Genomic DNA, 57671 nt, shown 5'->3' with positions numbered 1-57671 from the left:
GGCTCAGAGTTTCCGAAGTAACTGTAGGCCGTCATGGCTCTGATCGACTCGCCGTTGACCGTTACTCGCGCGTCCCACTCCCCCTCCGGGTTTTCCAAAATCATGGGTTCGATCACGCGTTTTATCGCTCCTCCTCCACAATAGACGATGCCTTCGGGTGCTTCGTAGGAGGCTCCCTGGCTGGCATCCGAAGCGCACTCAGAACGAAGGGACCGAATTGCCGCGCGGGAACCTTTTAAGTCGAAGATTCCATAGCTGACATCTTGATCAATCATCGACAAATTAACCGATGCATTGGCCGCAAGCTGGTCCAATACAAAACCATAGTCCTGCTGACTATTGAAACTGATCTCGACGGGATAATTGTCAACGATCTGCAACACAGCGTTTTCAGCGCCAACCTGAAATGCCCCAACCTCGGTGGTGCCGTTCTTCAAAAAACGAAAGGAAAGCCCTTGCTTCTCCGCAATGTCCTGGCTGTCCTCATATCCAGCTGGAGCAAAGCGAATACGGTTACACTGAAGCTCTAGCGTCATGTTTCCGGTCTGAATAAATGCATTGGGATTAGGCCCGGAACTGAACGACCACTCCGCCGATGCTGTGGTCGCCATTGCCATCATTAGCGTTCCAATGGAAATCGGTCTGAAACTCATTTTCTCTCTCCATGGTGTTGCGGTTTGCACTTTCATTCAGCAGAGATTCCGACCTGTTGCCCGGACAACGAGGTCAGGAAACAGGTGCGCCGTATTCGTTTGCACCCTCTTGGGAAGGTCGTGTCAGCCACCAGATCATCAGAATGGACAGAACGAATTGCAGAATTGAGACAACAACTATACCGGTCAAACCCAGGACTGCCGCGGGTCCTCGCAATGCATCGGGGTTTTCGGTCCCTTGCTCCAATACCGAAAAGAACGCCACCCCACCCAGCATAACAAAAAGCGTTGCAATGCTGAGCGCCATCGGCAGCAGCAAGAACCAACCAGGTCGTCCTGTATCATGCAGCCTCCGCCAACCGGCGGCTAGCATTGGTATGAGAACGGCCAGTTGAAAAACAGAGGACAGAACCCGAGATCCTTGGCCTGTTTCGGGGTTTGTCCCGAACAGGATCGAATCCAACCCGGCAAAAACGGCACTTACGAGAACCACAAACAAGAAGAACCACCAGTATTCTGTGCGTATAGCCCGCCCGGAGAACTGGAAGTATTTCGAGAAACACGTTTTAACTGCTTCACCGAATCCCATCTTTCATTCCTTTCTCAGTTTCTGTGCGGTCTCAAAACATTTCGCCGCTCAGGAGAACACACTCTCCCCTCTGGGTACTCCCACTTACCTTTTTGTTTGAAAGCAGAAGCCTATCGTACGAGAGCGTAAAGAAGTTTACGCGCGGAAAAAATGTTGATTTATGAAAAAATATATTCGAACATACGAATTCGACACAACTTTTTTTTACCTCCGTTGTTGTCGCTGTCGCCCGATCTACCGGGCCCTTCCGACTGCTGGAGTGAGTGCCGGCGGTCGGAAGGCACTTCACAATAATCTGGCTTGGGAGAACACGATGCTCAGACTTAACGTACTCGCCCTCTCTCCCAAGTTCGCTCTAGCTTTTACCAGTGACGTCATACGGCCATCACACGTTGTTGGCGGCCTCGGTAGTCAACGTAATGTCGTTCTGCCCCACAAGCCCCCCGCGGCAAGTTTTTGGGAAAGGTAGTCAAAGGATCGAGGTGTGTTCTGTTGGCTGCACAGACGCAAAAGCTTCAAACATGCGCATCCAATTTCACAAATTTCAAAGGAACCAGAGGGAGAAGAAAATGACTAACAAGAAGGTGATGATTGCAGGCGCGACATGTTTCGCATTGCTTGCAGCCTGCGACGACACGAGTACGTCCAGCGCGTCCGCCGAGCTCACGCCCGCTCAGCAGGCATGTTTACGGGATGTAGCCAACACGACAAACAATTCGCAAGTCGTGGTGCTCTCATCCGCGTTTAGCGAGGCGGGAACACAGGTCACTGTAGGCGTTGGTGAGGATCGCGCTCCGTGGAATTGCATTGCCTACAGTGATGGCGCGACAGCTGGTATCGAGTTCCTTGGCGACGAAGGCGCATTGTAGTCTGTTCGCTGTGTATCTCGAAAGCACCAGTCGTGATCAAATTTGAATAACGGCAAGCTTAGACATTCAAACCTCGTAATAGGATTGGGTTTTAACATGCTCAATCATGCTAAGGTTGTAGAAAATGCCCGTAACCAACTCGGTTGTAATTGCGATCATTTGCACTTTTGTGGCCATTGTTTCAGTTCCAAAATACAGCATTGCACAAACTTGGGACATAGCATCACAGCACTCTGTCAGCGGCGTAACTGTGTATGATTCAGATGAGCTGTTAACTTTTGCCGGTCAGTTGGCCTTTGATCGGTCAGGGCGCATCACAGCGGTAGAGGTCGCATCAACGATCACGCAGATCTACCGAGAAGACGGCTATTTTTTGGCTGAGGCCTGGCCTGGCCCCGATGGGCAGAGCATTGTTGTTGATGAAGGGCGTATTCAAACCATCGAAATTGAAGGTGTAGATACGCGCACGTTCCAAACCTTGGAAAAGATCTTTCGCCCCCTCACCACCGCATATCCAATAACTCTCAAACAATTTGAGCGGGCGGTTATGTTGGCCGAGGACATACCTGATTTGGAATTGTCGACCGAACTTGATTATCCGGATCAGGCAGGTGCCAGGCTGAGAGTATTGGGAGAGCCTCTGCGCAAACAAGCCGGGAGTGCGACACTCGACAACCCTCCGCGTGAGCTTGGAGATGCGCTCAGCTTCTATGTCGTACAAGAGTTTTATTCGACGCTGACCGTCGGGGATTTACTGCGCTTTGAGGGATCAGGCAATTACAATTGGGACAAAGACGACGAACACTCTTTGTGGGGCGCTGTTACCTATCGCACGCCGCTGAACAGCAATGGTCTCTACGGTGAGATCTTCTACGGGAACATAAACGCAAAACGTGACCTCTCGGGGGACTTTGCGAGAACAGATATTGACGGCGAGAACTTCACCGTCGCGATGGGTTACCCCGTGATCCGCGATGTAGCCCGATATGGATATTTTCTGCTGGATTATCGCCTTTCAAAAGCGGACTCAGTCAGTGGCGGCGTTCCATTGTCCAGTGACGCGAGCGTTGTTGGTCTTACGTATCTTTACGGGCAAAACTATCCAAAAGGGCAAGCTCTGGAAGCGGGGCTAACCTTATCTTTTGGTGACAATGACAATGACACGACAGACGCAAATTTTGACGACGGAGACTCTTCGTTCTGGCATCTGCGGGGTGGCATCGGATACGAAAGCCCACTAACGGCTTTGGCACCCAACACAGCTTGGCGCACCGAGATCTGGGGCCAGTTCACAACCGACCGGCTGCCCTCGGTCGAGGAGTACTTCCTTGGTGATCGTTATGCTTTGCGCGGATATCGTTTCGACGAAGTAGACGGTGATTCCGGGATTTCCGCGATTTTCGAAGTGTCGCACTCCTACTTTCCAAGTTCCCAAAGCATTCATCGCTTAACGCCTTTTGTCTTTTTCGACGTGGGTTACATCTCGAACAATGACCCAGCGAGTTTTGAAGTTGATAATGCTACACTGGCTTCGACAGGTCTGGGTTTGGACATCGAGTTTAAGCAAAACCTTTTCCTGTCCGGATATGTCGGTGTCCCTTTGAGAGATGGCCCTTTGACCGACTCAGGCGATCCTGGCGCGTATCTTGCTCTGACAACAAGTTGGTGAGGATGTTATGAAACGGAACTGCATTGTTTTACTTACCGCAGCTTGTTTGGTCGCAGAGCTGGCCGCTACACAGGTCGTCGCGCAGGGAAATCATTTTGGGTGGTGCCGTGGCGTAGGGAATCCGCACCAGTCTAGCCAAGGATGTGGGCAGGCCGGTGGGCAAGGGGCAGGCAATCAAATTACCGGCCCAACGCAGCCGGTGGCAAATCAGTTGCCGCCTAAAGGAACACAGCAAACGCCCACATCAGTTACTGTTCCAGTCCTTGCGCCGGGCGCGGTCCCGAACGCAATTCCCGGTCAGGTTCCTATTGCGACACCAATAGCGGTTCCAGGTCAGGTTCCCACGCCGGTCCTAGCGCCGACCCTAGTTCCGCCTTTGACACCAAACGCGACACCAAACCGGGTTCCGACAGCTGTTCCAAATCAGGTTCCCTCATTGGCTACCGGTCCTACCGCGGTGCCGCCGCAAGTTCCGACTGCAACTCCCAATCAAGTTCCGATAGCTATCCCTGGCCAGGTTCCGCCTCAAGTTACTGGCCCGACGGCTGTCCCGCCCCTTGTGCCAACAGCAATACCCAACCAAATACCAGTCGCAGTGCCTGGTCGTGTTCCGCAACCCAGCGGCACTACAGCGACGCCACCGCTTGTCCCAACCGCAACCCCCAATGAGGTTCCCACCGCGGTTCCTGGCCAGGTTCCACAGTTGACACCAAAACCTACGGCAACTCACGTGGCCGTCCCAGGACATCCGAAGCCACAAGGCGTCGTGACAATCATGCGCCCAAAGCCGAGGCCGACAACCGGTACTGTTCAGCAACCTGGCACAACACAAGTGACCCACCATTTAACCCACCAAAGTAATTCAAAGAAACACGATCACGTCGCAGCAACACCTGGACGGCATGACCCGCACGACCTGCCGAGGTTCCGCAGCGCGGCGGCCAAGGAAAACTGGGAATGCGTTGCCAGCGGATTTGGACAGCGCCGGTATGACGCTGGGCGGGGCGTGTTACTGAACAACGGAGCATTGCGGCACCTCGGGAACGTGGACGCAATGGCTCGTGATGTACCAGCACGGCACCCGAAGCATTCCGGATGCATTATCTCGGTCAAACGAAAGCAGCGCTGAAGCTCGCTGGGTAGGTTTTGCTCGGGTAATGAGATTAATCGACCAATAGTTCGTCAATTGTCATCTGGATAATTGGATTTCGTATTGCCTTTAATCCCTGGCGCTTACGTTGGCTGATGTAGCCCAACAATGCTCCGTACCCAAATTTACTTCAAATAGGCCAACAATCTAAAGTGCCGCACTTCCACGAAAAGCCTCCGACCATCTGGGCCGGTCAAATTAGGCAAGCGAAACTTTGAACGGTAACTTTGCAAAGTCAGCTTTCTGCGTAAAGCCGCCGTTAGCAACGACAGTTGCTGCAATCGCGGCGAATGTCGACTCAGTGGCCACCTGCTCAATGCCCGCTTCGGTTTGCATGAAGATCGCGGCTGGGAATATTTCTACAAATAGCCGCGTCGCGCCATGCTGTGGGCTCAGAAGTCACTTTGATTTTTTCCGGGAAATCGTGCCAAATTGTCCGAAAGCCGCCGCGCTGCTAAATCAGTTCTTTGTATTCGTACTTTTCACCAAGCGGTTGTCTCGGCACACAGCTTCGGGCAATGCAAAACACACTGATGGATGCAATGGTAGATACACAAAGCAGATATCAGATCAAAGCCTTGATATTGAATAATTTATCTTAGCTAAATGGTGCCCGAGGGCGGAATCGATTTCTTTTCCGCACCCCCTTTAACACATTGTTATTGTGTGGTTTATGAAATCTCGATACGGGCAATTGTGTAGCAAAATGCGTAGCAAATTGAGGAGCGAACCAGTTGGGAAACGAAGGCAAGAAAAACCCACCCGGCATGTATCCGAGAAACGGAATCTGGCACCTTCGAATGAGGGTCCCTGCGCGCTACGCGTTGGTGGAAACGAAATCTGAAATTCACCGCACCCTGGGAACCGGCGACCGGGAAGATGCCACTACTCGCAAAGGGATCGTCAAGAAGCAAATCCTGGCAGAGCTCGACGCTAAACTCGCAGGTAGAAACCCATCATCTGCAAGTCACTACGAGGCCATCGCGGAACTGGCCACCTCCAGAAACTTCTCCTACCAGACAGCCGGAGAATTGGAAGCAGCAGGTGCAGCTTCGATCATGGATCGAGTTTTGCATCTGATGGAAAACAGGGACCCACCACAATCTTCTGCAGCGACTGCACTTTTGGGAGGAGTCGAGAGACCGAACCTGACTATCACGGAAGTCGCGGAAAAAATGCCAGAATGGTATCCCGAAAACGTAAAGGGCAAAGCAGCAACGGCAAAGAGGCACTGGAAGGCAATGTGGACGCGTCCTGCCTCCAAAGTCGTCAATCACTTAGGATACGATCCAGTTTTCCACGAGATTTCACGTTCCGAAGCCGTTGCCCTCCGGGACGCGCTGAAAGACAGAGTCCTCGAAGAAGATATGTTGGGGAAATCTGCCCAGAAAGAACTACGCCTGCTGAACACCTTGTGGGAAAAATTCCATGATCATCTTGGGGTAGATGAGCGAGTAATGCCACCATCACCCTTCTACAATCTTGGAAAAGGCTTTTCTGCTCTTGATGACGAAGATGGCAGGAAACTCGAAGTGCCCGTCGAAATCATCCGCGACAAAATCGTCGCTCCCGGTGCGCTTGATTTCATGAATGACGAATTACGAGACATTACTCTTGTTCTGGCTGAAACTGGAGCACGTCAATCCGAAATCACCGACCTGCCACCCCATTCTATCGTGTTGAACGAGCCAATCCCACATATCTTCATCCGGAAAGAAAAGGGGGAATGGGCGCGGGAGATCAAGAACAAGCCAAGTAAACGGAGAATTCCTCTTGTCGGCGTTGCGCTGGAAGCCTTCCGGCGGAATCCGGAAGGGTTTCCAAGATATCGTTACAGAGGCACCTATTCAGCCGCTGCAAATAAGGTGCTTCGTGAGCACAATATTCTGCCCGAAGAGATCACGATCGGAGGTCTGCGTCACACATTTGAAACCCGCATGAAAGACGCTGGCTATGAGAACGATACGCGCGCCGGAATGATGGGGCATTCCGTTAAAAAGGCACGCGGGCGCGAAGAATATGGCAACGAAATGCCGCTCGAAAAGAAACTTGCGATCCATCACGCGATCATGCTCACATCCCAAGCCGAACAAACATAACAGGGGGCGTGATTTGGCCTAATTAGGGTCTTCCGAGGCGAGAGCTACAATCTATACGCCGTGCGCCAAGACTCGATCACCGAGACCTCCCCTGTATTCTCGAATTTGATCTCCGACCAGTTTGATGCGGGCTGCCCTGAAGGCCATTCTACTAAGATGACCCCTGGGTGGAAGGTTTTAGGAAGAGACTTACAGAACTTGATCACTCTGCAAGCTTCAAAGATCTGCCCCCAAGTCGTTGAAGAATTCGCGCCTTTGTATCATCGCGCGCTTTAAGGCTCAAAAGCTCACTCTCAAGCGCTTCATAGGCACCAATATAGGTGTCGCCATCTTCCCGATCAGTGACCATTTCACCAACGTAAATCAACGCCTCCTCAATAGCTTTGACCTTTTGGTTCCTTTCGAGAGATGTGTAATTCTTCGACATTTTTTTGACCTCTTGGTTAGGGAGATCGGGAAATTGGTCTCTTCAAAAAAAACGGAAAAAATGATTTTCCACGGGTCCGTGGAGAAGCTTTAGGGGACAGAATTGATAGGTTCTAAGCAGTCAAAACTGGACCTCGGGTTTGAAATCACGGTCTTTCTTTGCGGTTAGGGTGCGTCACAGCGTCCAAGCGCTGGCTGAGCAAGCCGGAGAGCAATGGAACATCGCTGCCAGCGACGATAGGCTTCTAATTCGGGCGGAGGCAGCGGAACGGCGAGCCGAAGCAGCTGAGGCTGAGGTTCGGCGGCTCAAAGCGCGGCGTTGTTGGAGTTTTTCGCAAGGAGCAAGCGACGCCTTGGGCTAACGACTGCAATTCCCCTTCTGACGTTGAGGGGGAAACCCAACATTTCCTTCTTCATCAACCTTGCCCCGCTTACGCAGGGAGATACCGCGCCGTCCAGCAGCTTCTATCAAAGCGAACTCAATATCAGTTAGAAGATCATAGAACTCCACTGAGGACATGTGCCAGCTCTGCAAAGTCTGGAGATCAGCCGGAGTATACCTGCGCCCATCAACCACAACCGGAAGATCCCAAGGTTCTTGATTGAAAAAAGGCTTAAGCTGTAGGGAATAATAGGCCAACCGATCCCGCATCTTGACGAAGTGCAGAAGATGTTCAGGCACCTTCAGCTTAATATAATCTCGATCTTCCAGTTTCTTCATCATCGCTTGTGCTGGTGTCATCTTACATCCTGACTTTCAAATCCTTGATCCAAAATACGGCTCAACGAGCGCGATACCCCTTGTCCGCTTGCAATCCGCACGTTGCGAACGGTCTTTGCGTCTCGTCTGACGATAGCTTCTTTTTTGTCCAGTGCCGCCGTTCGGGTTGTTGAGTGTTTCTCGAAGGCTAACTGATCCGCCGCCAGTTCCTTTTGCGCAGCGGTAAGCGCTGCTTTTGTTTTCGCCAGTCGCTCCGTCTCAGCCCCATTCAGTGCCAACTGTTCCTTGTTACGCTTTCGCGCCACCCGATCCGCCTGAGAGAGCGTCCGAGCGTTCTCTTGTAGCCTCTGTCGGTCTTTGCGAAGGCCATACACTTCTGGCTCTACACGATCTTTCGCGGTGGTCTTCTTTCGCTCTGGCGGCAGCACACCATCAAGCTGCATTTCGTCTCTCAGATGCTCAAAGAACGCGTCTTGTAATGCTGAGCCTTGCGAACGTCGATCATCTCGCCCGAACCGCCGTTTGGCCTCTGCTTTGGAAAACTTGCTGACGCTGGCTTTCTTTACCGTCCGCCCGTCTTTGTAGTGGAAATCATACCGTGGCAGCAAAAACGCATCGACCGTGTGTCGGCCTTTCTCGTCTCGGTCGAGGCGAGCAGCAAAGACCGCGTCGCCGCCGTGATAGCGATTTAAGAATTCGACAGCATGGCCAAGCATAGCCTTCTGGTGGTCTTCATTTGCGCCGTCGAGAAGCCCTGTAGGGAACTGCACCAGCGCATGGACGCAGGCAGAGCGACCAGATTGCTTGACGCCCTCGATATGGGCTCTCCGCGCCTCTGTGAGGTCGAGGGAACCATAGACGAGCGGCTCAGCATCTCGAACCCGCCGTTGTTGCCCGCTGACATCCTCTCGCTTCCCGTGCCGCTCCATATTAGCGAGATCTGGGAAGCCGATTGCCTTCTGCCTAACGGCCCCCACAAATCCCACTCTATTATCTTGTTTTTTCATATCTCGGAGGTAGGAACAGATTACCCCTTTCCCAAAAGGGTTAACCCGCTAACCCTTTTTTGCAGGCAAAAAAGGCGGGCCCTCTGGGGGAGAACTTGCACAGTCGTCGGAGTAAGCTTTGATTTCAGGGCTGACTGTCCAAATCAAGGCGGACGCAGGACGTTTGGTGAAACAATCCTTCGGCCATTGCGTGGCCTTGTGGCGCATCCTGATCACGACATCCGTATAACCCGGGCGTGATCCCTCTTGAACCAACAGCACAGCGAACGTGATACCTGTTTCGTTAGCCCAGTTTTGTAGTGACGGACGCAACTGCCGCTTGACTTGGCTTGGGGTCAAAGATGGAAGCACATAATCAGCTCTCCATTCGTTGTCTTTGCTTGGTCCGATCAATTTGAACTCTGGAAGGCGTTTTTTGCGATGTAGCGGGATCTGCGCGAGCAGTGCCCCGTCATACTTGCGCTGGCACATGGCGATTTCACTGGCGTCGATCAGCCCGTAGATCTCCATTTCCGCCATGGCGTCGAAGAAGCTCTCTGAAAAGCGCCATGACAAAAAGCGGCCGTTTTCAGAGATTTGAAGATGTTCAAACACCGCGGAAATACTTGCCAGTTCCAAAACGGGCTTGCGTAGAAAGCGACTTGACCCCGTCTTGGTTGGAAAGCCGAGTTCCCTTAGTTCTGCAACGAAAACGAAGTGATCCTGTGGTTTATCGTCTTTATACAGAATAGTCGGCCAAGACTCGTCTGTTTGGTCTTGAAGGAAAATGAGAGCAAACAGAAGTTTGGCTGTTTGCGCAGAGAAATTAGATAATTTGATGAACTCAGCGACATGGGCTGAGATGCGAAATTTCGTATGAGTATAGTGCAATTTTTGCTCCTTTTGTGATGAAAAGGAACTGGTAGCGTCTTTGTTCAGGTAAAAAGGATTGGCAAAAGATTCTCTGCGTAGTTGCAGGGTATTCTGCGTTTTCTCCCAAAAAACCTGCAAAGGTGATTTTGCAACTGCAAGATCGGTTTCCCAACTGCATATGGAGCAATGGTTCGCCATAAGTCTCTGATAAAAAACAGGGGTAACCCGTGGAAATCTTGAAATTTAGAAATCCAGAAATTAGGAAATGACAGCTTGTGATACATTTTTTGCAAGTGATGCACTCACCTGCGGTCGTTACCGTTCATCTCTCAAGAAATTTTTCCACAAAGCTTGAATCCTCATCTGTGAGGGTGATGCCGTTTTCCCTAACAAAATAGGTTTCATATCTTGCGACCGGGTAGATGCCAACGGACAAAAGCAAATGATAAACGATGAAATCTAAAGGAAAACCATCTAAGGAGCCCTTCCTACGGCGTAGCTTGAGAAACGTGGGAAGCCGTTTTACATCCAGAAACTGCGTCCCGCAGTATCTCTTTTCCCCGCGAAAAATCCGGCACGAGTTGAGTCGCTGTCAGACTTGCTCCACCGACGAAAAATGCGGGAGGTAACGATAGATGTTTTCGAATTCGGTTCTTTCGCTTTCCGGTATCCATGCAATATCAGCTTTTGCTTCGAGCCCAGGAACTCGTCGCTCCATCTCTTGAATTTCAAGGGGAGTCACCAGAGGCACTTTGATGCGAAACGGTTGATTTCCAGTCCTCACAAATGGCAGGCCTTCAAAGTCACAAAGACTAAATTTTTCCAGATCGCTCTCGCATACAATGATCCAAGCGTAGGTCACCATCGGCGATCCATCTTTATATCGAAAGAAACAAATTTGCTTGAGCACTCGCTTTTGTTCTGCTTCGGCGACGCCTGCATCAGCATCGGATATGGCCTTTTCGATGATTGCATTAAGAGTGGAGCGGCAGAATTCTGCGTATAGATGACCTTGGAATTTCCCAAGCTTCACGTCCTCCTCGAGGAAGTCAGGAAAATCCCCTTGCAGACGATCAGCTTCTTTTCTTCCTTCTTTAGCATCTGTTGGAAAATGTGTCGTAAATGTCGTGGCAAGCAAGGAACCACTCGATGCCTTTCCGGCAATCAACGCCAGATCGTTTGCGATGTCTCTGCTAAAGGCACCATCGTAGTCCATCCACACGATAGACTTCTGGGAAAAATCCAGACCCGGCAACACCGTCTTTGAATTCCCGAATTTGAGGTCTACACACTCGAACGGCTTGTTTCGCTCAAATCGTTCGCGCTCGCTATCTTCATCTACATCTTCAATGCTTGTTAAGTTTGAAATGCCCAGCGCTTTATGAACCATTTTGAAATCAATAAAGGCAACCGAACCTAATCCAACGTATTGATAGTCCTGAATGGGCGAAAACTGCATTCGCTTAAATAAATCGATCAGCATACTGCGCTCGCAATGCTTAGCAGGTCTTAGTCGATAGTCGATTTTGTTGAAGGTGCCGGTCAATTCAGTCGTCCTCAACGAGAAGGCTATTTGCGTAATCAAATGTCTTTTCACCAAGCTCTTTATAGCTGCCAGCTGACATTTCTTTCTTGAGTGTGTCCGCAACGCTGCGAGGTTTCCGGTATGAAATTGTTGCCATTCGCGGCCCCCTCGCAACGGCTGCTGTATAAGTGAAAGCTGGCTTCTCTTGCATCCGTTCGAGAGGGACCTTCGGGGCTGCGTTCACTGCGTGGGTCAGAATCTTATCGTTTTCTTCAAGGTCGTTTTCGCTATCGAGCTCATTTAGAAAATCGATGACTGGACGCGTGATTTCGATCAGCCGCGCAATAAGTAAGCGATAGGCTACGCTCTCCAGATCTAAGTCGGTCTTAGTCGTGTTCCAGGGCAACAAGCTGGCATCGTCCGAATCTAAAAATGCATACCCTCTAAAACGCGCAAATTGACCGTGGTATTTTGGGATTTTCGTCCCACCACTCGATATGTCATCCCAGCCAGTTGTCTTGCCCTGATCCGCGCTGAGAATGCAGCGCCCGTTGCAGAACACATACCAACCGGCACTTGCTTTACTTGACGAACCAATACCTGCGTAGAGTCTGGTGGTTAGTGGTGCGGTTCCTCCAATATCATCCTCAAATTTAACAAACGCGGGTGTCATCGTCGCGTCTGTTGTCAGCTGCCACTCTGAAGAGATGATGGACTCACCATTTACTGAGATCTGCAACCCCTGCCGCATAGGGTATTGATGCTTCACTCGGATTTCCTGCCGGACCTTTTTTTCAAAATATTCTTGCTCGAAGGTCGAGCTTACTACTGGGTCAAGTTCTGTCACAGTTATGTCGGTGCCCGTGTCACCCTCTGGAAAATCCTTTTCCTCAAGGTCTTTCAAATCAAAGTCCCAGTTAATGTTGTCAGCAACCCAGCTTTTGACATCCACTGCGATTTTGAAAGTCGATTTAGGTTCTACTGAGCTAACAGAGAATTTATTTCCAAATTTGAACAGCGCCCTCTTCATTCCAATTCCAAATTGACCCACAGAATGGGAAGTGCTTTCAAACCCCTCCGCTCGGCCGAATTTGAACGCGTATTTTTTGGCTATTTCTAATGGAATCCCACCACAATTGTCTTTCACTTCGAAGCGGTCTCGGTCGAAAGTGATGGATACGCTAAGGCCGGTATAGTCTGCGCGGCCCCCTGGGCGAAGGCGTTTTGCACCATCAATGCAATTGTCTACCAAATCATGAATGGCTTCATTTAACAAAATGTCCTTGGTGATAATACTCACGAAGAAGCTCTTGGTCGGTGACGCGTCAACTTTGTTGCTTTCGTCTACAGACGGGACAAATCTGGCCATTGGATATCTCTATAAGTGAATCAATACTTCGCGCATTGATTGTGACCTCAAACGATCAAGGTTGGCAACCAGCAGTTCTCACAAGCAACCGAACTTACATATTTTCTTCTTCAAACAGCGTGTTGATTGACGGGATTTGGACGCATCCTGAAATCTTGACTACCCACCAACCAAAATCCACGCCACCTTCGTTTCAACTATCTGGCGAGGTGGGTGTGTCGCATTACTTGCCTACTACCGGCGTCCCGCCATCCAGCAGCCGACTTTACTGGCTCAAATATTTGTTTGATTACGCCTGCCCACCAAGCCGTCAGCTCGACACGGACCGGTCGTTGTATTCAATGAGCTCAACCTCAGAAATTCCTTCGGCGGGCACAAGATCATAGTGTTTCTCTTGCACAATCCGAACGGAGTCTCCAGAAATAGTCAATTCGAACAAAGCAATAGTGCCCTCATTCATGAACTTGGCGGCCAGTGCTCTGCAGACCAGATTAGGATATTTCTCAGCGCAGTAAGCCAAGTCTTGATAGAGTTGCGCATAGCCGATTTTGTCATTCCCGACTTTGGCTTGCGCAGGAATTATGTAGTGCCTGCCGTTTCGATCCACACCCACATAGATCTCATCAATTTCGATTTGGCCGATTTCCTCAACCGTAGTCCTCAAGTGATTTTGAAGGCTGTAAGTTGTAATTCCAAAAAACGTATCGACCATTCTATTGTATCGGATGCGGGCCAAAAGAGCTTGTTCGTCCGTAAAAGCATAGCGCTTAATTATTTCCGGTGTGGCCTCAGGTAACTTGACTGCCAGAAGGTTCGGATTGGGCAGTATGTTACTTGCTGAGACGAGGCGAAACTCATACTGGGCAATCCCCCTTCCCAGAATCACCCACTCCATTCCTTCCGGTTGAGTGGAGAGAATGGCTTCTGGGAACTTGGTTCTATAACGGTAGGAGTATACAGCGCCATCTCCCATATTTTTTAGGGGTTCGATTTTGTGCGTTTCGCAAGCTTCGAACAAGTCTTCTCTTGAGAATTTGATCGACGAGGTTCCCGGTTTATACCGGTCGAAAAAGACCGCCTGTATGATTTGGCTTTGTCGGCTTGGAGACTTACCCATGATCAGCTTTCTCAGCGGAGAGTTCTCTTTCGATCTCTTCCTGCTTGCGTTTTTTTGCACCACTTTTACGATCACGCCTGTTAGGCGGGCGCGCAATACCAAATCGCTCAGACGCCCGTGAAAGATCAAGCTTCAAAAGTTCTGGATCACCGAGACCGAGTGAGTTGCTCGGTTTCGTAGGCTCAACACCGAGGGCTTCTATTACCTTGCCAGCGATAGCACGAGCCAATGGGGGTGGCACGGCATTCCCAATCTGCCGAGCTCCGTGCCATTTTGTCACGTGGAACCTGAACCAGTCAGGAAACCCGTGCAAACGAGCCATTTCGCGCACTGTAATGCACCGAGGACTGTGAAAATGAATGGGACGGGGGCTTGTGAACGCCCCTCTTGAGCCATCTGTCCCAGCCCGAAGCGTGTTTGAAACGCCACTTCGCGGTAACTTGAAGAAGCGGCTGATCGGTTCAACTGATCCTTCCTCTGTCTGACTGAAACGCCGCCGAGAGATGTCTGTATGTGCAGTTCGAGCGCTTGAGGTCAGAAGGGTGGAATCCCAATCGCGTATATAGCCAAAATGCCACGCGTCGTTTGTAAGAGCTCGTAGTTCAGCGGCATACGAGGAAGGACTGCCGAGGCGAGAGGTTTTAACTTCATCGCTCTTATTGAGCGTCGCAAAAGAGTCGGCGTCGGGCAAGTCGTCGATAGCTTCGGCGCATGATGGTCCAAATGGGAGGTCTGGGAATTGCACCGTTCGACCAGAAATATTTGTCGTTGGGTTAGGATATTCTGGAAGATTACCACCTTTCTTCACCCCCATTAGGATAAATCGTTCTCGTGATTGTGGTGTCCCATAATGGGCAGCGTTTAGCACTTTCCAAGGTAGGCGACAGTCATAGCCCGCTTGATCGAATGCACTAACCAGTTCCTTGAGAAACGCTTGGTGCTTGCCTACTGTGAGCCCCTTTACATTTTCGAAAACGAAACTTGCGGCATCAAGCTCGGTTACAAGGCGAACAAAGTCGAGAACAAGTTTGTTTCGGGGGTCATCGAGTATCCGATGGCCAATCAATGAAAATCCTTGGCAAGGCGCGCCTCCAAAGACGCAGCCCACAGGAAGCCCTTCAATGCCAGCGCGTCGGCGTATTTCTGAACCCGTCATGTCTGTGACTGATGCTGGGACCACAATTGTGTCGGGGAAGTTGAACTCATGAACCGCACAATGAATGGGGTCGATCTCGACCGCGGCGCGGATGTCGAAGCCCGCCTGTTCGAAGCCCAGGCTGAGCCCTCCGGCACCGGAAAAAAGATCTATCCCGATTGGTCGCATTTCTCACCTCACCAGATTTCGATTCCTTGTTTTATCAGGGTGAACAGCAAATGTCGATCGGCTAATCACCTATCCGGGAATTTTTCACTACCCATCTCGACATCACGCTTGTCATAACTTCTCGCACCCAAGCTGTTTCCCGTGCTTGACGTCGTAGACCGTTTGGGAACTGGCGGCATCGTAACTTGTATTGGTATCCGGTTGGGCGGGGCGTTTGGTGCGCACACAGGGGCGTTATCCGCCTTCAATAAGCTTCAGCTATGCCTTGGTGTATCTATTGCTTGGGTAGTAAAATGTGTAGCGAATTGTGTAGCAAAACGCCCACCATTCGAGCGCCACCAGAGGGGATGCGGTGAAATATTACTTAAAATCAGTAACATAGGCTTCTCTATGTTACTGAAAAATGGTGCCCGGGGGCGGAATCGAACCACCGACACGAGGATTTTCAATCCACTGCTCTACCCCTGAGCTACCCGGGCACGGATACGGCTTTTGCCGTTGGGTGGAGGCGTTCTATGACTTGCTACTGGCAGTGTCCAGAGGCTTTTTTACATTTTTTCAATGTGGGCGCGGCATCTCAGTTTCAGTTGAAGAAACATCCTGTTCAACGTCTTCTTCACGCTGCGAAGGAACCGCGTAAGACCCGTTCAGCCACTTGGCCAAATCAATGTCTGCACAGCGTTTCGAACAAAAAGGACGGAATTGAGACACCGTTGGTTCGTGACAGATCGGACAGCTCATTTCAGCACCTCCGCAAGGGAAATCCGGCCGCGTTTGCGTTGCAACTCATAGTGACCCAACGGGGTCCATCCTGCCAGAATCGTCTCGATCGGATCAGACTTGAATGCAGATCGCAAAGCGGCTTCGAAACCGCGCCGGTCTTTCTTGGGCATTGGAGCGAGGTCGAGCGTGATCTGCCCCCCCAACCCACGGATACGCAATGCACGTGGCAGTGCTTTTGCGCAGGCGAAATTGGCCTTGGTTCCGGCGGCCATCGAGGTGTCTGAACCCGTGTTTACATCTACGGCCACCAGGGCGCGGGTGGGCTGGATATAGATGTGTCCGCCCCCGGCCAATGGTTCTGATATTCCGCCCGCCTGATCCAATGCATCCAAGACACCATGCGCCTCAAAGGCGCCGGGTTCGGTGACGACCTCGGCCGGGTCGGTCCAGTCGCGCCAGGCCAAAACATGCGGCCCATCACCTGCGAGCAGAACCTCAGGCTCGGTACCAGGATCGTTCATCACAGCATCGGCATGAGCCAGCATGACGCCGATATCTTCAGCAATCTCTTCGGCGTTCTCGCCCTGACAGCAGGACCGCAGGATCAACCCGTGTTCGCTGCCCGCCATCGCCTCATGTGCAATTTCCAGCAAGCGGTCGCGTTCATCCTCATCCCGGATACTGCGCGAGATATTCAGGCCAGGCGCATCCGGTGTGACAATCGCAAAGCGGCTTTTAAACAGCACGCGATCCGTCACCGGCAGCGCCTTTCCGGGTTCGACAAAACCGGTCACCTGGACCAGCTTGAGCTCTCCGGGGGCCAATCCTTTGACCTGTCGCAAAAAGGCCTGGCCGTCCGGCGTGGCCAGAAACATCCCACCCTGCCCCTTGACCGGGCGATCCGCCCGCGCCCGGTAGATAGTACCGGGTGCCGGGGCTTCGGAAGCAATCAGGAAATCGTCAAGCTTTCCGTCCACCATCAACGCCGCTGCCTCGCGGTTGTTGATGTGGTCTAAAACGATGGTACGCCCCTTCATAGTGCCTCGCGATACAAAGGATAGCCGATGCCCTGCAGCAAAGCGGCAGTCTCGGATAATGGTAGTCCCACGATGCCGGTAAATGAGCCGGAAATCCATGGGATGAACGCCCCTGCAGGCCCCTGGATTGCATATGCACCGGCTTTGCCTTGCCAGTCACCGGTTGCCAGATAGGCATTGATCTCAACATCCGACAGGCGCTTGACCTTGACCTGAGACACCACATCGCGTTGCGATATGCGGTCGCCGCGCCGAACCGCAACCGAGGTAATCACCCGGTGCCGCCGTCCAGACAGAGCGTGCAGAAACTCGGCCGCCTGACCTGCATCTTCAGGCTTTCCCAAGATGCGCCGACCCAGCGCGACCGTGGTGTCCGCACAAAGTGTGACATCATCGCTTTCGGCGGGAACAGCTTGCACCTTGGCGCGTGTGATCCGGTGGCAGTAGGGCACCGGCAGCTCACCTTTCAAAGGCGTTTCGTCAATGTCCGGGGCGCGGATGGCGTCGGGCTGCACACCAAGCTGCGCCAGCAGGTCCAGCCGCCTTGGACTGCCCGATCCGAGAATAAACGCCATGTGTCGGGCGTTACTTAAAGCGATAGTTGATCCGACCTTTGGTCAGATCGTAGGGGGTCATCTCGACTTGAACTTTGTCGCCAGCCAGAACACGGATGCGGTTTTTGCGCATCTTGCCTGCCGTATGTGCGATGATCTCATGGCCGTTTTCCAGCTCGACCCGAAACGTCGCATTAGGCAGGAGTTCCTTCACGACACCGGGAAATTCGAGCGTATCTTCCTTGGCCATGTTGTCTCCATAATTACGTTGCACCCGCAGAATCTACGGGGATGTGCGCCTAAATGAGCCTATTTGGGGCTTATTTCAAGGGCGTATTCACCTAAAGAGAGGATATTGTGACTGTTTCGACTCGACCGCACTGCTCGTCCCAATGGGCGCGGTTCAACACATGGCCATCCCGGCGCACATTGGCGATCGTTGTCAGGTCGACGTCGGCATAGGTCCAGCCAGGTTGGTTCAGCGCACCCTCTGCTAACACTCCGGTCGCGGGAAAACCCTTGTCAGGTGGACCAAAAATACCACCCGTTCCTGTATTCATATCTACCGCATCGGACCATTCGTTTTTGCCCACCAGAGACGCCATGACCGTAACACATTGGTTTTCCAGCGCACGCGACATAGCCCCGATGCGGACACGCCAGTACCCTGCCAACGCCTCGGTGCATGAGGGAACCAGGATTATATCCGCCTCACTTAGGGCTCTGCCCAGCAAGGGGAATTCACTGTCATAGCAGATCAGGATTCCGATTTTTCCAAGTGGGGTATCAAACAATTTCAGTGGTCCGCCCGGCGCGATATCCCAGTCTTCGCGTTCAAAGCGGGTCATGATCTGTTTGTCCTGATGGTCAAACGTCCCGTTCGGAGCGTAGAGCACAGCCCGGTTTACCGGACGGCCTGACCCGTCAATCACCGGAGCGGATGCGCCCAGGATGTAGGTCTCATGCTCTTGAGCCAGACGCGAATGCAGGTCCTGCACGTCCCCCATCCGATCTGAAACAGCACGGATCGAGCGTTCCAGATCACCCGCTACTTCGGCCCCGTCCAAAGTCGACAATTCCATCGCGCCATACTCGGGGAAAACGAGAAGATCTGCCCCCTGCCCTGCGGCATCCGAGACCCAGCGGGCCAGCTTATCTTCATACTGCGCCCAGTTTTCGAGCCAGTCGAGGTTATAGGCGGCGGTGGCAAGTCTCATGGGGCATTCCTTGCAGTCTTAACTCGGCTGAAATCTAAGTGTGCGTTCGTGGACTGTATAGCCCAACCGTGACACATTGAATTTAGGACAGCTAGTTCATTTGTAAGCCCATGGCATACGAACTTCAGCACTGGTAAATGAGAGCAAGAAAATTGAGGATTTTCCAGTGATGAATTTTAGAATCCTTTGCTTGGTTTTAGGAACAACGTGCTTATCTGTGCCCGCGCTTGCGGACTGTTTTGATACGCCAACATGGCACGACGAACCGCTTACTCAGTTGTTTTTGGATGGTTTGGGTGATGGCAAAGAGCAAGACGTTAGCCGAGCCAGTTTGACCATGTTGCTTATGTCCAAAGAACCCGCCCGCGAACAGCGGGATGAGTTAAAGTTCTATTTGATGCGGACGGCATTAATGCAATTCGATGGCGACAAAGGGGCGCTCAGGAAGAAACTGCAAGATGGTTCGCTTTATGATGTCATTCAACTGACTGACTTCTCCCGTTCGAACCCGAGGGATCAAAGCAGGATCATCTCCGCTTACTGGTTAAACGGGTGCGTTGAGGAAGCGCTTGAATTACTTGCCTCGACGAACAACTCGCTGACAAGCCAATACTATATGCCAATAGCCACCGGAGATGCTGAGTTACTTCGCAGCCTAGCGCAACGCCTGGAGCCGGGCGGATACCATCAAAAAAGACTAATTACTTTTGCAAAGCTGCTTGAGAGCCCGGACACCAAAGAAGAAACTCTTCAAGAGTTTTTGGATTATCTGGAGTCGGAAAGAACAGGTGCCGAGTCAGAGGATTGGATTGACAGCACTGGAGTAAAGGTTGCTCTGAACGTAATCCGAGGCAAGCAACTGGACCTGGAGCTGTTACCGACTGAACCTGTCTATGACCCGGTCGAACTAGAGCTCAGCGGTATGCGATTCTCAGCCTATGTCGCATGGATGGGCGCCGCTGGATTTTGCGAAGCGACTTGGAAAACATCTTTTGTCCTTCTAGGCACGCCAGCCGAAATTATGCCCTTCAATCGCGAGCTTCTTGAAGCGTCTGTGATCAGGTGCGTAGAAAATCATGATGGATGAGGGCCGGTAGACGTTGATTTCGGCTTTCTCTGCATAGTGGCCAAATCCATCTACAAATCCCTGATCCAGAACAGCAGCGGCTTCAGCGTCTCGCCTTCTTCCCCGATATCCCTCCACGAGAACTGCGCGACGACGCCGGGCAGTGGCTCATACCCTCTCGCCCGCCAGAAAGTGTCCAGCTGGCGGTAGGTATCAGGCCGCATCGGGTGATCGGTCGTGCGTTGCACACCGCAAAAGGCGCATTTGGTGAAGCCAAAGTTGCGCGCATGGGCTTCGCGCAGGTCAAAAAACCTATGCCCCACGCCCTGCCCGCGATAGTTGGGCAGCAAGACGGATTCGGCGCAGTAGAAGATCTGGGACAAGTCCAGCCCAGAGCCATCGAAGGCCGCCGCGAAATCGGCGGCATGGTCGACTAGCGGGGCGCCGGTCGATGCGCCGATCAGACGATCCCCGTCAAAGGCACCAACAACGATGGATCTGTCGCTGTCACGGTAGGATTGCAGGTATTTCCGCTCGTATTCCAGATCGCCGTCATAAAGATACGGCCATGCCCGAAACACCTCGATCCGCAAGCGAGCGACGTCATCCAGAGCCGCCTCAAGCGCCGCCCCGGTCAAGGCGCGAACGCCTGTAACCTCAGCCATTCGAGACCTGCTTGGTCCAGTCGGCCAGGTTGTAAAAGGTGGTGACCCGCGTGATCTTGCCATCCTTCAGGTCAAAGAACGATCCGGCTGGTAGGCGGTAGGTCTGCCCGTGTGCTTTGGGCAGGCCTTCATCCGTCTCAAGATAGGTGCCGTTCACGATGAATTCAGCGGCGGCACGGGTACCGCCCTCGGCCGCGAACACAACGATATCGGTGAGGTTCTCGCGATAGCAGCGGTTCATGTGGTCACAAAAAGCTGCGAATTTCTCTTTGCCCACTCGTATCTGCCCTTCGTTCACATGATGGGCCACGTCGTCGGACAAACAGGCCAGCATGCCGGTTACGTCCCCGGCGTTGAAGGCTTCGAAATAGGTTTTGACGGTTTCGTTCATGGTCACTCCGTTGGTTCACCCCAGCGATCCTTCAGATGCTGAATGATCTGATCGCGGGTCTGTCGGTAGTGATGTAACTTTTCCTCGCGGCTTTCGCCCAGCCCGGTAGGGTCCATTATTGGCCAATAATCGACATCCAGATGAAAAACCCGCGTCAAATCCAGCGCACGGCGCTGGCTGGCCGGCGACAGCGCTACAATCAGATCGAACGAGCTGAGGTCGTCGCCCCATTCCTGCATTTCATCAAACGACCGGGACCGGTGACGTGAAAGCTCGACGTCGATTTCATGACAGACCGAAATGCAAAAGCCATCGATCTCAAGATCGTTGTGCACCCCGGCGGATTGCACATAGGTGCCGGTGCCATAAAACTTCTTCATGATGCCTTCGGCCATCGGAGATCGGACCGAATTGTGGTCGCAACAGAACAAGATGGACTGCGGCAGAGACGTCACCCGTCACCCCCCGAAATGCAATACGCAGATCAACGTAAACAGGCGACGGGCTGTGTCTGAATCAACTTCGGCCTTGCCTTCCAGCCGTTCCTGCAACACCCGACTGCCTTCGTTGTGGATACCGCGCCGGGCCATGTCGATGGTTTCGATCTGGCTGGGCGGCAAAGTCTTTACGGCGTCGAAATAGCTTTCACAGATCTGGAAGTAGTCCTTGACCACCTGCCTGAATGGTCCAAGGGACAGATGGAACTCGGCCGCTTTTTCTTCGGCTTCGGTGGCAATGTCGAAGACCAAACGCTTGTCACGGATCGAGAGTTGCACATGATACGGCCCTTCCGGAACCACACGATCATCGCGTTTGGGCAGCGCGAAAGCGTTATCCTCAAGCAGATCATAGATTGCCACTTTGCGCTCCTGCTCGATCTCGGGTGTCGGCGGGGGCAAGTTTCTATCATCCAGTTCGATGTGCGAAATTCGGGTCATGGTCGTTTGGTCCGTTCAGGTCGGGACAGACTTATCCCAATGGAAATAAATGGGCAACGCAGTGACGGGCCGTCCGACGAAAATCGTCAAAGCGGGTGTTCGGACGGATCTATTCCGTGTTTGCGCAACAGCGTATCGACCAGTGAACCAGAGTTGATTTGGCGGCCAAGAAAGATCTTTCGGAACCAGGATCCAAAAAAATGGACAGACATCTGTTGGTCCCACTTCAAAAAATCCAGTTTGGAAAGGTCGGGGTCATTCCAAAGGCCGCGATATCGCAATGGGATAGGATAGAGGACCGACCTGTGCACAGCCATCTCATGCTCTGGTGTGCCATAAAGAAAGTGAAACAGCATGGGCGGACCAAAGCTGAAAATTGGCAGGCTCCAATAGGTCGACCCGTTGAACATTTGGCTGTAGGTTTCCTTATGCTCTTGTGTCCACCATGGCGGCACCAGATCGCTGTCAAAAGCATATTTGCACATGGCTTGCAGCCCCGGACTGTCGCTGGGCAACGCAAGTACACCGTTCATGATCCGTTGTTTCTTGAGGTTCGCATTCGGAAAAAGATACCCGTTCTTTGTCTCGAATGGCCGGACCGCATAAGCATCCGCATCGGCCCAGATATAGTCGGTTTTTTGCATCAACTGCAGACGGAAAAGATCTGCATGAACGGCCACGGATCGGGTTATCGGATCGCGGTAGATCTCGGGAGTATCATAAATTTCGCGGGCATCGCGCGGCTCGATATAATCCGGAATGTCTTCAAGATCGCCATAGTGATAGACGATTGGCTTTTGGTCGACATCGGCGAAGGACTTCAGGCACAGATGTTCCAAAAAGCTAAAGCGCTTACCGATCCAGAGGGTCGCCACACGTTCCAAATCAACCTCCTTTAGATCCGGTCGCACATAAAGAGCGCCGCAATTTGCCCCTTGATTTCAAGCCCTATCGGGGAAAATCGGATGAGGTAGTTGCAGGTGTGACCCTCTGACCATAGGTGATCAACCGTTCAATCGCTTCAACCGTGCGGTCACGGACAGCCCGTGCGCCTCGAGGCTTTCCGACTGCGCAAGTTGCTCTGCCGCTGGCCCGATTGCCCGCAGGGCTTCGGGTGTCATCTGGCTGAGAGTCGTGCGTTTAAGGAAATCCATCACACTCAGACCGGAAGAAAAACGCGCCGACCGGGCGGTGGGTAGGACGTGATTGGGCCCACCAACATAATCCCCGATTGCCTCGGGTGTGTATTGACCAAGAAAGATTGCACCGGCGTGAATTGTCTTTTCGCTCAGAGCGACGGGATCTGCGACGCATAGCTCAAGGTGTTCCGGGGCAATTCGGTTCGACAGAGAGGCTGCCTCATCCAGACTGCCCACAGTGATCACCGCACCAAAATCGCGCCAGCTGGCACCTGCAATCGCCCGGCGCTGCAGAGTTTCAAGACGTTTGTCTACGGCTTGCGCCACAGCCCGCCCAAATTCAGCACTATCCGTGATCAGGATCGACTGAGCACTTTCGTCATGTTCTGCCTGGCTGAGTAGATCCAGTGCAATCCAGTCGGGGTCGTTGTCTTTGTCAGCAATAACCAAAATCTCAGACGGTCCCGCAATCATGTCTATGCCGACCTTACCAAAGACACGGCGTTTGGCGGCAGCAACAAAAGCGTTCCCGGGGCCGGTGATCTTGTCCACCGCTGCGATGGTATCTGTTCCATAGGCCAGTGCCGCAATCGCCTGCGCCCCGCCAATGCGATAGACCGTAGTCACGCCTGACAGGCGCGCGGCCAAAAGGACCAGAGGGTTCGCCTGACCGTCTGGGGTGGGCACGGCGATGGCCAGGCGCTCGACCCCTGCGACATTGGCCGGGATCGCGTTCATCAGAACCGACGACGGATACGAGGCCAGCCCTCCCGGCACATACAGCCCCGCCGCAGACACTGCGGACCAGCGCCAGCCAAGGGTCGCCCCGGCCTCATCCGTCCATTGGTGATCGGCGGGCATCTGTTTCTCGTGATAGGCCCGGATGCGTTCGGCTGCCAGTTCGAGCGCCTGACGATCCGCGTCCGAGACCTGCGCAATGGCGGCGTCGATTTCCTCTGCCGAAAAGGCCAGCGTATCCGGTGTCAGCTCTAACCGGTCGAATTTGGCCGTCAGTTCGATTACCGCCTCATCCCCACGGACCCGCACATCGTCAATGATCTGCGCGACGATGGCATCCACATCCGGGCTGTCTTCGCGCTTGGCCGACAGCAGGGTCTGAAAAGCCGCGTCAAACTCGGGCGACGTGGTGTCTAGAAAAACGGGCATGATCTGGCACTCCGTGGCGTTTCACCGGGTCATATCGCCGGGATGGGCTGTCCTCAACCCTCAGTCCACCGGGTGCAGCGATTTGCGCATCTCAAAACAGGATATGCTTTTGCGCGCCGCGCAGCCGCCAGTCGGTTTCCAGCCATGCCGGATATAAAACGCCTGGGCCGTCCGTGTCCCCTCAAGCTGTGCCTCGGTGCAACCGGCAGCGGCCAGTTCCTGTTCCAGCCGGGCCAACAACGCGCTTCCCACCCCAAGACCGGTATGAGCCGGGTCGATATAGAGCAGCGTGATCTCGCCGCCCTCACGCAATCCGCCGACAGCCGCAACCTGACCTGCGCGCTCGGCCAGCCAAATCTGCGCTCCGGCCTTGATCCAACCCCGAATGGTCTCCGGGTCTTTATTGGCGGTCCATTCCGCAACGGCCTGCGGATCATCGCCATGATCCGCCTCGCACAGCTGCGTGATCGAACGGATCAGAACCCGGCTTAGATCAAAGACATCAAACACGGTCGCGCGGCGCAACATCAGACCAGCGGGTGGTTCTGAGAAGGCCTGCGCAATACCGCGCTTATTCTGCATGATGCGGCGCTTGCCCCGAAGGCGCCTGATAGGGGCGGGTTACATCCTTGAGCGTGACGTCTATTGCCTCGACCGATAGACGGATCGCGCCATCTCCGGCCAATGTCAGCAAAATCTGACCCGCGCCGTCTTCGCCGGGTTCAAAATCGACCGAAAGCAAGGACATCACCAAATCCTTCTCGCTACGGTCGATACCCTGGCTGGCCACGGTTAGAACGGAAGCGAACACCAGCACAGACTGCACCCTTTCGAATGGACGGCCCCGGCGCGTGGCCGCATCCTTGTCCTCCCAGCGGAAACGGTTCAGCAACAGGCCAAAGCGGCGCTGCGACGGATGCCAGGTCATTTCGGATACGGGGAACACCGCATCCTGTGTTAAAGTCGAGATCACCTGAAGGTCATCCCCATCCTCTGCACCCAGATTCAGTGGAGCCTCACGCCCATCGTGGAAACTTGCGTCTGTCATTGGTCTTTGATCCGTTCAATTTTGGCGCCCACGCCTTCCAGCTTGCGCACAACATGCTCATACCCACGATCCAGATGATAGACCCTGCTGACAGTTGTTTCACCTTCAGCAGCCAGCCCCGCCAGTATCAGCGAAACCGAAGCGCGCAGATCTGTCGCCATAACCGGTGCGCCCTTCAGACGTTCGACACCAGTCACGGTTGCCGTGCCACCGTGCACTTCGATATTCGCGCCCATCCGCACCAATTCGGGGGCGTGCATGAAACGGTTCTCGAAAATGCGTTCTTCGAGCACCGAGGTACCTTCGGCCGTGCACATCAGCGCCATCATCTGGGCCTGCAGGTCGGTCGGAAAACCCGGGAACGGCTCGGTCACGACATCCACGGCTTTGACGCGCCCGTTCTTGCGGGCGACCAAAAGACCGTTTGCTGTTTCCGAGACATTCACGCCCGCCGCATCCAGTTTCCCGGCAAATGATTCCACCAGAGACATCCGCCCGCCCAACAGTTCGACCTCGCCTCCGCAGATCGCCGGGGCCAGCATATAGGTGCCCAGCTCGATCCGGTCAGTGACCACCTGATGAGTGGCACCATGCAACCGGTCTACGCCTTGAATTTCGATGGTCGGCGTGCCTTCACCGGAAATCTGAGCACCCATCTTCCTCAGACACTCGACCAAATCGACAATTTCAGGTTCGCGCGCCGCGTTCTTCAGAACCGTTGTGCCTTTAGCCAGCGTGGCCGCCATGACAATGTTCTCGGTCGCGCCCACGGATGCAAATCGCATCTCATGCACGGCACCTTTCAACCCGCCCACAGCTTTGGCATGCAGATACCCGTCCTTAAGCTCAATCTCAGCGCCCAGCGCCTCGAGCCCTTCGACGTGCAGATCCATCGGACGCGCGCCGATTGCACAGCCTCCGGGCAGCGAGACGACCGCCTGCCCGAACCGCGCCAGCAAAGGACCCAGCACAAGGTTTGACGCGCGCATCTTTCGCACGATGTCATAGTCCGCCGTCTGACTGGTCAGGTCGTGGCTGGACATTGCGATCACCTGACCATCCTGCAATGACGACACCTCGGCCCCCAAGGACTGCAGCAAAGCCGTCATCGTCTTGATGTCGCTCAGCCGAGGCGCATTGGTCAGCGTCAGCGGTTCTTCGCTGAGCAAGGTCGCCGGCATCAGCGTCAGACACGCGTTTTTTGCCCCTGCAATCGGTATCTGACCTTTAAGCGGCCCGTTGCCTGTCACCAGAATCGAATCCATCTGCTCTTATCCCTCGTCTTTGTCGGCTTTGCCGTTCTGGGTTGCCCGCGCCTTAGCCTGCGCCTTACGCCGCGCCATATTCGCCTTGAGCGCCGCTTTCAGCCGCTCTTCGCGCATATCGCCGGATCTGCCTTGTTTTTTAGGAGTATTTTTATCTGCCATAACCTTTCTCTACAGGAGGCGAAAAAAACCGTCCAGACACCCTTGCGCCGCGTTTCGTTTGAGTCTAATCACCCGCCCACAGCGCTGCTGTAGCTCAGAGGTCGAGCACTCCCTTGGTAATGGGCGGGTCCATTCCAAGTTTGATTGTTCGAACAATGAGTTAGTGGAGCGTGGTGGAAATTAGTAGGGTATTAGTAGGGCGTTTTTCCCGGTGCCCTGAAGTGGATAGGCTGCTGTAGCTCAGAGGTAGAGCACTCCCTTGGTAAGGGAGAGGTCGAGAGTTCGATTCTCTCCAGCAGCACCATAAAGCACTGATTTTACAGAGAAATTCTTCTCTATCCGGGCGAACCGATTGGCTGCTCGGTACGGTTAGCTCCATCCTAATTGACATGGGACTAGAGCTTTTGTGCTCTCCTTGTGTACGATCACCGTAGATGTAGCGGCTTGCAATCAGTCTTTCGCCTCTTTCATGTCCAGAATGCGTTGTGAAATGAGTTCAACGGGGCCGCGTAATCTGTCAACGTTGATGATGATATAACCACCAGTCACGTCAGCGGATGAGCGGTGATTTAGCAACCGTTTGAGCGCGTAGTGTGGTATGTCAAGACTTTCGGCGACTGTTATGTAAGTTCTGCGTAGGTCATGAAGTGTGAAAGCTACACCTGAGGAAGCGGTGACCCGTTGAGAGAACTTCTTCGGCTCCACAATATGACCAGCGGGTCCGTTGCCCGGAAATACCCATGGCGATGCCCCCGAACTCTCTTTTCTTTGCCGAAGCAAAGTGAGCAGAAAGTCAGAAAGTGGAAGCATAAGCGGATCGCCGTTCTTGGTTGTCGGCAAGTGCAGCTTGCGCTCGTCAAGGTCGATGTTCGTCCATTGCAGGCTTGCGATTTCGTTACGGCGCATCCCGGTGAACAGCGCAAGTAGCAGGAAGTCGCGCGAGTATGTGGGCTCTTCCATCACAGCGGCCCACCATGCGGGAAGCTGTTTGGCTTCGATAATGGTTTGGCGTCGCCGCTCCTTGTTCCAAGCTCTAGCTTGGCTCAGAATACTTACTGGATTTGGCGGCAGGTTTTCTTCTGTCGCAGCGATAAAATTGTAGACTGAGCGAAAATGGCGAAAAGAGTCGTTTGCAGTGACTTTTCCATTCTTGCGCGACATCTCTTGATGCTTCTTCAGCACCATCTGCCGTGTGATCTCATTGACTGGCTTTTTTGCCCACGACTTAAGGTAGATGAACCCCGTGCGCGAATAATTGTCTAATGTTGCCTTTGCCAGATCAGGTCGAGCTTCAAAGAACTTGTTGAAGGCCCTCTCAACCGTCATCTTTTTTACAGCTTCTTTGCGCTTCTCCGCCGTCGGATCAACGCCATCTGCCATGTCACCCAAAACGACGAGTGCTTTGCGCCGCGCTGTTTCCGGCGCAAAGAGGTCCGCTCGCCCAATTGTAACGCGTCTGGTCCGACGATTGACCTGCCCTTCGACAATGTATGTCTTTGATTTTGCACCGACGCGCACGCCAAAACCTGGCAACATCGTATCGCGATAGAAAGCTTGCCCGCGTTCGGGGTGCGGTATGTCATCAACACTGCGGCGAGTAAGACGTAAACTTGGCATCGTGACCTCCTTGTGGCCACAACTCAGTATAAGCACATTTCGATAAAAAGCTCGACTTTTCTGATAGTTATGTGATCATAGCGCACTGTGTCTAGCACAATGAAACGCTATCCAACTCTGTGGCGGCAACCAGAGTTGAAGGCTTGCCCAATCACGATCACCTATGACAACGTAAAATGGTCTTGCAGGCTACGGTAACAGGACGCGGCGGCTAAGTTGAGTACAAGTCCGGCCACCGGCGCAAAATGCACCCGTAGGCCGAGCCTAGACTAGAGCAGAACGCTTCTCGGTTATCTTGGTCCAATGAACAGAGTTTCCTACGCCCCATTGGTGTTTCTACCGCACTTTGACAAGTGTCTAACCGCAGCTGAAACTTCGGCTCCAAATGGAGTCTCGCAGTCTTGCAAGACCGACTTCTTTTAGATTGAGTCTGAACTCTTGGAACCCGTGAACTTGTCAAATTCAGCAGGCAAAAGACGCACCCAGTCATCGACTAGGAAGCTATGAACATCCCAAGTGACCTGGAACTGGTTGACAATCTGCGGTAACCGCCGGGCAGAACCCCCTCCTTTGCCAGCGGAGCCGGTCTTGTTCGTGCCCTTTCCGGGGTCGAAGTATAGTCGCTTGCAAAGCTTTTGGAACTCGTGAGTGAACATACCTTGTTGACTCGTAGTCTGTTCCCGGACCTCACCAGGGGTATCGGGCCTCCCGCAAAGTGCATGATCAGCGTCATCACCAAACTGGGTATAAAGCTGAACTGGCATTCGCACCTTGTGCCTTTGAGCTTTTTGATAATCGTTTGGGTCCGTAGGCATCCAGACTTCATAAGCTCCAGGTTTTAGTGTGCCGTCAGGACCCTTTTTGAATAGTGTGTCGCGAAGTACGAATGTTAGCCAGGCCCAGAATTCTGAGGCGCTTAGAAATTCATCCACCTTCAGGCTGTCCATGGCTTCGAGCACTGCTCGTGCCATTTCTTTTGTTGTGTCAAAGGATTTGGCTTCGAAATTTCGTGAACCCTGGACTGGCGTCGCAACACTAAGATCAGTGGGGTCAATTTGATCCGCTGAAATATCCCCTTTGAAAAAGGCTTTGAATCGTTCCATGCCAAGTGGAGTAAACTGGTAGAGACTATCGAAGGTCATTTCTCCGCCTCCTGACCTACAAGGGTTGCCAATGCGTCCGGCAGAAGATCCATTTTTGCTAGAATTGTCGATTTCGCATTGTTTACCCAATTTGAGAAGTCATCTGGGTCGGACCCAGTAGGGAACTTGTCGCACCCCATTGTTTTTTCGGCCCAAAGAACCCATAAGTACATCCATCCCTCATCCAGCTTTCCATTCGTCTCAAATATCTTTTGGAACACCTTTTCGATTACTGTTGGAAATACTGAGAGCAGAAATATCGGATTTGATTTCACCCAAATTATTGGATCAACTTTTCCTTCCATCTTCTCGTTTAGGAAAAGTGTCGGGAAAGCATCCTCTTCAACGGAAAGCTCCCAAAGGAACGGTGATGTGTCCCTTTTCTGAAAGTGAAGAATTCCTTCCGCATCTCCGGAGTTGTTGCTCTTTGGCAGTTTCGTAGAGCCAAGTAGAAGATGGTTCCTTTCAGTGCCGTGATGGGCAATGCGCAACTCCGCTGACGGCGATACCCAGCTAACTCCTTCAAATGACACGCTGGACTTCATGCTTTCTAGCGTACCAAAGTCGGCGAAATGGACGCTCTTATTCTCGCTGAGCATCACCTGAATTCTGGAGTCGGGTGGAAAGCTCTGAACTTGGCTTTTGTCAAGAATATCAAGAAAGCAGACCACTCCGTTTGCAGTGTCGTTCCAGTCAAAGCTAAATGCACTCTGGGGAAGCGATCGCCTACCAGTCAATCTGATTGATGTCTTAGTCATTCTTTGAACCTTTTGGGCGCAGCGGCGTATGATGGACGATCAATTCGCGGTTCTTGTCGAACCCTGTGATCCGTGCACAAAAATTCTCGTCGCATCCGACAAAGTGGAATCCTGCCTTTCGCTCTTTTGTAGTTTCAATCACGTTGGTCTTCTGCGCGCCTGAAATCGATTTATCCAGATCACTGACCCTAAAATCAAACTTGCTCCAATGGGGTTTGGCGCGACCATCAGCATACGCAAACTGAACATTCAGGTTCAAAGGCCAACCCTCACCAGACGGGCTTGCCTTGATTTCGAACCCGTCCTCTAAATCCAAGATATTGAAGTACCTCACAGACCGCTTGGGCGGATCCACAATGACAGTCTTTTTTTTCTTCTTCTTTTTCTTTGACTGCTTCGGTGCATTAGGCACTGAGAACCACTTTGCGAAAACCGAAGCGTCAGGTTCGTTGCTATCTGATTGAACGAGGCTTCGTATCTTTCGCGGAAGCGTATTCACAAATCGCTTTAGACCAATTCGTCCTTCGTAACCTTTCTCGTGGAGTTTCTCGAGAACTTCACTGTTCTCGAGAAGTCCAAGGTGAGCCTTACCTTCGCAGAAGTTTAGATAGACACTTAGAATGTCGTCCTGACAAAACATGAAGGCATCCAAGTCCCCCTTGTTCGCGGCCTGCACGTTTGGGAGATACATTCCACCACGATAGAACATATCCGTTGGGGTGTGGCCCATCGGAGTTGATCTGATGAACACGTAGATTTCACCGCGCGAGAATTTACCGTTTCGTCGCACAGGGACGTCAAACAGGAATGATGCACAATCATCTTCCTCAAGCTTCTGCAAGATCTGCTCTTGGAGTTCATCGCTCAGTCCGTCTTTCAAAGGTCCAGAGAAGTTTCCTTCTTTGACGTCAATCTTGAAATCGGCGTCACTCCCACTCTGCAAGATAATGGACAGGATACTGCCTGGGTCTTGCTGGAACGATGGGTTTGTGAATTTTTCCTTGACCTCAGATGCAACGGCGCCCAACGAGCTTGCATCAATCGTTTTGCTTCCCACCTCGACTATCAAGTCACCTGACGCGATTGCTGGTGCAAAATTTTCGATCGCAGCCGCACAAATTGTTTGTTCGTCAAGCTCCTTTCGAGGGAATGGGATCACAAGAGACAAACCTGAGGCGCCGCCTCCCTCATAACGGTTTGTCTCGAAGCTCTCAGCGATATCCATTGCGATTTCACTTGGATAGAGCTCAAGGATGTTTTCTTTCTCTGCCTCGGCAAAAATCGCGAAACTGCCACGAAACTTTTCGTCCCATTCTTCAGCCCTTAGAACGCTCATGCCACAAGAAATGACTTTGTCTTCTCCTTGGCGACGAGTGATTCCAATTACAGTGTGGATTTGCGAAGCAAGCAGAAAAGTTACTCTACCTATCCCTCGCCCCCCACGACCTTCCCCGGACTTGTTGGACCTACCAAAGTTCAGCCAGTAACCCCAAAAGTCGCTTTTGCGTTGAGTCAGGTCTCCAAGTAGACCTGTGGCGTTCTCGTCCTCGACCACCAGCCAACGCATTTTTTGTTCGGACCACTCTTGTGGCCAAGGAAGGCCGCAGTGGTCGCGTTTGCTTACCAAATCGACGAGATATTTCTCTCTGCTAGTTAGGTCTCCACTACAAAAATTGAATTTCGCGACCACGGAGCCGGCATCTTGCCGTTTTGCATCAAGAATATTCTGAATGGCCTCGCGCACGAATGTGTGTGCATGAGGGAATTTCTCGGTATCAAATATCTCACTATCCAATCCCTCATGAGAGGGGGAGGCGCCAACGCTTGGCCACTGCCACGGAATATTGTCTAAATCTGTCATTGAAAGGCTCATTGCTTAGAAATTCTCCTGTCCCTTTACCCAAGAGTCGGTATGGGTTTTTGCTCTGCCGAGACGTTCTGGTTCTATGACGGGATTAGGGAAAGACATTAAGAGATCGCTCCTAAAGCTTGAATTTTTCGTCGGAGGCATGGGCTTGATTGAAGCGTACTTTCAACGCCTTAACCTCGTCATCGAGTGCTTTGATGATCTTCGCGACATCGGCGCTGTCGTATGAGTAGTTGTTCCGGCTTGACAGGTTTCCAATCAAGCGGAGGTCCTTGATCGCCCTATTGACGCGCTTTTCAGCGAGTTCTTCGAACTTCTTTCTTTTGTCTCGGTCTGTCATCAGTCGGCCACTCCCCGCTAGTACAAAGACTTATCTAGGGGCGTTTGGCAAGAATGTCAACTACATATACAGTATGTAGCTCTTATATAGTATTTGTAGTGACTAAAATGGATGCAAAGTTCCTATCTGGAGAGCATTTTTGATACTGCCATTGCGATTTGAAAAGCTAAGAAAGGCGGTACTGCATTGCCCACTTGGTGATACTGAGCGGTCCGCCCCCCATGAAAAAAGTAGTTGTCGGGAAAGGTTTGCAGCCTCGCGGCTTCTCGTACCGTCAACGAACGACACTGAATTGGGTCTGGGTGAATGAAGTAGTGGCCGTCTTTGGAAATATGACTGGTGATTGTCGTGGCAGGCCGATGAGCAACTTGTGTGCGAAACCTGTCTGCGAAGTGACCACTGTTACGGCTCCTATGTTCAGGTTGAAGGAACCCAGGAAACTCTGAAAGCTTTGGAGAACGATCGAATTCTGACGAGTGAATCGAAGAAAACAAATAACGACCAAGATCACCGCTGATGTGGCCGCGCGTTTCATGGTGCAGGACACTTTGTAGCACGTCGTCTTTGAGCCATCTTTGCAAGTTGCCGAGCGGTGAGCGCTCGTTTGAATAATGTCGCGACTTGCGCAGAGTTGGCAAATGAACGCTCGATGCAATCGAGCGGGCTCGCCGTTTGATTTCGTACGGAACTTCATCCGAATCTGCTAGGGCTCGGGCTTGAGCTCGCACGGCTTCTTTCCATGCCTCGAGTGTGTCCCCCTTGCTAAGTCCGCTCCGAAGCCTTGGGAGCCCAACTAGCGTCTCCTCGACGGTAGGAGCTGTGAGATGCCTCTCAAGAAGTGGCTGCGTACCCAAATCCAGTTTTTCCGCAACATCGTTTCGGAAACCAAGCACTATGACTCTGTGCCGAGCTTGGGGCACACCGTGTTCCTCAGAGCGAACTATGAAGTCACGAGCCGGCGGGTGCTTCTTCCCCAAATTCAGGGCAGACGGCGCCAAGGGGACCAACGTGTAACCCTGCGCGGCGGCGCGGAGGTCATCCAGAACCCTGTGAAAGATACCACCACCGCCTACTTGGCTTGATAACATGCCCTTAACGTTCTCCATGACAAACGCTGCAGGCTCCAACCTGCTTAGGATGTCGACGTACTCCTTGTAGAGGTAGTGGCGGTGATCATCCTCGGGGACGTACTCTTCTTTCCCTTTGTTTCGCGATCTCCCTGCAAGAGAATAGGCTTGGCACGGCGGACCGCCGATCAGTATGGAGTTTCCGTCAAATTCCTCGCGAATACGGTCCAGAGTTGGTGCGAGCTCTTCAAACACGCCTGGTTCGCCAAGGGTCAGTTGTCTGACTTCGGCGTTCGCTTTCTCCCACTCCGTTGGATATATGTCCACCCAATCCGGTAGGTCTGTTCCGGAGTGCAAGGCATCATAGTACTCTATTGGCAGCTTGTCGCCAAAGTTCCTCAAAAAGGAACGTAGTCGCAAAGTACGAACAGCATTTGGCTCCATCTCCACTGACAATTCGATCGTCATGGATAGACCACCAGACCTTCCGGCTTGGGCGAAACCTTCACCCAGGCCTCCTGGTCCTGCAAAGAGATCAACAATGGCGAAGTCGCTACTCATTTCATTTCCGCTCTATTTTTCACTATATTGCGCCAAGAAAGCGCCTTTCGCCAGGGCGAAGATTTCTTGCAGAAAGACAGTTCATGGTGGACATCGTTACACGCGAGGTACGCTCGAAAATGATGTCACGGATCGGCAGACGTGACACCAAACCGGAGCTCGCTTTGCGTCGTGCCCTGCATGGCCGCGGATTTAGGTATCGCATTGATGATCGGCGGCTGCCAGGTTCACCTGACGTTGTACTGCCTAAGTGGCAAACGGTTTTGTTTGTGCATGGTTGCTACTGGCATAGACACATGGGCTGCCCAAAAGCGACTACACCTAGCAGTAACGCGGAATTTTGGAACAAGAAGTTTCGGCAGAATGTAGAGCGCGATGCAAAGAACCTAGAGCGGCTAGCATTGGCAGGCTGGAGAGTAGGGATCGTATGGGAGTGCGCAATTGGTTCTAAGCCATCAATTGATCTGCTGGATCGCCTATGCGAGTTCATTACCTTGAGTCGGGAACCGCAGATGACTTTCGAATAGCGATTTCTCTCGCTGGAAAGCACATCAAAGCTAAATTGAATATGCTTCGTTTTTGCCAGTGTTTTATGTTTTGACCTGTTTGAGGGCTTTGTACGGCGCGCCTGCAGGGCACGCAGGGCCAAAATAAACCCTGCACACCCTGCAAACCCAAACATCGCTCTCAGAAGGCTGTGTGGTCCGCTGGAGGCGACCCCAACTCTTCAACCGTGTACCTCTTAGCTTTTGATGGGTCGTCAAACCGACGCCATGGACGGGATGGTGTCGAGGCCGGAAGGACCCTGGCGGATGCACTAGCCGAACTGGATGATGATACATCCACAGACCGATCTACTGAAAAAACCGCAGTACGATTTTGGCTTGAAGGATTAGAATAATGAGCCGCTGCTTGTTCGGGAAAGGAATCCAAAGCATTGAATTATAATAGTTTATGTCCGGGTTTGCGGTGTTTGCAGGGTTACTTTGGCTTGCGCAAATATGTGCAGCAAAAACAAACCCGCAATACCCTTAAAACCAGTTGGGCATGCAAACCACACGCGCCCAACCAAGTGTTTGTAGGCGACTCTTCTCTAGAACGGGGTATCGCCCGACAGTTGCCCAACCGTTTCCAAGCGGTAACGCTTAACGCCAGAGGGATCATCGACACAGCGAAGAACCCGCCCACCGACAACACGGTCTTTGTGTTTTCCCAGATACCGCCCAACACTCCGGGTGTTGAATGTACCCTTGTAGGTTCTGTCAGCCAGCGCATCATGAAGTACTGTGACTTTGCCGTTTTGGTTATGGCCCGCAGCCTCTCCAATCTCTGCAAGTGTTGTTGGTTGGCCTCCCAGCGCATCAGCCCAAAGCTCCAACAATTCTGCTAGATCACCTTTGCGCGGATCGTCGGCGATGACCCGCTCGCGGGTCGTACAGGGGTCGGCCTCATCCAACCATACAAGCGCTTCCCGGATCGTGTTCCAACGTTCAAATGAACCCATGGGCACCATGCGGTTTGGGCGCCCAGCGGCCTCATAAGCACGTAGGATTGTGAGACCAGCTACAACCAAGGCCGCCCTTTCCGCCCGCGCTTCTTCAACAGGATTAAAGTCATGCTCGATTTGATCCGGACGTTCTTCACCAGTATCAATCCGACATAGCAGTGTGCGGCGACCAAGGTCCCCCAAAACTTCAAGGTTGTTCCCCGTTGCCATGAATACCGCGTTGGTCAGGACGCGCGGCACCTCAGACTTGCCCAGTATCCTTGCCGCAATGACTTCTTGGGTCAGAGCAGAACACAGTGTGTCGCCGCCAAGGGGACGATCGCAGTTGTCAAAAACGAGAATCGGATCACCCGCCATTAGAACGCTGGAGATACGTTTTTCGTTCTCTTCATCTGTCTTGCCTTGCGAGATCATAGTCGGTTTGTGGCCAGTCGCGATGACACCAACCGTTTCACACAGCAATGACTTCCCAGAGCCTGCTGTCGGCGCGTCGATTGCAAAGAGTGGTGCCGAAGGAAGAATCCGACGCACAATTGCCGTCAATGTACCACTAAGCAGAACACTACGATCTGCAGGGGTGGCAAACTCGAAATTACGAAACGGCGCAAAAAGAACGTCTCGTGCACGCAATGCATCTTCACGTGTTGGTGCATCTGGTACAGCTGGGAATTCGACGCCGTTTGGCTCGAAAAGAAGACCAGAATCTGGGTCGTATCCAGGGGTTTGGAGAATGGTGCCATCTTTACGCATGGTCGGGCTGGAAACCACACCATGCAAAACCGGCACGTTCCATTCACCCACGCGCGCCAAGAGCGCGGATACATGCCCACCAGGTGGATTGATCGGAATGTCCATCTCTTCACCGGGCTTCAGCCAGAGCGAAGCAATCGCAAACTTTTCCTTCAACCAGGGCTGCGTCAATTCGTTGATCACCAAAACACCACCGGACCGCTTTACGCCATCTTCTCCGATACTTTGCGGAAGACGCACAACGCGAACCAATTTTTCACCCCGCTGATAAACGCCAAGATCGGCAGCTAGCAAAGCTGCTTCCGCTTGGTCAACTTCCTCAGGTGTGTGGCCCGCGCGTACAAGAATACGTGGACGCGGATCACCGGTGGAAGCTCCACCACTCAAGCGAAACCAGTCCCGCAACTTTGGTTCGAGCGGCTCCATTTTCAGACGCGCGCAAAGTTCCGGAAGGCCCCAGACTGGTTCACCCGCTTCAATTTTTTCGCGGGATGCAGCTGCCTTTCCGCCGCGCTTTTCAGCTTCATCATCTCCAGCAGCGGTAGCAACCGCTACAACAAGTTGATCCACTTCGTCGTCCGACAAATCGCAACGAATAAGAACGCCCGTCAGGATGAGGCATATCTCATCCCGTTCTCCGGCCACCTTAGGGTAGTGCATTGCGACGGCTGATAGCGCAGCTAGGAGACCACAAAGACGCGCGAGTTCGCCACCATCAATTGTAGGGATGTCGCGCGGATCATCATGCCACCCGACAGCATCTCCGCTTGGATGCGTAGATGGTGGAAACATAGTCTGGTGGCCATTGCCGCGAACCTCCAGCAGCATTGCGCGATCCGCACCGATAGTGTGAGCTACTGCATTGGGAAGTTGAAAAGCCAGTTTACCTTTCTTCAACTTCGCATATGCGACGCGGTGGCTAAAAGGCGATCCTCGGCGTCCGAAGCTTGGAAGATTGCTAAGTACAATTTTCGCAAGTTCCGCAGCTTCAGGACAGTCAAAATCGATATCAATAAGGCCGCTGGAGCGTTTGCCAAGCGCGATTCCAACATTCAAGCTGCCGCTGAATTCACTCTTGATAGTGTCGGGTGTCCACGCGCGGGGTTCTTTCCATTTTCCGCGCGGGGTTTTCTCTTTGAAAGGAAGGATCAGCGGTTCCCAACCAAGATTTGTGTAAGTGAGCGCGGCTTCTGCCGCACCCCCAATTCCATAAGTAATATTTGCAGATGATTTTTTCATTTTTGGTCTCCCACCGGGGTGACCATGTGCTCTTCAAGCCAGCGTATGACGTCGGACAGCCAGTATAGCACGAGGTGGCCGCGCTTGATGTATTTGGGGCCTTCGCCGCGGCAGCGGAGCTTTTCCCAGTATGATTTGCTTGTTTTAGTCAGGCGCGCTACCGCCGCAGTGTCGATCAGTGTTTTACTTGAGTCTACTAGCATCAAAATTCTCCGTGTTTGGTTTACACGTAAGAAACTGATGGAAATTGCGTCACCGATGTTGCGGACAGAATTGCTATTTCTGCGCAACTTCTGACGGCTAAAACTATACCTTGAAGGGTATACCCATCGACTCTAGCTCTCGGGCGATCACCAAAAGCGACTGGCGCTCCAAAGACTCCGCTACAAAGTCCTGTTCTGTGACCTGGTACATGTATGTTGCGCGGTGATCGACACCGTCACGACCTTTGAGCTTCTTTTGATAGCTGCCCGTGTAAAGTTCGCGCAGCTTCTGTCGATTTGCCTTTTGCGTGTCCGGATTCTTTGAACCGAAAACTTTCTCTTCGGCAATTTCGGCTAATTTATGTGGCGTACGCACCTTTGGTGCCGCCTGGTCAACATCCGTTTTGTGCCGGTTCTTCCATTTAAAATCAAAGACGGCTGCAGCATCTTTGTGTTCCAACTCAGCCATCAACAGGCAACCACGTTCATAGGGATCATTAGGCAGAGGCCCCGGAGCGGCCTTTTCGCCGGTAATCGCCAGCATTGCTTGGTTCAATCGTTTTGAGCGATCTTTGCCACCGTTGGTGTGTCCATCGATAAGTGCTAGCAAAAGCAGCTCTAAGGGTGGTCGCGCAACGCCAGTGTGAGGAGGATGTTCTTCATCTTCATTGTCAGTCATGCTGCATAACAGTCTTCTTTTTTGTCATTGCGAGCCAACAAGACGATTTTCTGGGCAAATACATCGACTGGCTGACGCAAGCGTTCGACATCTATTATTATATACCTGACCTTCAACAAAGAAGACTTTGGACCGCGCGCCAACACGGATTCCTAGTCCGCGCGGGAAAGTATCACGGTATAGAGCTTGGCCTTTTTCGGGTGAGACAACGCTTCGATTGAGCGCTTTGTGAAGTGTAAACTTGTCATTGAGACCTCCTCTGGCCTCAACTCAAATTATTTCGTAAATCTCGGAATTACATTCATTATCAGAGGCTTATATAAAGCATGAGGTAGCGTCCAACCTCATCACACCGCGCGCGCATGCGAAGGCGCAAGTATTTGATCACCGGCTATATACATAGTGTGTGTGCCGCTCCCAATTTGTACGTCATCACGACTGCCACAAGCCGTTCCGGTAGGCAGCCATTGGTTCCAAAAAACCTGACGACGGACAAGAATCAACGTCGATCGCCAGCTCGCTCGATCCGGGGATGGCTCGCCCACTGTAAGCGCTGTCCGCCGTCGATGGGTGGGGTTGCCCGGGTTTGCAGTGTTTAACGGGTTTGGTGCGGCCCGTGGCAATGGCGCAGCCTGTTAACATAACTGCGCTTACGGGAGTTTTGCTATTGTGGTTTCAATGGATGGTGACAACGCGGAGAGGCTATGAGCCTCAATTTTTTTTCATCTCAAAAAACCGTTACGGAACAGGTATCAAAAGGCGCCCGTTACAATTCTTTTTATGGATTTAGGGTCTTTGAAATCAACGCGACAAATTGTTCGAAAGCAGTTTTAAGGGACTAGTTGATGGAGCGTTCCCGTCTCATCGGAAACATCGTTATTGAGAACCGGCCCGCAACGTCTAGTGTGCCATTTCGCATCTACCAGAGAGGATTCAGCAGTGCCCACCCCGACGAACCTTCTATCTTTGAGACAAGCACATGCAAGCCTTTCAACACCGGTGGTTGAAAGTTTCAAACAACACTTTGATGTTGCATTGAAGGATGACGAGGTCTCGGATCTAGTGACGCTTGTTGACGTATTGTCTGCAAATGAAGTGAAAGCAGACAAACTGAACGAGTTCTATGTTGGCTACAAAATCCCACAAATAGGAAAAGAGTTTGACCTGCTGCGTTTCGGCAAGGAATACACATTGAACATTGAAATTAAGCGGACGCGAGACGACGAAAAAATTCTCAAGCAGCTTGTCCGCAATCGCTACTATCTTGAAGCTCTTGGCCAACCATCACACCACTTTACTTTTGTCTCCAACGACCAAACCCTAATCCACTTGAGTGAAGAAGGCGTTCTTGAGGAGTGTGCCGTCGGGCTACTCATTAAGATATTGGTGGAACAAGATGTCTTGGTAGGGAAAGACCCGCACGATCTATTTGAACCATCGAAGTTTCTTGTTTCGCCATTCAACTCTACGGAGAGCTTTCTAAGCGGCCACTACTTCCTAACTCATCAGCAGGAGGAGTACGCCAAAAAAATCCAGATTCTCCTCAACCAACCCCGCGCACCCCAATTCATTGCTCTTACCGGCGGCGCAGGAACTGGGAAAACTCTTTTAGCCTATGATATTGCGTCGTCTGCAATTTCAGCTGGCAAATCTGTTTTAGTTTTTCACTGTGGTAACTTAAACAGCGGCCAAGAAATTCTTCGTGATAATGGTTGGGAAATCGCTCGAATAAAGCGACTTCATATTTATGATCTTTCAAAATACGACCTCATTGTCGTGGACGAAGCGCAACGGCTTTCCGGCGACCAGATTGATCATATAAATGCGAAAATTACTTCAGTCGGTGGGGTTTGCTTGTTCTCATTTGATGGGCTTCAGGCACTTGCAAAGCACGAAGAACGCGTTGATGCGAGTGGCAAAATTTCAACTCTATCGCCACTGTCAACATTCAATCTTTCAGAGAAGATTCGCTCAAACAAGGAAGTGGCGAACTTCATCAAGATGCTTTTTGATAAGAAAAAAAGTGCGGCACTGACCGAACGAAGTAACATCAAGCTGGAGTACTTTTCTGATACTGAGAGTGCAAAGCAGTATATCTTGTCTCTGGGCGATTCTGAATGGGAGATTCTTCGATTTACGCCCTCTCAATACGACAACGAGTTCCACGAAACCTATTATCCGAGTTGGAGCAAGGTTTCGCACTCCGTCATTGGTCAAGAGTTTGACAATGTTGCAATCGTCTTGGATAGATTTTTCAATTATGACGATAACGGTGATTTGATCTACACCGGTCGTACGTATTACGAGTCGTCCAAGATGCTTTTTCAAAACATTACTAGAACAAGAAAAAGGCTATTGGTGATAATCATTAAAAATGAGGGGTTGCTTGAGAGATGCATATCAATCCTAAACTGAAGGATCACATCAAACCTCAATTCCGTCCATTCACAGTACAAGAATTGAGAAAATGGACGCTATGGGCCGGTAACATAATGGACCTTACCTGACTTCAAAGCCTATCAACTACAACTAGAGATAGCCTGCATTTGCATCAATTTTCGGCCGTCTGAGATTGCCTGATGGGTAGAGGATTGCAGGCATCCTGTAAGGTTAAGGGGCGGTGAGTACTTGTGAAGTAGAAGCCGCTCCGTGGGCTCCGGCCGTTCCTCGTGAGCAATCGCCAGCAAAAGGTTGTCCATCATCCAGTCGGTCAACCGGGTTTCACTTTGCGTTTCTAGTGTCCAAGTAGGAGGGGAATTTGGTTTTCGCACAAGCTCTGGCGCCAGCGTCAATATCTCTCGTAGGAGGAATGCTAGACTTTTTCGAGGTGAATGATTTCTTGTCTTGCCGAGGAAGTGGCACCTCCCTTTGAGCCCCTTTGCTCCTGATGCCTTACCAATATAAATCAAACCAGCCACGCCGGGTTCAATTTTGGGCAGGTGGGCGCCAGGGCGCAGGAAAAGCGCATACAAGCCATTTTCAGCGCCAAGATTGAATTTTGACCTTTCAGCCCTCGGCCAGGTCATCACGTCTAGAACATCTTTCATCTCAACTACCCCAATTTTTTGTCGAGCTTGGTAGACGCATGACTCACTTCACATAATGAATTCCATCGATGTGCGATTAATTCTCTCGCCCGCCAAGACTCTGGAAAATAGTACTAATTTCCACTTCCAGATGCTGCCCCCTATACACAAATGAGGTTTCGTGGCGGGCATACTTACCGTGTCGATCGGCGCTCATCCAATTGTAAGACCCTATAGCCAATAGGTCGTCGTCGATTGCCACTATCTTACTATGCAACCGGGGAACTTTGTGAAGTCGCACACCAATATCAGTAAGTGCAGCTTCGGCGAGTGTCATTTGGGTTTGGCCATTCGATCCGGTCGAATTGTTCAAGAGTGGGTCTGTGTAAACGTCGACACTGGCTCCTCGGCCAATAGCTTTCTCAAAAGCGGACAGGAAACCAACGTTTTCCATGGTGCGAGTGACAACCCAGGGGCTAACGATGGAATAGCGCCGCCCGCTTCCAGCAAGAGCTTCAAGAAGGAATCCGTCATGCTCCGCAGCGTCGCGAAGCATCTGAAGCTCGCCATTGTCGATCTGCAAATCACTTCTTGGTTCAGTCTCAAACTCAAGCGCATTGTCTGTGGAATTGAAGAGGAAGTCTCCAAGCATGGCACGAGGCGACCCAGGGGCGGCTGTTGCCAGAACGTCCATATCCCCAAACACAAGGCAACTGTCTTTGGCGCGTGACACTGTTACATTCAGCATGCTCGACGAGGCGTCGATAAAGTTGCCGTCGGCATGTTTCGAATAAACAGGAGAGAAGATAACAACTGGTCGTTCAGCGCCTTGAAGCGCATGAACTGTTCCGACCGTCATGCCGTCGCGCAGGTCAACGGAAACTCCCTTGTTTGCCAAAGCGGTCCGTATTTCACCTACTTGTCTGCCAAATGGCGTCACTACACCTACAATTTGTTCAAGTCGCGCCTTATAACGGCTCTCCAACTCCGATCTGTTGGCTTCAAGCCATGCCGCAATCGTCCGGGCCTCCAATGGATTTGCACGGCTACTTCCAGCCCGCATTGCTCGCCCGTCTACATGCAAGTAACCCAAGCCCGGCAACTTGGTGTCTGGCGGCACACGCCCACGCATTGGCCGTAGTTTTCCTTTGTAGCACAACGCATTGCTATAATCGATTATCTCGTCATAGCAGCGTCTGTGCTCAAAGAGATACAGACCCTTTTCAAGTTCCTCGTAGGGTGAAATCTGGCAAGCCTCTTGTGCAAGGCGCATAGCGCTGCCGGTGGTAGTACAAAGCCCGCGTGCTGAGAGAGCATCCCAGTCTTCGTCGTTTTTCAGAAGGCCGACTTCCCGCAGGTTTCCGACGTCCACTGGCTTTGGCACGGAAGAGATGGGTTCGATCTGTTGTGTATCGCCAATGATCAGAGCACGCTTTGCCAGAGAGAAACTAGCTCCGGCTACTTCCGGCAAGACTTGCCCGGCTTCATCCACGATCAAAAGATCGATGAAGTTATAAAGATACTCCTTCGCCCATTTACCCCCTGTCTTGCGGCTGTAAGCTAACTTGCCTGGCAAGCTTGCGAATGTGGCAACGGCGCAAGGTGTCAACATCATGCGTCTATGCCAGCGCGGGACTATTGTTGCTTTCCCCCGCTTGTTTGAAGAACCTGAAATGCCAGCAAGGTCGGCCTCCATCTCCAGCAGCCACCGCCCTTCCCAGTAGTGTGTGGCAAGTAAGAAAAGCTTGAAGCGGATGCTTAGATCCGCGATCTGCTCTAGCTCCGAACTTTCGACTGCCTCGCCAAGCGCGGCCTTCGCACTTTCCCACCGACTTTCGGCGCCCGCTAAAGAGGAACGAACTGTCCGCGCTCTTTCAAGTTCCTGTTCGGCTCTTCTTCTTGCCGCCTCCGCCGAACGCAAGCTGTCAGCTAAATAGACTTCGAGCTCATCCACGCGCCTAAACTCACCAAGGTCAGGCATGAATTCGCGGACGGCTTGCCGGGCAAGCAAGACCCGCTTTTTCTTGATTGCCGGTAGAAAATTGAAGAGAGCCGCAAACGTAGATTCGGCCGCAAGGTGTGCCTCGAGTGCAGATTTTGCAGCTTTGCAACTTGACTCACTGCTTTGTCTCTCGCTGGTCGACTTGATCAAACCTTCTTCGGCTTCGTCCGGGTTTGAGCCAAGGAGCGCATCGACTGCTTTCTGGGCTTCTCCAAGCGCCTCAGCCGCACGATCTAATTCAGAGAGTTTCTCAGCTTCGTGCACCATCGCTCCCTGAATAGCATCAACAACGGACTTCACACTCGTTTCGGAAAGGGAAGGAAAAGCCTCCTCTGCCGCCTTAAGATACGCCTCCTTCGCGCCTGAGAAATACTCGACACTCTCGCAGGCCCTCTGAAAGTCTTCAGTCTGATACTTCTTCGCGGCTTCCAGCTTGCGGGAGTGAGATGGCAGGAAAATCCCAAAGCTATTTACATCAGGCAGCCATCGACCTGCAAAAGGCCCCTCGCCCTGAGCAAAATCCTTGCCAAACGCGTCAATGATATTGGTCACAGCCTGGTTATTCGTAGAGGCGGCAACGATGACCGGTGCATCTTCACCCTTTAGGGCGGCTCGTATCCAAACACTTGCGACCGCGGAAAGTAACATTGTGGTTTTGCCAGTGCCCGGTGGGCCATTCACTGCGATGACTTCTCCTGGCTCTGACAGATCAAGGTAGGCCATGACCTGCCGTTGATGCTCAGATAGTGGGAAGTTTGGGTTTGAATGGCCGAGACGGCGACCAAACTCACGCTCAATTTTGGGATTTGGGCTCGTCGTTGATTTGCCAGGCTGAGCGACCTGGCTCAAGAGGCGTGCATCTGGCTTGTCGCTGAGAAGTTTGTCATAGAGGTCCACGATGTTGCGAATTGTGGCACTGGCATCTTCGGCCAGTTCTAGGAAACCAAAGCCCATCGACTGATAATCGTCGTCGCCGCTTGGCCAACCTTCTGCGACAGCGTCGACCATCTTGCGGCAATGACCAAGATACTCTGGCCATGAACCTTCGACGATCATTTCTGGCAAGGGGGTCTCGGTCAGAAATCTATCAAGATCGTCGACGCTGCCGATTGAAAATTCGCCAGATGGTAAGGGTGACAGCACGTCGCGCGCCAGAGCGTTGCGCAAAGGGGTAATCTGTCCGTCGCGATCAACCGTTGCTTCGCTCACTACCGGCGCGACAATCTCAGGCAATCCATCAACCAGTGCTGCGCCGTGAGAGGATTTACGAGCCATGACCAGCGGCCAGAATCGAACGGCAATGCCTTTTGCCGACTTCTGTCCTGCAAACACCCTGTCGACAACCGCCTCCGGAAGAATTCCGGAACGAACGGTTTCACCCGAAACCTCTATGAACCGCTTCCGATCCCGTTGCGTGAACTTGCCGTCTCCTAGCGCACTATCAGCCAGTGAAACGCGCCAATATTGGAGTACTTTTTCTAGTTCTTTTTTCATATTGGCTACTGCTAATCTGCGTTGGTGCACTTGAAGTTTTAGTATGTCGGGCCGTCGAGGGAGACCAGCTGCCTATTCGAAAACCACGATTGCCTAAAACGACTAGCGCATTGTTTTGCTAAGATTATGGCGCCCAAGAATACAAAACCAGGCGAAATGCCTTTGGTCATTGCCTGACCATCGTCCGCACTCATTCAAATTTTTCACACGCCTTTAGTGGCGAACAGCTGGGATTCTGGCCTGCAATGTAGCTCGCCAACTCCTTCGGAGCGGGACACGCAGTTGGGTGGCCTGTCTCTACACCCGTCGATGGGGTGGGGTCAGACACGCCATACTCTACGACAGGTGGGGCCAATCGGCGTTTCGACCGGGATGTCTTCCTATGCTCTGCTGACACAGATCGCGACCTGCGCCGCCAACCACCGGCCCGCCGCCATGCGCTGCCGCACACGCGTGCGATGAGTCTCCGGAGTCGGAGGGCATTTTCTCCTATGCCGCGCTGTGTTGCAGTACCAACAGGCGGCAACGATATTCTCGGCGGTATTCGCTCCCCCCTCTGAACGAGGGAGAAGATGCTCGGCGGTGCATCGAAGGAACTTTGGCAGTCCGCTAGATCTACAAATTGTGGGCAAACGGTGATCGAGGGCTGTGTCCCACATTGGCAGGTCACAATAGTAGCAACGCCCACTCTGTTCGAGCATCTTGGTTCGGCGGATATTCTTTAGTGCTTTTTTCACGGCACGGGTACTCCATTCAACTTCGTGAGAAGCGAATGCGCGACGCCCAGAATGGACGCTCCCCGGCGGGAAGCTTTTGCTCGCGCGAGACCCGATTTTCGTAGTTTCGCAGACCGGAAAGTGAAACCTGAAGGTTTATACCTTCAGATCTGATCAGCCTTTTGGTCTGATCAAGACAATCAAATTGTCTTCAATGCTCCTAAAATAAACGGCAGCGGGGCCTGCGTCAACACAGCCGATCAAACGAGCGCAACGTGCGGCCAGAGATGGCACGGCGTCTGAAGTCAGCGAGCGGCTATTTTTGTGGCCGCTCAGATCACTCGATAAAACTCGCCAACTCCCATAAACCGGGATGGCAACCACCGTCCCTCTGCCTGCGCTCGTCCATGGGGTGGAGTCACTAGTAGGGGATTAGTAGGGGAGCGGAGTACAACTGGAGCTAGCCACATGCGACGCCATGCAAAATGAACTGAGTAAATTGCCCAAAAATAACAGTCAGTTATGCTGACAGAGACGGCTTAATCAACTCACATCAAACCCAGTCCAACAGATTTAGAAACACATTGGTAAGGGAGAGGTCGAGAGTTCAATTCTCTCCAGCAGCACCATCTCATCTTTGCACCTCTGGTTTTCTTTGAAGCTCCGAAACGGGCGGGCAAATGACGTTGAGATATGCCTTGTTTCGACAATATCGCACTGGCTCCGCCGAAGCTGACCTACGTAGCCGACCATGTACAGCTAGGCTGCCGCAAGTTTTGTCCTGACCATCTCTCGCATATCCCTAATCCGGGGCAAACTGTCCACGCAGCCAAGCTTCCAACAGGTCGACATCGATATGCGAAACGTTCAAATGTCGGGCCGCTGCCTCGAAGCTGCGTAACCAACTATGGGTATTGGGTTTGATCTAATCTAGCGACAAATAATTTTTGTGGTAGATAGCCTGTTTTATCATTTTCACTTGCGGCTCAGGTCGCGATACAAGTTTTTGAATTGTCTCAAATCCGAACAGGAAATCTGGACTTGATCAAACCAGACGTCTCATCGACGAAAGTCAGAATTGCCGCATTCGTGGCCAATCCGGCGCTTGGCTTCGACTTCGTGGCAAACGCGGCCGGTCCTGGCGTTATTGCAGGTTCCAACGTCGTTCATCAGACAAAGGGGTCGGTGGCACCTTGTTCTCGGGAATCGCTTATCGACCGCTCACCTAGCGGATCTTTTTGTTTGGATTTTTCGTACACTCGGAAGGAATAGAAGATGAAAGTAGGGTTCATTGGACTTGGTAATGTCGGCGGAAAGCTTTCAGGCAGCCTTTTGCGGAACGGAATCGACCTGACGGTTCTTGATCTAAACCGCGACTTGATGGAAGCGGCGGCGGCCAAGGGTGCCAAGTTGGCGGAAAATGCCGCAACATTGATGCGTGATTGCGATGTCGTCATCACCTGCCTACCCTCGCCTGCCGCATCGGACGCTGTCATGCAGGAGATGCTGCCAGAGGTGAAAGAAGGCAAGATCTGGCTGGAGATGTCTACCACTGACCAAGCCGAAGCCGAACGCCTTGGCGGTATCGTCATCGCAGCCCGTGGTGCCGCAGTCGATTGCCCGGTATCTGGCGGTTGCCACCGCGCCGACACTGGTAATATCTCGATCTTTGCGGGCTGTGACCGCTCAACGTTCGAGCGAGTTCTGCCGTTGCTGAAGACCATGGGACGGCGTATCCTGCATACTGGTGAGCTTGGCAGCGCCTCGATGCTCAAGGTACTTACCAATTATCTGGCCACCGTCCATCTGGTCGCCAATGCCGAAGCGTTGGTGACGGCGAAGGCTGCAGGTATGGACCTGAACACAGCCTACGAGGCGATCAAAATTTCGTCTGGTAACAGCTTTTCCCATGTTACCGAAAGCCAGGTAATCCTGAACGGTTCGCGCGATATCTCATTCACCATGGATCTGGTGAAAAAAGATGTGGGCCTGTTCCAAAGTATTGCCGAACGAAACAATGTGCCGCTGGAAGTCTCACCCTTGATTTGCCAGATTTTTGACGACGGCATTGCACGCTATGGCGATCGCGAGCTATCGCCCAACATTATCCGCCGGTTAGAGGACGCCACCGGTCTTTCCATCCTTGCCCCCGGCTTCCCTGCGGAAATGGCGGATGACGAACCAGAAGAGCCTGGATACGAGGTGATCCCGCAGGGTTCGTCGCGCGTCTCTGCCGGCAGCTAGAGCCCGTTTCGGCAGCCACGAGCAAGTTGAGGGCAGGCATCATACCTGCCCCGACGGCCAATGCTCAGAGGCTCAATGCCCTTTGAACGGCGTCGCACCAGCTTACTCGGCCTCGAATTGCGGGACAGTATGATGCAATGCGCAAAACAAAAAATCCGAGGATGAGGCGGATATACGATAGGGACGAAGGTCCGACAGGGCCGTATTGACACTGGGTGAGTGCGTCGGATGTGGACTGCCGACCGCCCAAAAACTCATTTCCTAACACGCCCTCTCTGTGATCCCGACACGCGCCTCTGTTCTTACCCGTCGAGCATAGCGAGAACAGCGTCACGATCGGACAGAACCAGCAACAAAGCGATATCATCCGGTTGTAGCTTTTCGAGTATCATTGATGCGGCTTGTTTGGGCGAAGCGGCTCTGAGTATTTGTTCTGCACCATACCCATGTTCCAACGCTGTCCTTTCGATCAGATCAGAAACTTCCCCCGACTCGCGGCCTCTTAGATACCCTTCCAACTCGGTTGCGACGACCACGTCGGGTTGGAAATTCAGCGCTGTCGCGGTTACGTCCCGGATATCCTGATCCGATCTGTCCCCCGCATGGCTGAGCATGATGAAACGCCGTTTTGCTGGCAAGCTCAACAGCGCATCGCAAACGGCGGAAATCGAATGCGGGTTATGTGCAAAATCCACAAAGACCCGTGCCCCGTTGTATCGGAACTCGTTGCAACGGCCTGGATTATCCTTGGCGTCTGGTTTGAACCCGGCCAACCCATCCCGAGCCGCCTGAACGGGAAAATCCAGCGCCAAAGCCAGGCACAAGGCCGCCAGCGCGTTCAGGATATTGTACTTCGCTGCGCCGCCCATGGTCAGGGGGACATCGGAAGCTGCGATCACCACCTGTTCCGCTGTGCCGTCGAAAAAGACGATATCTCCCTGCCGTATATAGGCGCAGCACCTGTCTGAATCGCGCGCCTGGCGGATCAGGTCGTTCTGCGCGTCCAGCGAAAACCACCAGATATTCGCCGAGGTATTCTCCGCCTCGGCACGGACAAAGTCGTCATCGGCATTCAGGGCCAGCACGCCCCCTTCGGCCAATGTTCGATGTACGGCGAATTTGGCCTGGGCCAGTTCCGGAACCGTGTTGACCCCGTATTGGCCCAGATGGTCGTTGGCTACATTGGTGACAGCCGCCGCCGTGGCGGCGCGGGTCGGCAGACCCCGGCGCAGGATGCCCCCACGGGCGACTTCAAGACAGGCAACCTCCAGCCTTTTATCGCGCAGCAACATCCGCCCGCCGCCGGGGCCCGAGTAATCGCCACGGTCCAGTATATCATCGCCCACGCGGACAAACTCGGTCGAGGTTAGCCCAGCGACCTTGCCCGAAGCGCGTGCGATAGCCTCAAGCAGCCGGGTCGTAGTGGTCTTGCCGTTGGTTCCGGTGATGAACGCGACCGGGATATCATGCAGCGCAGACCAGTCCACCTCACCCGGGGTGGGCAGCCCATCAACAGGCCAAGTCTGACTGCCTGTACCATGCCCGATCGACACCTCGTCATCATCGCAAAGGATATCCACGCCATGCGCCTCAGCCGCGGCGATCAAGGCGATCAGTGCGGGATTGGCTTCCATTTCCATGACGCCTTTGACATCCGCAACCATCTGATCGAAATCTCCGGGCTCGGATGCCAGCAGGTCAGCGGCACAGAAATGCCAGGCGGTTTGCGCAGCGAAGATCGAGGAATAGAGTTGATCCATTGGCGCCGAGATCGCCAAATTGACGCCACCGGTAAAGATGCGATGGGTCAGATCCTGATCCTGCCAGCCAAGCGCATCCAGCACACGACGCGCGTGGTTCTCCCACAGGGCGGTGACCTGCGTGGCATCAATTTCGGTGAAAAACACGTCCATTACCGCACCGGGTCGATCCCACAACAGACCCGGCCCGGTCAGACGCCGGGCGTCATCCACCTGAATATGGTCGACGGTCGCGCTTTCTATTGTCAGCGCGGTCTCAAGCTCTTCGATCCGGTCCATTCCGGTGCCTCCGCTCAATCCGCGTCTTCGCTGATTTCACGGGCAAGACGCACGCCACGCTCATCCCGGATCAGGTTCTGGTCGCCTTCGAACATATCTTCGAACGAGGTTTCTGCGGGGGCTGCCACAGGTGCGACCTCGGGTTCTTCGCCATCAGAATTGAAATAGATGATCTGTTTCCAGCAGCGCGTTGTGTCATCACCAAAGATCACCAAGAGATCGCCCTGTCCGGCCTGCTCCAACGCGGCACTGACCGCTTCGACCTCGTCGGGGATGACCGTGATGGCTGCGGCATCCACGCCGTTGTCGATCAGGGCTTGACGCATCATCTGCGGCACCTCGTCATGCCCGCGTCCGCGACGGCGGTCATCTGCCTTGCAGATGAAATGATCAAAATGTCCGGCTAGGGCGGCGGCCCCATCGACAATATCTTCGTCGCGCCGGTCGCCAGGCATCGCTACAACGCACAGCCTGCGGCCCTTGATCTCTAACTGATCGGCCAGCGCCGCCATCGCTTTCAGCGCGGCGGGGTTATGGCCATAATCGAGGATCACCTTGAAGGGATGTTCGTCATAGACATTCATCCGTCCAGGTGCCTGAAAATAGCTGGTGTCGAAGGTGCGCAGCCCATGACGGATATTATCTAGGTCCACGCCGAAACTATAGGCCATCGCGGCGGCGAACATCGCATTCTGGACGTTGAAAATTGCCTTGCCTTCCAACGTCGCCGGGATCAGATGCGACCACAGAACCGGGATATGAAGCCCGTTGTCATAGATGGTCAGCATGTCACCATTCATGCCTTTTTCAAGCACGATAGCCTTGCCGCCGGCCTTGATATGTTCCTTGACCAGACTGTGCGCTGGATTGGTCGTGACATAGAAAATCTGATCCGCTTGAGCGTAGTCGGCCATTTTCAGACAGTTGATGTCATCGGCATTCAGCACTGCAGTATCCACAGCGCTTTCAACCACCACGCGCTTGACAACGGCCAGCTCCTCGACCGTGTTTATGCCGCCAAGACCCAGATGATCGGCCGAGACATTCAGACACGCCGCCACGTTCGACCGCTGATAGCCCAGACCGGACCGCACAAGCCCGCCGCGTGCGGTTTCCATCACCGCAAAATCGACCGCCGGATCACGCAGGACGATCTGTGCGGATTTCGGTCCCGTCATGTCGCCCTTGACGCTTAGTTTACCGTCCACATAGACGCCATCGGTCGAGGTCATCCCAACGGTCTTGCCGCTGGTTTTCATGATGTGACCCAGCATCCGCGAGGTCGTTGTCTTGCCGTTGGTGCCTGTGATCGCCGCAATCGGGATGCGGGTTTCCTCATTGGCGGGGAACAGCATGTCGATCACCCTGCCCGCCACGTCGCGGGGCTGACCTTCGGACGGCGCCACGTGCATCCGAAAGCCCGGGGCGGCGTTCACCTCGACGATAGCACCGCCAATATCCTTGTAGGATTTGGTGATGTCGTCGATCAGAAAATCCACACCTCCCACATCCAATCCAACCGCCATGATGGCGCGTTCGGCCATGTCACGATTGTCAGGATGCACCACATCCGTCAGATCAATTGCTGTCCCCCCCGTCGACAGATTTGCCGTTGAACGGAGATAGAAGATCTCGCCTTCCGGCAGCACGGTTTCTTCGGTCACGCCCGCATTCTCCATCAGGCGTTTGGCCTGATTGTCGATTTCCAACATGGTCAGCACTTTCTCGTGTCCGATGCCACGGCGCGGATCCTGGTTCACGATGTCAACCAGTTCGGCAATCGTGTGTGTGCCGTCGCCAACGACATGTCCGGGGACACGCTTGGCCACCGCAACCAGTTTGTTGTTCACAACCAGCATTCGGTGGTCAAAACCGGTGATGAAGCTCTCCACCAGAATGGCCCTGCTGCGAGAATGTTCCTTGGCTTCGGCAAAACCGGCCTCGACCTCGGACTCTGAATTCAGATTGATCGAAACACCACGCCCATGATTGGCGTCAAGCGGCTTGACGACGACAGGAAACCCGATACGTCCCGCTGCTTTTGCCGCCTCGCGTGCCGAATAGACCATGCGCTGCTGTGGTACCGGCAGGCCCAGATCGTTCAGCAGATTGTGGGTATCTTCCTTGTCGCAGGAAATCTCGACCGAGATATGTTTGGTCTCAGAAGTGATGGTAGCCTGGATGCGTTTCTGATACTTCCCGTGTCCGAACTGCACCAGCGAGCCAGAGTTCAGCCTGATCCACGGAATGTCCCGCTCTTGTGCCGCCTTGACCAACGAGCCGGTCGAGGGGCCAAATTCTTTGCGCTGCGCCCGCAGCACAAAGCTGCGTAACTCATCATCCCAGTTGAAATCTGGATCAAAGTCGTAATCCACCTGGTCCTTGAGGGAGTGTGGCAACAGATGCATTAGCAGACGCATCGCCAGCTTGCCCGCATCCAGTCCGACATCGCGCTGGCGGTATTCATAAACCATGTTGTATTGGCCGGGTTCGCCAGTGCCGCGCGTTCGGCCAAAAGTCACATCCGTACCAGCTACGTTCTGAACCTCGATAGCGCAATGTTCCAGCACATGACCCAGCCAGGTGCCTTCATCTTCGCGCAGGCGGCGGATGAACCCGCCGGGTTCGCGATAGGAACAGCCATGTTCTGTCAAACCGGGAAGTGCCGCGACCAGAGCGTCGATAAATTCCGAACCAATCTTTGCCGAAGGCCATTCTTCCAGAATACCCAGATCGATAACGTGGCGAATAACCGGAAAACTTGCCCAAACATTCGGGCCGACAAAGACGTTGGTCGAAATTATTTTCATGAGGCACCCTGTTGGTTAGTTTTTATTTTCCCCCGCCGGCGCCCTCGTCCCCGGACAGGTCCGGCAATGTACAGAACGCCATATGCTCATCCGGCGGAAACGCCTGGCGAGCCGTCAGATCATAACGGCACCCTTCGCCCAGAACGTCAAGCCGAAGTCCCAGAAGGCTCAACGCCTCTCCGCGACGGGCATCCCACATCGATGAATGCGTCAGATGGCTGGCATCCACCACAGTGACCGTTCCGCTGCCCACTACCTCAAGGACGTTATCGGGCCCAATGAAGGCCGCCGTGTCTTCGTCAACGCCCAGCCCGATCAGGAAAGGGTTGAAAGATGAGGCGGTTAACAGGCGCCCCAGGCGGTTACGCTGCGTGAAATGCTGGTCAATGATGACCGCATTGGTCAAACCCATGCCCGGGGCCAGAGTGATATTGCCTTCAGCCGGGGCCGAATTGCTGCTGCCGCCTGCAACCATATGCTCGGACATGACCGACGCCCCGGCTGAGGTTCCCGCAATCGGTATCCCCGCCGCATTCCGGCGCCGGATTTTCTGAGCAACAAGCGTGCCACCCAGAATCGCCGACAACCGAAGCTGGTTCCCGCCGGTCATGAATATCCCAGTGGCGCGGTCCAACATCTCGGCATAGTCGGGATTGTCGCAATCGGCGCGGCGCGAGATGGGCAGGAACTCAACCTGACCCGCTCCAAGCTCAGAGAAAATGCGGTTATAATCCGGCCCTGTTTCTTCCAGCATCGAGGCTGTCGGGATCACGACAATATCGGCATCGCCGCCGCCGGACAGCTCCACGAATTTGCGGTGAATCTGCATTTCCTTGACGCGGTCTTCGCCACCGCCGATCGGGATGATGAACCCGCGCGGGGTCTCTGCATCAATGGGTGCAGGGCACATATCTTAACTACCTTCCGGAGCTATAGCGGGCAGCCACCGGGGACCGCGCGGACGTTCAAATCTGTTCATACATGCCGCGCCGGGCTATCTGGCCATCGCGGACATGCCATTCCCCCCGGGCCATCACATGCCGCACAGCGGTGTTTTCGTCAAGAACCACCAGATCGGCGTCCATACCCACTTTCAAACGGCCCTTTCGATGTAGCCTGAGCAGATCGGCGACATTAGAGGTCATCGGAGCAAGCGCATCAGACAGAGGCATTCCTTTATCGGTCAGGTCGCGCAGTGTTTCAGGCAGAGTGTCGGACAACCCCACACCAAACCGTGTCAGATTGCCCTCACGGTCAAAGGCCGGCAGGCAGCCACCCCCGTCAGAGCTGATGGTGAACCGGTCCGCGCGGCCACCTTGATCGCGGAATTGGATATAGGCCTCGGCGGCTGATATGCCCGGCTCGATATGCTCGCATGGGAATGCGGTCGCGTCGATGTAACATCCGTGCCGCGCCAACGCGACAGCCTGTTCAAAGAGGGGTTTGTTGCGATTGACATGAGTTGGATTGAAGACGCGTGCGGGGATTTCGCAGGTCGCGATTGCCTGTTCCAACATCGACAGGCCCCTGTCGCCGTCGCCCATATGGCAATGCACGATCCCTGCCTTGCCGGTCATCAGGCCCGCGACATGCGCCTCACTTGCGATCCGCAGAAACTCGTCCAGTGTCGGTTGGCTTGACCGGTGATCACTGATCGCCAGCTCCCCAACGCCGATAACCGGATCAAGGAATACGATATCACCCCGGGCGGAACCGGTCAGCGTGGTCAGAGGGACGTGATAGCCACCAGTGTGACACCAAGCCGAAAGCCCCTCCTCCCGCAGCCCATAGGCCTGCTGCACCAACGTCTGCGTGTTGCGGGTCAGATCGTCCGTCCCCAACACCCCGACAACCGACGTGACCCCGGCACGGGTGAACGAGGACAAGACCATCGGCGGCACCCGGCTGGCTGGCCCGGTTTCACCGCCACCACCCGTGATATGCGCATGTCCGTCGATCAAACCAGGAACAACCGATGCACCTTCGACGTCAACGACTTCAGCCTGAAGCGGATCCGGCAGTTCGGGTTGAGCGCTACCGAGGTAAATAATGCGTTCCCCCGCGGTGAGAATATGGCCTAGACCAACAGGCTCAGGCGTATAGAGCCGCGCATTCTTGATCAGTTTCAACACGTTTCATACCCGTCAGTAAGAGCAAAGACATTCTTTCTTGCACTGAAAGTCAGCAGAAGAACCATCCCTTAATTCGGAGAAAGCGTAAATGTCGGGCGCAGGCCATAAAGGCAAAATCTTAGGAGCGCTGAGGTAAAGCTGGGCATTTGCGCAATTCGCCGCGCCCGTCGCTTTCGGATCGGAACAACCGTAAGAAGCGAATGTAGCGGAGGCAGTGAAACCTTTGTTGACAGCCGCCTCACTGAGAAAAGGCCCGCTGGAATGGTGGGCCTTTCTATTTTCACGTTCAGCTCTTTTTGCCGACATTTTCTTCGAATGAGACTTCAAAAGCCGCCTGCTTTTCAGGACTGGCTTCGGTCTGATACTTGGCTTTCCATTCGCTCATGGACATCCCGTAAAAGATCTGGCGGGCTTCGTCCTTGTCCATCTCAATGCCATGTTCATTGGCCGCTTCCTGATACCAGCGCGACAGGCAGTTGCGGCAAAATCCGGCCAGGTTCATCATGTCGATGTTCTGAACATCGGTCCGGTCTTCCATCAGGTGCTGCTGCAACCTGCGGAATGCGGCGGCCTGAAGTTCGGTTTCGGTTTTCTGGTCCATGTTCTCGCTCCGGATGCTTGCCCAATATGTTCAAGTTGACCTAACAACCCAAGCGGGCCGTTTCAATCATCAGCAACACCTGAGTGCGCTAGGCCAGTTTCAACGCCAGCCAGGGCACGATGGAAAAGATAAGCACCAGAATTTTGTAATTGGCCAGATACCTGAAATACGCACGTTTTACATCCGCGCGGTCCATTTGGAACATCCGACTATGGATGCCAGCCGCCCAATCCTGCATCAGCACGACCATCAGGGTCGAAAACAGCAACACAGCAAGGTTGATCACCGCCATCCAGCCGAAAACAGATGTCAAAAGCTCTTGCGTCATGATCGCCTCCTTTCGCCTGATATATGGGGTTTCGGGCTCGGTCGCTCAATGGTGCGCAGGCTCTCAGCCACCAAAAGTCACAATTCGCTTTGCGAAAGGGCGTCTTCCAGGACAATTCCCAGACGTTCGGCCCATGCGCGCTGCCCCGCGTGGTCGGCGATCAGGTCATTGCGCAGTTCGATTAACGCATTAGGGCGGCCAAAGGCAGTGCAATGCTTGTCGATCGCATCGCCCGGCAGAACGCCAGTATACGGTTCATTGACGCCAACACATAGGTCCTTTTCAGCCTGCAACCGGTGGATCAGTGGGCGCGAAAAACGCTCATCCGGAGTGTGCAGCACACCGACATGCCAGGGACGCGGTTCGCGTCCACGCAACTGCCGGGTGAAGGAATGCATCGACACGATCACCGCATGGGGCAGTGCGGCCAGCTCAGCCAATGCCCTATGGTAAGGGCGGTAACACATGTTCAGACGCCGCTCGCGCTCATCCGCATCGGCGTGACGGTTGCCGGGAATGATTGACCCATCATACAATTTCATCACAAGAGTCGGGTCGTCCTCGCCTCGGTTCGGATCGATCACAAGGCGCGAGAAATTCGCCGCGATCACAGGGGCGTTCAGAATTTCACCCAGATGTTTCGATACTTCATAGGCGCCCACGTCATAGGCGATGTGGCGCTCCATATCCTCACGCGGCAAGCCAAGATCCCCACCATTGATTCCCGGTGGAACAGTATTGGTCGCGTGGTCACATGAGATCAGCCAGCGGGAAGGGCGATCCGCGCCATGGATAAAAAACGGAGAATACGTCATAAGCCTGTCATGTTGTTTCCGGCAGGTTTAGGACAGTTGCTTCGGAAAGGGAATTGCGCAATAAGCGGGCAGAGTCGATGTTTGCGGTAACATTCGCGCAAATTCAGGACATGATTTGAGGAGAACAAGGTCAATGCGACGCCTGAGAAATGTGAAAATCGTGGCGACGCTGGGGCCGGCGTCCAATGACTATGACACCATTCGCGCATTGCACGAAGCTGGAGCCGACGTATTTCGCCTGAACATGAGCCATGGCAGCCATGACGAAATCCGCGAGCGGCACCGGATCATCCGTCAGGTCGAAAAGGATCTGGACAGCCCTATCGCCATTCTTGCAGATCTGCAGGGGCCAAAGCTGCGTGTCGGCGTATTTGCCAATGATGCGGAAGAGCTGATCGAGGGTGCCGTGTTTCGGTTGGATCTGGATCCGGCCCCGGGCGACGCAGGCCGCGTATGCCTGCCCCATCCCGAGATTTTTGCTGCGCTGGAACCCGGTGCGCGCCTCTTGGTCAATGATGGCAAAATTCGCCTGATCGTACAGGATTGCGGCCAGGATCATGCTAATTGTACCGTCGAGGTCGGCGGGACAATTTCGAACCGAAAAGGCGTGAACGTGCCGGATGTCGTGCTGCCCTTGGCCGCTTTGTCCGCCAAGGATCGTGGTGATCTGGAATTCGTCTGCCAGCTGGGTGTGGATTGGTTGGCGCTGAGTTTCGTTCAGCGGGCCAAGGATGTTTTTGAGGCTCGGGCACTGGCCGATGGGCGCGCCTCGATCCTGTCCAAGATTGAAAAGCCTGCTGCGGTTGAAGCGTTTGACGACATCCTCGATGCCTCTGACGGCATTATGGTTGCGCGCGGAGATCTGGGCGTGGAGCTACCGGTTTCCGCGGTGCCCCCGATCCAGAAACGTCTGGTCCGCCGGTGCCGTAGCGCCGCCAAGCCGGTGATTGTGGCCACACAGATGCTGGAAAGCATGATCGAAAGCCCGATGC

The 57671-nt window shown here is 53.2% G+C and carries 55 protein-coding genes and 2 tRNA genes (2 of these 57 cut by a window edge); 11 read left to right on the top strand and 46 right to left on the bottom strand.

Annotated features, from left to right (window positions below; genetic code table 11):
- Both AC2FIC_RS05260 and AC2FIC_RS05255 read right to left on the bottom strand, forming a co-directional pair.
- Positions 1-653, bottom strand: partial view of a hypothetical protein gene (locus AC2FIC_RS05260; RefSeq protein WP_496692256.1) — the 5' portion only. 118 nt of this gene lie to the left of the window's left edge; the window shows 653 of its 771 coding nt (coding positions 1-653); its start codon is at positions 651-653; its stop codon lies beyond the left edge, outside the window.
- Positions 654-726: 73 nt separating this feature from the next.
- Positions 727-1242, bottom strand: coding sequence for a DUF805 domain-containing protein (locus AC2FIC_RS05255; RefSeq protein WP_496692255.1), 516 nt, complete (start codon positions 1240-1242; stop codon positions 727-729).
- A gap of 569 nt (positions 1243-1811) precedes the next feature.
- On the opposite strand from AC2FIC_RS05255, the gene AC2FIC_RS05250 reads away from it, so the two are divergent.
- Positions 1812-2111, top strand: a complete 300-nt coding sequence (locus tag AC2FIC_RS05250; protein WP_142638995.1) for a hypothetical protein — start codon at positions 1812-1814, stop codon at positions 2109-2111.
- A gap of 124 nt (positions 2112-2235) precedes the next feature.
- Complete coding sequence (locus tag AC2FIC_RS05245) at positions 2236-3780, top strand: ShlB/FhaC/HecB family hemolysin secretion/activation protein (protein WP_496692254.1); 1545 nt, start codon at positions 2236-2238, stop codon at positions 3778-3780.
- A 1348-nt stretch (positions 3781-5128) separates the two neighbouring features.
- Here AC2FIC_RS05245 and AC2FIC_RS05240 read toward each other — a convergent pair.
- The gene (locus AC2FIC_RS05240; protein ID WP_496692253.1) at positions 5129-5266 is read right to left on the bottom strand and encodes a hypothetical protein; all 138 of its coding nucleotides are present in this window, start codon (positions 5264-5266) and stop codon (positions 5129-5131) included.
- 398 nt (positions 5267-5664) lie between these two features.
- On the opposite strand from AC2FIC_RS05240, the gene AC2FIC_RS05235 reads away from it, so the two are divergent.
- Positions 5665-7029, top strand: a complete 1365-nt coding sequence (locus AC2FIC_RS05235; protein ID WP_496692252.1) for a DUF6538 domain-containing protein — start codon at positions 5665-5667, stop codon at positions 7027-7029.
- 202 nt (positions 7030-7231) lie between these two features.
- Here the strand turns inward: AC2FIC_RS05235 and AC2FIC_RS05230 are convergent, their stop codons facing one another.
- The 14 genes from AC2FIC_RS05230 to AC2FIC_RS05165 form a co-directional block, all read right to left on the bottom strand.
- The gene (locus AC2FIC_RS05230) at positions 7232-7456 is read right to left on the bottom strand and encodes a hypothetical protein (protein WP_496692251.1); all 225 of its coding nucleotides are present in this window, start codon (positions 7454-7456) and stop codon (positions 7232-7234) included.
- A 357-nt stretch (positions 7457-7813) separates the two neighbouring features.
- Positions 7814-8197 carry a hypothetical protein gene (locus AC2FIC_RS05225; RefSeq protein WP_496692250.1) on the bottom strand — a complete coding sequence of 128 codons (384 nt, stop codon included), beginning with the start codon at positions 8195-8197 and terminating at the stop codon, positions 7814-7816.
- Positions 8194-9183: a hypothetical protein gene (locus tag AC2FIC_RS05220; protein WP_496692249.1), complete on the bottom strand. Its 990-nt coding sequence runs from the start codon at positions 9181-9183 to the stop codon at positions 8194-8196. The genes AC2FIC_RS05225 and AC2FIC_RS05220 overlap by 4 nt, the downstream gene beginning before the upstream one ends.
- 48 nt (positions 9184-9231) lie before the next feature.
- The gene (locus AC2FIC_RS05215; RefSeq protein WP_496692248.1) at positions 9232-10233 is read right to left on the bottom strand and encodes a hypothetical protein; all 1002 of its coding nucleotides are present in this window, start codon (positions 10231-10233) and stop codon (positions 9232-9234) included.
- Between the two features lie 394 nt (positions 10234-10627).
- Positions 10628-11581: an O-methyltransferase gene (locus tag AC2FIC_RS05210; RefSeq protein ID WP_496692247.1), complete on the bottom strand. Its 954-nt coding sequence runs from the start codon at positions 11579-11581 to the stop codon at positions 10628-10630.
- 1 nt (position 11582) lies between these two features.
- Positions 11583-12929, bottom strand: coding sequence for an ATP-binding protein (locus tag AC2FIC_RS05205; protein WP_496692246.1), 1347 nt, complete (start codon positions 12927-12929; stop codon positions 11583-11585).
- A gap of 310 nt (positions 12930-13239) precedes the next feature.
- A complete protein-coding gene (locus AC2FIC_RS05200) occupies positions 13240-14046 on the bottom strand; it encodes an endonuclease (protein WP_496692245.1) in 807 nt (268 codons plus the stop codon).
- Complete coding sequence (locus AC2FIC_RS05195) at positions 14039-15370, bottom strand: DNA cytosine methyltransferase (protein ID WP_496692244.1); 1332 nt, start codon at positions 15368-15370, stop codon at positions 14039-14041. The genes AC2FIC_RS05200 and AC2FIC_RS05195 overlap by 8 nt, the downstream gene beginning before the upstream one ends.
- Before the next feature lie 404 nt (positions 15371-15774).
- Positions 15775-15849: transfer RNA gene (locus AC2FIC_RS05190), tRNA-Phe, on the bottom strand.
- Between the two features lie 79 nt (positions 15850-15928).
- Positions 15929-16111 (bottom strand): DNA gyrase inhibitor YacG, encoded by a 183-nt coding sequence (locus AC2FIC_RS05185; RefSeq protein WP_281995647.1) that lies wholly within the window; start codon positions 16109-16111, stop codon positions 15929-15931.
- Entirely contained in the window at positions 16108-17130 is a 1023-nt protein-coding gene (locus AC2FIC_RS05180) for a ribonuclease E/G (RefSeq protein ID WP_496870041.1), read from the bottom strand. The genes AC2FIC_RS05185 and AC2FIC_RS05180 overlap by 4 nt, the downstream gene beginning before the upstream one ends.
- Positions 17127-17705 carry a Maf family protein gene (locus AC2FIC_RS05175; RefSeq protein WP_496692242.1) on the bottom strand — a complete coding sequence of 193 codons (579 nt, stop codon included), beginning with the start codon at positions 17703-17705 and terminating at the stop codon, positions 17127-17129. The genes AC2FIC_RS05180 and AC2FIC_RS05175 overlap by 4 nt, the downstream gene beginning before the upstream one ends.
- A 10-nt stretch (positions 17706-17715) precedes the next feature.
- Positions 17716-17934: a translation initiation factor IF-1 gene (gene infA / locus AC2FIC_RS05170; RefSeq protein WP_005978431.1), complete on the bottom strand. Its 219-nt coding sequence runs from the start codon at positions 17932-17934 to the stop codon at positions 17716-17718.
- Between the two features lie 91 nt (positions 17935-18025).
- Entirely contained in the window at positions 18026-18901 is an 876-nt protein-coding gene (locus AC2FIC_RS05165) for a carbon-nitrogen hydrolase family protein (RefSeq protein ID WP_496692241.1), read from the bottom strand.
- A gap of 169 nt (positions 18902-19070) precedes the next feature.
- Between AC2FIC_RS05165 and AC2FIC_RS05160 the strand changes: the two genes are divergently transcribed.
- Positions 19071-19988, top strand: coding sequence for a hypothetical protein (locus AC2FIC_RS05160; protein ID WP_496692240.1), 918 nt, complete (start codon positions 19071-19073; stop codon positions 19986-19988).
- 50 nt (positions 19989-20038) lie between these two features.
- Here the strand turns inward: AC2FIC_RS05160 and AC2FIC_RS05155 are convergent, their stop codons facing one another.
- The 10 genes from AC2FIC_RS05155 to AC2FIC_RS05110 all read right to left on the bottom strand — a co-directional run bounded on the left by AC2FIC_RS05155 (position 20039) and on the right by AC2FIC_RS05110 (position 26742).
- The gene (locus tag AC2FIC_RS05155) at positions 20039-20632 is read right to left on the bottom strand and encodes a GNAT family N-acetyltransferase (protein ID WP_496692239.1); all 594 of its coding nucleotides are present in this window, start codon (positions 20630-20632) and stop codon (positions 20039-20041) included.
- Positions 20625-21023 (bottom strand): ketosteroid isomerase-related protein, encoded by a 399-nt coding sequence (locus tag AC2FIC_RS05150; protein ID WP_496692238.1) that lies wholly within the window; start codon positions 21021-21023, stop codon positions 20625-20627. Before AC2FIC_RS05150 ends, AC2FIC_RS05155 begins: the two co-directional genes overlap by 8 nt.
- Positions 21024-21025: 2 nt before the next feature.
- Positions 21026-21478 (bottom strand): arsenate-mycothiol transferase ArsC, encoded by a 453-nt coding sequence (locus AC2FIC_RS05145; protein WP_142639018.1) that lies wholly within the window; start codon positions 21476-21478, stop codon positions 21026-21028.
- Positions 21479-21481: 3 nt separating this feature from the next.
- A complete protein-coding gene (locus tag AC2FIC_RS05140; RefSeq protein ID WP_142639020.1) occupies positions 21482-21961 on the bottom strand; it encodes a UPF0262 family protein in 480 nt (159 codons plus the stop codon).
- Positions 21962-22047: 86 nt separating this feature from the next.
- A complete protein-coding gene (locus tag AC2FIC_RS05135) occupies positions 22048-22845 on the bottom strand; it encodes a hypothetical protein (protein ID WP_496692237.1) in 798 nt (265 codons plus the stop codon).
- A 120-nt stretch (positions 22846-22965) separates the two neighbouring features.
- The gene (hisD, locus tag AC2FIC_RS05130; RefSeq protein ID WP_496692236.1) at positions 22966-24267 is read right to left on the bottom strand and encodes a histidinol dehydrogenase; all 1302 of its coding nucleotides are present in this window, start codon (positions 24265-24267) and stop codon (positions 22966-22968) included.
- A 60-nt stretch (positions 24268-24327) separates the two neighbouring features.
- The gene (locus tag AC2FIC_RS05125) at positions 24328-24849 is read right to left on the bottom strand and encodes a GNAT family N-acetyltransferase (RefSeq protein WP_496692235.1); all 522 of its coding nucleotides are present in this window, start codon (positions 24847-24849) and stop codon (positions 24328-24330) included.
- The gene (locus AC2FIC_RS05120; protein WP_281973613.1) at positions 24839-25315 is read right to left on the bottom strand and encodes a DUF2948 family protein; all 477 of its coding nucleotides are present in this window, start codon (positions 25313-25315) and stop codon (positions 24839-24841) included. Before AC2FIC_RS05120 ends, AC2FIC_RS05125 begins: the two co-directional genes overlap by 11 nt.
- Positions 25312-26580 carry a UDP-N-acetylglucosamine 1-carboxyvinyltransferase gene (gene murA, locus AC2FIC_RS05115; protein WP_281973612.1) on the bottom strand — a complete coding sequence of 423 codons (1269 nt, stop codon included), beginning with the start codon at positions 26578-26580 and terminating at the stop codon, positions 25312-25314. The genes AC2FIC_RS05120 and murA overlap by 4 nt, the downstream gene beginning before the upstream one ends.
- A gap of 6 nt (positions 26581-26586) precedes the next feature.
- Positions 26587-26742, bottom strand: coding sequence for a hypothetical protein (locus AC2FIC_RS05110; protein WP_496692234.1), 156 nt, complete (start codon positions 26740-26742; stop codon positions 26587-26589).
- 229 nt (positions 26743-26971) lie between these two features.
- Between AC2FIC_RS05110 and AC2FIC_RS05105 the strand changes: the two genes are divergently transcribed.
- Positions 26972-27046: transfer RNA gene (locus tag AC2FIC_RS05105), tRNA-Thr, on the top strand.
- Positions 27047-27192: 146 nt separating this feature from the next.
- On the opposite strand, the gene AC2FIC_RS05100 is transcribed toward AC2FIC_RS05105, so the two are convergent.
- The 6 genes from AC2FIC_RS05100 to AC2FIC_RS05075 all read right to left on the bottom strand — a co-directional run bounded on the left by AC2FIC_RS05100 (position 27193) and on the right by AC2FIC_RS05075 (position 34094).
- On the bottom strand, positions 27193-28359 hold the full coding sequence (locus AC2FIC_RS05100) for a tyrosine-type recombinase/integrase (protein ID WP_496692233.1): 1167 nt from the start codon (positions 28357-28359) through the stop codon (positions 27193-27195).
- Positions 28360-28778: 419 nt separating this feature from the next.
- Complete coding sequence (locus AC2FIC_RS05095) at positions 28779-29501, bottom strand: hypothetical protein (RefSeq protein ID WP_496692232.1); 723 nt, start codon at positions 29499-29501, stop codon at positions 28779-28781.
- Positions 29498-30259: a hypothetical protein gene (locus AC2FIC_RS05090; protein ID WP_496692231.1), complete on the bottom strand. Its 762-nt coding sequence runs from the start codon at positions 30257-30259 to the stop codon at positions 29498-29500. Before AC2FIC_RS05090 ends, AC2FIC_RS05095 begins: the two co-directional genes overlap by 4 nt.
- Entirely contained in the window at positions 30252-32120 is a 1869-nt protein-coding gene (locus AC2FIC_RS05085; RefSeq protein ID WP_496692230.1) for a hypothetical protein, read from the bottom strand. The genes AC2FIC_RS05090 and AC2FIC_RS05085 overlap by 8 nt, the downstream gene beginning before the upstream one ends.
- A 121-nt stretch (positions 32121-32241) precedes the next feature.
- On the bottom strand, positions 32242-32466 hold the full coding sequence (locus tag AC2FIC_RS05080; RefSeq protein WP_496692229.1) for a hypothetical protein: 225 nt from the start codon (positions 32464-32466) through the stop codon (positions 32242-32244).
- Positions 32467-32588: 122 nt separating this feature from the next.
- Complete coding sequence (locus AC2FIC_RS05075; protein ID WP_496692228.1) at positions 32589-34094, bottom strand: DNA cytosine methyltransferase; 1506 nt, start codon at positions 34092-34094, stop codon at positions 32589-32591.
- Between the two features lie 83 nt (positions 34095-34177).
- Here AC2FIC_RS05075 and AC2FIC_RS05070 point away from each other — a divergent pair, with 83 nt between their 5' ends.
- A complete protein-coding gene (locus tag AC2FIC_RS05070) occupies positions 34178-34621 on the top strand; it encodes a very short patch repair endonuclease (protein ID WP_496692227.1) in 444 nt (147 codons plus the stop codon).
- A 566-nt stretch (positions 34622-35187) separates the two neighbouring features.
- Here AC2FIC_RS05070 and AC2FIC_RS05065 read toward each other — a convergent pair.
- The 3 genes from AC2FIC_RS05065 to AC2FIC_RS05055 all read right to left on the bottom strand — a co-directional run bounded on the left by AC2FIC_RS05065 (position 35188) and on the right by AC2FIC_RS05055 (position 38472).
- A complete protein-coding gene (locus tag AC2FIC_RS05065) occupies positions 35188-37590 on the bottom strand; it encodes a bifunctional DNA primase/polymerase (protein WP_496692226.1) in 2403 nt (800 codons plus the stop codon).
- Positions 37587-37793 carry a helix-turn-helix transcriptional regulator gene (locus AC2FIC_RS05060; RefSeq protein ID WP_496692225.1) on the bottom strand — a complete coding sequence of 69 codons (207 nt, stop codon included), beginning with the start codon at positions 37791-37793 and terminating at the stop codon, positions 37587-37589. Before AC2FIC_RS05060 ends, AC2FIC_RS05065 begins: the two co-directional genes overlap by 4 nt.
- A 103-nt stretch (positions 37794-37896) precedes the next feature.
- Positions 37897-38472, bottom strand: a complete 576-nt coding sequence (locus tag AC2FIC_RS05055; RefSeq protein WP_496692224.1) for a hypothetical protein — start codon at positions 38470-38472, stop codon at positions 37897-37899.
- A 228-nt stretch (positions 38473-38700) separates the two neighbouring features.
- On the opposite strand from AC2FIC_RS05055, the gene AC2FIC_RS05050 reads away from it, so the two are divergent.
- Together AC2FIC_RS05050 and AC2FIC_RS05045 are read left to right on the top strand one after the other, a co-directional pair.
- Complete coding sequence (locus tag AC2FIC_RS05050) at positions 38701-38802, top strand: LCI fold-containing protein (protein ID WP_496692223.1); 102 nt, start codon at positions 38701-38703, stop codon at positions 38800-38802.
- Positions 38803-39411: 609 nt separating this feature from the next.
- Positions 39412-40887, top strand: coding sequence for a DNA/RNA helicase domain-containing protein (locus AC2FIC_RS05045; RefSeq protein ID WP_496692222.1), 1476 nt, complete (start codon positions 39412-39414; stop codon positions 40885-40887).
- Between the two features lie 104 nt (positions 40888-40991).
- Here the strand turns inward: AC2FIC_RS05045 and AC2FIC_RS05040 are convergent, their stop codons facing one another.
- Both AC2FIC_RS05040 and AC2FIC_RS05035 read right to left on the bottom strand, forming a co-directional pair.
- Positions 40992-41519, bottom strand: a complete 528-nt coding sequence (locus AC2FIC_RS05040) for a GIY-YIG nuclease family protein (protein ID WP_496692221.1) — start codon at positions 41517-41519, stop codon at positions 40992-40994.
- Positions 41520-41595: 76 nt separating this feature from the next.
- A complete protein-coding gene (locus AC2FIC_RS05035) occupies positions 41596-44994 on the bottom strand; it encodes an AAA domain-containing protein (protein ID WP_496692220.1) in 3399 nt (1132 codons plus the stop codon).
- A gap of 216 nt (positions 44995-45210) precedes the next feature.
- Here AC2FIC_RS05035 and AC2FIC_RS05030 point away from each other — a divergent pair, with 216 nt between their 5' ends.
- Entirely contained in the window at positions 45211-45456 is a 246-nt protein-coding gene (locus AC2FIC_RS05030) for a hypothetical protein (protein ID WP_496870046.1), read from the top strand.
- On the opposite strand, the gene AC2FIC_RS05025 is transcribed toward AC2FIC_RS05030, so the two are convergent.
- Positions 45375-45653, bottom strand: a complete 279-nt coding sequence (locus AC2FIC_RS05025) for an HNH endonuclease signature motif containing protein (protein WP_496692341.1) — start codon at positions 45651-45653, stop codon at positions 45375-45377. The two genes, AC2FIC_RS05030 and AC2FIC_RS05025, sit on opposite strands and share 82 nt — an antisense overlap.
- 1332 nt (positions 45654-46985) lie before the next feature.
- On the opposite strand from AC2FIC_RS05025, the gene AC2FIC_RS05020 reads away from it, so the two are divergent.
- Positions 46986-47954, top strand: coding sequence for an NAD(P)-dependent oxidoreductase (locus tag AC2FIC_RS05020; protein WP_496692219.1), 969 nt, complete (start codon positions 46986-46988; stop codon positions 47952-47954).
- Between the two features lie 302 nt (positions 47955-48256).
- Here the strand turns inward: AC2FIC_RS05020 and AC2FIC_RS05015 are convergent, their stop codons facing one another.
- The 7 genes from AC2FIC_RS05015 to AC2FIC_RS04985 form a co-directional block, all read right to left on the bottom strand.
- Complete coding sequence (locus AC2FIC_RS05015; protein WP_496692218.1) at positions 48257-49993, bottom strand: Mur ligase family protein; 1737 nt, start codon at positions 49991-49993, stop codon at positions 48257-48259.
- Between the two features lie 14 nt (positions 49994-50007).
- Positions 50008-52803 carry a cyanophycin synthetase gene (cphA, locus tag AC2FIC_RS05010; RefSeq protein ID WP_496692217.1) on the bottom strand — a complete coding sequence of 932 codons (2796 nt, stop codon included), beginning with the start codon at positions 52801-52803 and terminating at the stop codon, positions 50008-50010.
- Between the two features lie 22 nt (positions 52804-52825).
- Positions 52826-53713, bottom strand: coding sequence for a cyanophycinase (locus tag AC2FIC_RS05005; RefSeq protein ID WP_142637921.1), 888 nt, complete (start codon positions 53711-53713; stop codon positions 52826-52828).
- 55 nt (positions 53714-53768) lie between these two features.
- On the bottom strand, positions 53769-54935 hold the full coding sequence (gene iadA, locus AC2FIC_RS05000) for a beta-aspartyl-peptidase (protein WP_282027701.1): 1167 nt from the start codon (positions 54933-54935) through the stop codon (positions 53769-53771).
- A gap of 286 nt (positions 54936-55221) precedes the next feature.
- Entirely contained in the window at positions 55222-55536 is a 315-nt protein-coding gene (locus tag AC2FIC_RS04995) for a DUF1244 domain-containing protein (protein WP_281995544.1), read from the bottom strand.
- Between the two features lie 88 nt (positions 55537-55624).
- Positions 55625-55864 carry a DUF6868 family protein gene (locus AC2FIC_RS04990; RefSeq protein WP_142637915.1) on the bottom strand — a complete coding sequence of 80 codons (240 nt, stop codon included), beginning with the start codon at positions 55862-55864 and terminating at the stop codon, positions 55625-55627.
- Between the two features lie 77 nt (positions 55865-55941).
- Positions 55942-56679, bottom strand: a complete 738-nt coding sequence (locus AC2FIC_RS04985; RefSeq protein WP_496692216.1) for an N-formylglutamate amidohydrolase — start codon at positions 56677-56679, stop codon at positions 55942-55944.
- 133 nt (positions 56680-56812) lie between these two features.
- Between AC2FIC_RS04985 and pyk the strand changes: the two genes are divergently transcribed.
- Positions 56813-57671 carry the 5' portion of a pyruvate kinase gene (gene pyk, locus AC2FIC_RS04980; protein WP_142637911.1) on the top strand. 587 nt of this gene lie beyond the right edge of the window, so the window shows 859 of its 1446 coding nt (coding positions 1-859); it begins with the start codon at positions 56813-56815; the stop codon falls past the right edge of the window.

The organism is Ruegeria sp. CDSC079 (assembly GCF_059610505.1).
This window is presented reverse-complemented; position numbering and strand designations above follow the sequence as displayed.

Coding starts and splice junctions, on each gene's coding strand:
- AC2FIC_RS05255 (WP_496692255.1), bottom strand. CDS start 1,242: ATGGGATTCGGTGAAGCAGTTAAAACGTGTTTCTCGAAATACTTCCAG.
- AC2FIC_RS05250 (WP_142638995.1), top strand. CDS start 1,812: ATGACTAACAAGAAGGTGATGATTGCAGGCGCGACATGTTTCGCATTG.
- AC2FIC_RS05245 (WP_496692254.1), top strand. CDS start 2,236: ATGCCCGTAACCAACTCGGTTGTAATTGCGATCATTTGCACTTTTGTG.
- AC2FIC_RS05240 (WP_496692253.1), bottom strand. CDS start 5,266: ATGCAAACCGAAGCGGGCATTGAGCAGGTGGCCACTGAGTCGACATTC.
- AC2FIC_RS05230 (WP_496692251.1), bottom strand. CDS start 7,456: ATGTCGAAGAATTACACATCTCTCGAAAGGAACCAAAAGGTCAAAGCT.
- AC2FIC_RS05225 (WP_496692250.1), bottom strand. CDS start 8,197: ATGACACCAGCACAAGCGATGATGAAGAAACTGGAAGATCGAGATTAT.
- AC2FIC_RS05220 (WP_496692249.1), bottom strand. CDS start 9,183: ATGAAAAAACAAGATAATAGAGTGGGATTTGTGGGGGCCGTTAGGCAG.
- AC2FIC_RS05215 (WP_496692248.1), bottom strand. CDS start 10,233: ATGGCGAACCATTGCTCCATATGCAGTTGGGAAACCGATCTTGCAGTT.
- AC2FIC_RS05205 (WP_496692246.1), bottom strand. CDS start 12,929: ATGGCCAGATTTGTCCCGTCTGTAGACGAAAGCAACAAAGTTGACGCG.
- AC2FIC_RS05200 (WP_496692245.1), bottom strand. CDS start 14,046: ATGGGTAAGTCTCCAAGCCGACAAAGCCAAATCATACAGGCGGTCTTT.
- AC2FIC_RS05195 (WP_496692244.1), bottom strand. CDS start 15,370: ATGCGACCAATCGGGATAGATCTTTTTTCCGGTGCCGGAGGGCTCAGC.
- AC2FIC_RS05185 (WP_281995647.1), bottom strand. CDS start 16,111: ATGAGCTGTCCGATCTGTCACGAACCAACGGTGTCTCAATTCCGTCCT.
- AC2FIC_RS05180 (WP_496870041.1), bottom strand. CDS start 17,130: ATGAAGGGGCGTACCATCGTTTTAGACCACATCAACAACCGCGAGGCA.
- AC2FIC_RS05175 (WP_496692242.1), bottom strand. CDS start 17,705: ATGGCGTTTATTCTCGGATCGGGCAGTCCAAGGCGGCTGGACCTGCTG.
- infA (WP_005978431.1), bottom strand. CDS start 17,934: ATGGCCAAGGAAGATACGCTCGAATTTCCCGGTGTCGTGAAGGAACTC.
- AC2FIC_RS05165 (WP_496692241.1), bottom strand. CDS start 18,901: ATGAGACTTGCCACCGCCGCCTATAACCTCGACTGGCTCGAAAACTGG.
- AC2FIC_RS05160 (WP_496692240.1), top strand. CDS start 19,071: ATGAATTTTAGAATCCTTTGCTTGGTTTTAGGAACAACGTGCTTATCT.
- AC2FIC_RS05155 (WP_496692239.1), bottom strand. CDS start 20,632: ATGGCTGAGGTTACAGGCGTTCGCGCCTTGACCGGGGCGGCGCTTGAG.
- AC2FIC_RS05150 (WP_496692238.1), bottom strand. CDS start 21,023: ATGAACGAAACCGTCAAAACCTATTTCGAAGCCTTCAACGCCGGGGAC.
- AC2FIC_RS05140 (WP_142639020.1), bottom strand. CDS start 21,961: ATGACCCGAATTTCGCACATCGAACTGGATGATAGAAACTTGCCCCCG.
- hisD (WP_496692236.1), bottom strand. CDS start 24,267: ATGCCCGTTTTTCTAGACACCACGTCGCCCGAGTTTGACGCGGCTTTT.
- AC2FIC_RS05125 (WP_496692235.1), bottom strand. CDS start 24,849: ATGCAGAATAAGCGCGGTATTGCGCAGGCCTTCTCAGAACCACCCGCT.
- AC2FIC_RS05120 (WP_281973613.1), bottom strand. CDS start 25,315: ATGACAGACGCAAGTTTCCACGATGGGCGTGAGGCTCCACTGAATCTG.
- murA (WP_281973612.1), bottom strand. CDS start 26,580: ATGGATTCGATTCTGGTGACAGGCAACGGGCCGCTTAAAGGTCAGATA.
- AC2FIC_RS05110 (WP_496692234.1), bottom strand. CDS start 26,742: ATGGCAGATAAAAATACTCCTAAAAAACAAGGCAGATCCGGCGATATG.
- AC2FIC_RS05100 (WP_496692233.1), bottom strand. CDS start 28,359: ATGCCAAGTTTACGTCTTACTCGCCGCAGTGTTGATGACATACCGCAC.
- AC2FIC_RS05095 (WP_496692232.1), bottom strand. CDS start 29,501: ATGACCTTCGATAGTCTCTACCAGTTTACTCCACTTGGCATGGAACGA.
- AC2FIC_RS05090 (WP_496692231.1), bottom strand. CDS start 30,259: ATGACTAAGACATCAATCAGATTGACTGGTAGGCGATCGCTTCCCCAG.
- AC2FIC_RS05085 (WP_496692230.1), bottom strand. CDS start 32,120: ATGACAGATTTAGACAATATTCCGTGGCAGTGGCCAAGCGTTGGCGCC.
- AC2FIC_RS05080 (WP_496692229.1), bottom strand. CDS start 32,466: ATGACAGACCGAGACAAAAGAAAGAAGTTCGAAGAACTCGCTGAAAAG.
- AC2FIC_RS05075 (WP_496692228.1), bottom strand. CDS start 34,094: ATGAGTAGCGACTTCGCCATTGTTGATCTCTTTGCAGGACCAGGAGGC.
- AC2FIC_RS05070 (WP_496692227.1), top strand. CDS start 34,178: ATGGTGGACATCGTTACACGCGAGGTACGCTCGAAAATGATGTCACGG.
- AC2FIC_RS05065 (WP_496692226.1), bottom strand. CDS start 37,590: ATGAAAAAATCATCTGCAAATATTACTTATGGAATTGGGGGTGCGGCA.
- AC2FIC_RS05060 (WP_496692225.1), bottom strand. CDS start 37,793: ATGCTAGTAGACTCAAGTAAAACACTGATCGACACTGCGGCGGTAGCG.
- AC2FIC_RS05055 (WP_496692224.1), bottom strand. CDS start 38,472: ATGACTGACAATGAAGATGAAGAACATCCTCCTCACACTGGCGTTGCG.
- AC2FIC_RS05040 (WP_496692221.1), bottom strand. CDS start 41,519: ATGAAAGATGTTCTAGACGTGATGACCTGGCCGAGGGCTGAAAGGTCA.
- AC2FIC_RS05035 (WP_496692220.1), bottom strand. CDS start 44,994: ATGAAAAAAGAACTAGAAAAAGTACTCCAATATTGGCGCGTTTCACTG.
- AC2FIC_RS05025 (WP_496692341.1), bottom strand. CDS start 45,653: ATGTGGGACACAGCCCTCGATCACCGTTTGCCCACAATTTGTAGATCT.
- AC2FIC_RS05020 (WP_496692219.1), top strand. CDS start 46,986: ATGAAAGTAGGGTTCATTGGACTTGGTAATGTCGGCGGAAAGCTTTCA.
- AC2FIC_RS05015 (WP_496692218.1), bottom strand. CDS start 49,993: ATGGACCGGATCGAAGAGCTTGAGACCGCGCTGACAATAGAAAGCGCG.
- cphA (WP_496692217.1), bottom strand. CDS start 52,803: ATGAAAATAATTTCGACCAACGTCTTTGTCGGCCCGAATGTTTGGGCA.
- AC2FIC_RS05005 (WP_142637921.1), bottom strand. CDS start 53,713: ATGTGCCCTGCACCCATTGATGCAGAGACCCCGCGCGGGTTCATCATC.
- AC2FIC_RS04995 (WP_281995544.1), bottom strand. CDS start 55,536: ATGGACCAGAAAACCGAAACCGAACTTCAGGCCGCCGCATTCCGCAGG.
- AC2FIC_RS04990 (WP_142637915.1), bottom strand. CDS start 55,864: ATGACGCAAGAGCTTTTGACATCTGTTTTCGGCTGGATGGCGGTGATC.
- AC2FIC_RS04985 (WP_496692216.1), bottom strand. CDS start 56,679: ATGACGTATTCTCCGTTTTTTATCCATGGCGCGGATCGCCCTTCCCGC.